The 56763-nt window shown below is 36.4% G+C and carries 65 protein-coding genes and 1 riboswitch (2 of these 66 cut by a window edge); of the genes, 46 read left to right on the top strand and 19 right to left on the bottom strand.

The window, feature by feature from the left end; translation table 11 throughout:
• The 4 genes from F0362_RS24870 to F0362_RS24855 all read right to left on the bottom strand — a co-directional run.
• Positions 1–1394, bottom strand: partial view of a sensor histidine kinase gene (locus F0362_RS24870; RefSeq protein ID WP_000201947.1) — the 5' portion only. Its footprint begins 46 nt before the window's first position; only the first 1394 of its 1440 coding nucleotides appear in the window; it begins with the start codon at positions 1392–1394; its stop codon lies off the left edge, out of view.
• On the bottom strand, positions 1372–2037 hold the full coding sequence (locus F0362_RS24865; RefSeq protein WP_000148831.1) for a response regulator transcription factor: 666 nt from the start codon (positions 2035–2037) through the stop codon (positions 1372–1374). Before F0362_RS24865 ends, F0362_RS24870 begins: the two co-directional genes overlap by 23 nt.
• Before the next feature lie 364 nt (positions 2038–2401).
• Positions 2402–2863 (bottom strand): L,D-transpeptidase, encoded by a 462-nt coding sequence (locus F0362_RS24860; protein WP_000735064.1) that lies wholly within the window; start codon positions 2861–2863, stop codon positions 2402–2404.
• Between the two features lie 30 nt (positions 2864–2893).
• Positions 2894–3337 carry a DUF3978 family protein gene (locus tag F0362_RS24855; protein WP_000388765.1) on the bottom strand — a complete coding sequence of 148 codons (444 nt, stop codon included), beginning with the start codon at positions 3335–3337 and terminating at the stop codon, positions 2894–2896.
• Positions 3338–3751: 414 nt separating this feature from the next.
• Between F0362_RS24855 and F0362_RS24850 the strand changes: the two genes are divergently transcribed.
• On the top strand, positions 3752–4366 hold the full coding sequence (locus F0362_RS24850) for a DedA family protein (RefSeq protein ID WP_000455364.1): 615 nt from the start codon (positions 3752–3754) through the stop codon (positions 4364–4366).
• A 154-nt stretch (positions 4367–4520) separates the two neighbouring features.
• Here the strand turns inward: F0362_RS24850 and F0362_RS24845 are convergent, their stop codons facing one another.
• On the bottom strand, positions 4521–5315 hold the full coding sequence (locus tag F0362_RS24845) for a hypothetical protein (protein WP_001044580.1): 795 nt from the start codon (positions 5313–5315) through the stop codon (positions 4521–4523).
• Between the two features lie 164 nt (positions 5316–5479).
• Here F0362_RS24845 and F0362_RS24840 point away from each other — a divergent pair, with 164 nt between their 5' ends.
• The 4 genes from F0362_RS24840 to F0362_RS24825 all read left to right on the top strand — a co-directional run bounded on the left by F0362_RS24840 (position 5480) and on the right by F0362_RS24825 (position 7730).
• Positions 5480–5701 (top strand): helix-turn-helix transcriptional regulator, encoded by a 222-nt coding sequence (locus F0362_RS24840; protein WP_000776159.1) that lies wholly within the window; start codon positions 5480–5482, stop codon positions 5699–5701.
• A complete protein-coding gene (locus F0362_RS24835) occupies positions 5691–6398 on the top strand; it encodes a DUF3169 family protein (protein ID WP_000837707.1) in 708 nt (235 codons plus the stop codon). Before F0362_RS24840 ends, F0362_RS24835 begins: the two co-directional genes overlap by 11 nt.
• Positions 6399–6440: 42 nt before the next feature.
• Positions 6441–7493: a site-2 protease family protein gene (locus tag F0362_RS24830; RefSeq protein WP_002093078.1), complete on the top strand. Its 1053-nt coding sequence runs from the start codon at positions 6441–6443 to the stop codon at positions 7491–7493.
• Positions 7494–7589: 96 nt separating this feature from the next.
• Complete coding sequence (locus tag F0362_RS24825) at positions 7590–7730, top strand: DUF3985 family protein (protein ID WP_000404759.1); 141 nt, start codon at positions 7590–7592, stop codon at positions 7728–7730.
• 257 nt (positions 7731–7987) lie between these two features.
• Here the strand turns inward: F0362_RS24825 and F0362_RS24815 are convergent, their stop codons facing one another.
• Both F0362_RS24815 and F0362_RS24810 read right to left on the bottom strand, forming a co-directional pair.
• Positions 7988–8374 (bottom strand): DUF3938 domain-containing protein, encoded by a 387-nt coding sequence (locus F0362_RS24815; protein ID WP_001077779.1) that lies wholly within the window; start codon positions 8372–8374, stop codon positions 7988–7990.
• A gap of 339 nt (positions 8375–8713) precedes the next feature.
• On the bottom strand, positions 8714–9607 hold the full coding sequence (locus F0362_RS24810) for a YitT family protein (RefSeq protein ID WP_000530041.1): 894 nt from the start codon (positions 9605–9607) through the stop codon (positions 8714–8716).
• Positions 9608–9884: 277 nt separating this feature from the next.
• Here F0362_RS24810 and F0362_RS24805 point away from each other — a divergent pair, with 277 nt between their 5' ends.
• The 3 genes from F0362_RS24805 to F0362_RS24795 all read left to right on the top strand — a co-directional run bounded on the left by F0362_RS24805 (position 9885) and on the right by F0362_RS24795 (position 11925).
• Positions 9885–10169, top strand: coding sequence for a hypothetical protein (locus F0362_RS24805; RefSeq protein ID WP_000394928.1), 285 nt, complete (start codon positions 9885–9887; stop codon positions 10167–10169).
• Positions 10170–10197: 28 nt separating this feature from the next.
• Positions 10198–10980, top strand: a complete 783-nt coding sequence (gene yidC, locus F0362_RS24800; RefSeq protein ID WP_000920530.1) for a membrane protein insertase YidC — start codon at positions 10198–10200, stop codon at positions 10978–10980.
• Positions 10981–11109: 129 nt separating this feature from the next.
• Positions 11110–11925, top strand: a complete 816-nt coding sequence (locus F0362_RS24795) for a hypothetical protein (protein ID WP_149890005.1) — start codon at positions 11110–11112, stop codon at positions 11923–11925.
• Positions 11926–12003: 78 nt separating this feature from the next.
• Here F0362_RS24795 and F0362_RS24790 read toward each other — a convergent pair whose 3' ends face one another.
• A complete protein-coding gene (locus tag F0362_RS24790; RefSeq protein ID WP_000562240.1) occupies positions 12004–12231 on the bottom strand; it encodes a hypothetical protein in 228 nt (75 codons plus the stop codon).
• A gap of 467 nt (positions 12232–12698) precedes the next feature.
• On the opposite strand from F0362_RS24790, the gene F0362_RS24785 reads away from it, so the two are divergent.
• From F0362_RS24785 to F0362_RS24775, 3 genes are all read left to right on the top strand, one after another.
• Positions 12699–14009: an APC family permease gene (locus tag F0362_RS24785; protein ID WP_000546326.1), complete on the top strand. Its 1311-nt coding sequence runs from the start codon at positions 12699–12701 to the stop codon at positions 14007–14009.
• 107 nt (positions 14010–14116) lie between these two features.
• Positions 14117–15301, top strand: coding sequence for an MFS transporter (locus tag F0362_RS24780; RefSeq protein ID WP_002049364.1), 1185 nt, complete (start codon positions 14117–14119; stop codon positions 15299–15301).
• Positions 15302–15380: 79 nt separating this feature from the next.
• Positions 15381–15563 carry a hypothetical protein gene (locus tag F0362_RS24775; protein ID WP_000287384.1) on the top strand — a complete coding sequence of 61 codons (183 nt, stop codon included), beginning with the start codon at positions 15381–15383 and terminating at the stop codon, positions 15561–15563.
• Positions 15564–15590: 27 nt separating this feature from the next.
• On the opposite strand, the gene F0362_RS24770 is transcribed toward F0362_RS24775, so the two are convergent.
• A complete protein-coding gene (locus tag F0362_RS24770) occupies positions 15591–16349 on the bottom strand; it encodes a TrmB family transcriptional regulator (RefSeq protein ID WP_000939466.1) in 759 nt (252 codons plus the stop codon).
• Positions 16350–16534: 185 nt separating this feature from the next.
• Between F0362_RS24770 and F0362_RS24765 the strand changes: the two genes are divergently transcribed.
• The 4 genes from F0362_RS24765 to F0362_RS24750 all read left to right on the top strand — a co-directional run bounded on the left by F0362_RS24765 (position 16535) and on the right by F0362_RS24750 (position 20516).
• On the top strand, positions 16535–18535 hold the full coding sequence (locus F0362_RS24765) for a methyl-accepting chemotaxis protein (protein ID WP_149890004.1): 2001 nt from the start codon (positions 16535–16537) through the stop codon (positions 18533–18535).
• A 77-nt stretch (positions 18536–18612) separates the two neighbouring features.
• Complete coding sequence (locus tag F0362_RS24760; protein ID WP_001018860.1) at positions 18613–18915, top strand: MTH1187 family thiamine-binding protein; 303 nt, start codon at positions 18613–18615, stop codon at positions 18913–18915.
• A gap of 48 nt (positions 18916–18963) precedes the next feature.
• On the top strand, positions 18964–19209 hold the full coding sequence (locus F0362_RS24755; RefSeq protein WP_001290590.1) for a YusU family protein: 246 nt from the start codon (positions 18964–18966) through the stop codon (positions 19207–19209).
• A 389-nt stretch (positions 19210–19598) separates the two neighbouring features.
• Positions 19599–20516, top strand: a complete 918-nt coding sequence (locus tag F0362_RS24750) for a proline dehydrogenase family protein (RefSeq protein WP_000436777.1) — start codon at positions 19599–19601, stop codon at positions 20514–20516.
• A gap of 22 nt (positions 20517–20538) precedes the next feature.
• Here the strand turns inward: F0362_RS24750 and F0362_RS24745 are convergent, their stop codons facing one another.
• Both F0362_RS24745 and F0362_RS24740 read right to left on the bottom strand, forming a co-directional pair.
• The gene (locus tag F0362_RS24745; RefSeq protein WP_000831453.1) at positions 20539–21378 is read right to left on the bottom strand and encodes a D-alanyl-D-alanine carboxypeptidase family protein; all 840 of its coding nucleotides are present in this window, start codon (positions 21376–21378) and stop codon (positions 20539–20541) included.
• A 97-nt stretch (positions 21379–21475) separates the two neighbouring features.
• Positions 21476–21622: a YuzL family protein gene (locus F0362_RS24740; protein ID WP_001096344.1), complete on the bottom strand. Its 147-nt coding sequence runs from the start codon at positions 21620–21622 to the stop codon at positions 21476–21478.
• 237 nt (positions 21623–21859) lie between these two features.
• Here F0362_RS24740 and F0362_RS24735 point away from each other — a divergent pair, with 237 nt between their 5' ends.
• From F0362_RS24735 to F0362_RS24695, 9 genes are all read left to right on the top strand, one after another.
• Positions 21860–24241 (top strand): 3-hydroxyacyl-CoA dehydrogenase/enoyl-CoA hydratase family protein, encoded by a 2382-nt coding sequence (locus tag F0362_RS24735; protein WP_149890003.1) that lies wholly within the window; start codon positions 21860–21862, stop codon positions 24239–24241.
• Between the two features lie 21 nt (positions 24242–24262).
• Positions 24263–25435, top strand: a complete 1173-nt coding sequence (locus F0362_RS24730; RefSeq protein WP_001206331.1) for an acetyl-CoA C-acetyltransferase — start codon at positions 24263–24265, stop codon at positions 25433–25435.
• A 256-nt stretch (positions 25436–25691) separates the two neighbouring features.
• Complete coding sequence (locus F0362_RS24725; RefSeq protein WP_002008874.1) at positions 25692–27494, top strand: acyl-CoA dehydrogenase family protein; 1803 nt, start codon at positions 25692–25694, stop codon at positions 27492–27494.
• A 116-nt stretch (positions 27495–27610) separates the two neighbouring features.
• Positions 27611–28330, top strand: coding sequence for an MBL fold metallo-hydrolase (locus F0362_RS24720; RefSeq protein WP_000767042.1), 720 nt, complete (start codon positions 27611–27613; stop codon positions 28328–28330).
• A 384-nt stretch (positions 28331–28714) separates the two neighbouring features.
• Positions 28715–29428, top strand: coding sequence for a CPBP family intramembrane glutamic endopeptidase (locus F0362_RS24715; protein WP_000048028.1), 714 nt, complete (start codon positions 28715–28717; stop codon positions 29426–29428).
• Positions 29429–29579: 151 nt separating this feature from the next.
• Positions 29580–29765, top strand: coding sequence for a hypothetical protein (locus F0362_RS24710; RefSeq protein WP_001180553.1), 186 nt, complete (start codon positions 29580–29582; stop codon positions 29763–29765).
• 13 nt (positions 29766–29778) lie between these two features.
• Complete coding sequence (locus F0362_RS24705; RefSeq protein WP_001002985.1) at positions 29779–30027, top strand: spore coat protein; 249 nt, start codon at positions 29779–29781, stop codon at positions 30025–30027.
• Between the two features lie 140 nt (positions 30028–30167).
• The gene (locus F0362_RS24700) at positions 30168–31271 is read left to right on the top strand and encodes an L-lactate dehydrogenase (RefSeq protein WP_225893379.1); all 1104 of its coding nucleotides are present in this window, start codon (positions 30168–30170) and stop codon (positions 31269–31271) included.
• A 22-nt stretch (positions 31272–31293) separates the two neighbouring features.
• Positions 31294–32307: a PTS sugar transporter subunit IIC gene (locus F0362_RS24695; protein ID WP_000666180.1), complete on the top strand. Its 1014-nt coding sequence runs from the start codon at positions 31294–31296 to the stop codon at positions 32305–32307.
• Between the two features lie 66 nt (positions 32308–32373).
• On the opposite strand, the gene F0362_RS24690 is transcribed toward F0362_RS24695, so the two are convergent.
• Positions 32374–33021 carry a phosphatase PAP2 family protein gene (locus tag F0362_RS24690; protein ID WP_000713778.1) on the bottom strand — a complete coding sequence of 216 codons (648 nt, stop codon included), beginning with the start codon at positions 33019–33021 and terminating at the stop codon, positions 32374–32376.
• Between the two features lie 143 nt (positions 33022–33164).
• Between F0362_RS24690 and F0362_RS24685 the strand changes: the two genes are divergently transcribed.
• The 18 genes from F0362_RS24685 to yunB all read left to right on the top strand — a co-directional run bounded on the left by F0362_RS24685 (position 33165) and on the right by yunB (position 49005).
• Complete coding sequence (locus F0362_RS24685; protein ID WP_000826884.1) at positions 33165–33692, top strand: hypothetical protein; 528 nt, start codon at positions 33165–33167, stop codon at positions 33690–33692.
• Positions 33693–34113: 421 nt separating this feature from the next.
• Complete coding sequence (locus F0362_RS24680; protein ID WP_000218973.1) at positions 34114–34479, top strand: arsenate reductase family protein; 366 nt, start codon at positions 34114–34116, stop codon at positions 34477–34479.
• A 41-nt stretch (positions 34480–34520) separates the two neighbouring features.
• Positions 34521–34904: a glycine cleavage system protein GcvH gene (gene gcvH / locus F0362_RS24675; protein ID WP_000026896.1), complete on the top strand. Its 384-nt coding sequence runs from the start codon at positions 34521–34523 to the stop codon at positions 34902–34904.
• 266 nt (positions 34905–35170) lie between these two features.
• A complete protein-coding gene (locus F0362_RS24670) occupies positions 35171–35515 on the top strand; it encodes a toprim domain-containing protein (protein ID WP_000640865.1) in 345 nt (114 codons plus the stop codon).
• A gap of 3 nt (positions 35516–35518) precedes the next feature.
• Positions 35519–35827 (top strand): thioredoxin family protein, encoded by a 309-nt coding sequence (locus F0362_RS24665; RefSeq protein WP_002039867.1) that lies wholly within the window; start codon positions 35519–35521, stop codon positions 35825–35827.
• 153 nt (positions 35828–35980) lie between these two features.
• On the top strand, positions 35981–36325 hold the full coding sequence (locus tag F0362_RS24660; protein WP_000781224.1) for a hypothetical protein: 345 nt from the start codon (positions 35981–35983) through the stop codon (positions 36323–36325).
• A gap of 125 nt (positions 36326–36450) precedes the next feature.
• A riboswitch (SAM riboswitch) is annotated at positions 36451–36558 on the top strand.
• Positions 36559–36867: 309 nt separating this feature from the next.
• A complete protein-coding gene (locus F0362_RS24655; protein ID WP_000601773.1) occupies positions 36868–37893 on the top strand; it encodes a methionine ABC transporter ATP-binding protein in 1026 nt (341 codons plus the stop codon).
• On the top strand, positions 37886–38551 hold the full coding sequence (locus tag F0362_RS24650; protein WP_000359403.1) for a methionine ABC transporter permease: 666 nt from the start codon (positions 37886–37888) through the stop codon (positions 38549–38551). The genes F0362_RS24655 and F0362_RS24650 overlap by 8 nt, the downstream gene beginning before the upstream one ends.
• Positions 38552–38573: 22 nt before the next feature.
• Entirely contained in the window at positions 38574–39386 is an 813-nt protein-coding gene (gene metQ, locus F0362_RS24645) for a methionine ABC transporter substrate-binding lipoprotein MetQ (protein WP_000735098.1), read from the top strand.
• Positions 39387–39461: 75 nt separating this feature from the next.
• Complete coding sequence (metQ, locus tag F0362_RS24640; RefSeq protein ID WP_000720647.1) at positions 39462–40268, top strand: methionine ABC transporter substrate-binding lipoprotein MetQ; 807 nt, start codon at positions 39462–39464, stop codon at positions 40266–40268.
• Between the two features lie 238 nt (positions 40269–40506).
• Positions 40507–41292 carry a Fe-S cluster assembly ATPase SufC gene (gene sufC / locus F0362_RS24635; RefSeq protein ID WP_000929162.1) on the top strand — a complete coding sequence of 262 codons (786 nt, stop codon included), beginning with the start codon at positions 40507–40509 and terminating at the stop codon, positions 41290–41292.
• A 15-nt stretch (positions 41293–41307) separates the two neighbouring features.
• Positions 41308–42600: a Fe-S cluster assembly protein SufD gene (sufD, locus tag F0362_RS24630; RefSeq protein WP_000152176.1), complete on the top strand. Its 1293-nt coding sequence runs from the start codon at positions 41308–41310 to the stop codon at positions 42598–42600.
• Positions 42600–43820 carry a cysteine desulfurase SufS gene (gene sufS, locus F0362_RS24625; protein ID WP_061530580.1) on the top strand — a complete coding sequence of 407 codons (1221 nt, stop codon included), beginning with the start codon at positions 42600–42602 and terminating at the stop codon, positions 43818–43820. The genes sufD and sufS overlap by 1 nt, the downstream gene beginning before the upstream one ends.
• Positions 43810–44241 carry a Fe-S cluster assembly sulfur transfer protein SufU gene (gene sufU, locus F0362_RS24620; RefSeq protein WP_000009525.1) on the top strand — a complete coding sequence of 144 codons (432 nt, stop codon included), beginning with the start codon at positions 43810–43812 and terminating at the stop codon, positions 44239–44241. Before sufS ends, sufU begins: the two co-directional genes overlap by 11 nt.
• Before the next feature lie 48 nt (positions 44242–44289).
• Complete coding sequence (gene sufB / locus F0362_RS24615) at positions 44290–45687, top strand: Fe-S cluster assembly protein SufB (RefSeq protein WP_001118824.1); 1398 nt, start codon at positions 44290–44292, stop codon at positions 45685–45687.
• Between the two features lie 749 nt (positions 45688–46436).
• Positions 46437–47852 carry a bifunctional metallophosphatase/5'-nucleotidase gene (locus F0362_RS24605; protein ID WP_199804721.1) on the top strand — a complete coding sequence of 472 codons (1416 nt, stop codon included), beginning with the start codon at positions 46437–46439 and terminating at the stop codon, positions 47850–47852.
• 64 nt (positions 47853–47916) lie between these two features.
• On the top strand, positions 47917–48219 hold the full coding sequence (locus F0362_RS24600) for a YunC family protein (RefSeq protein WP_000248471.1): 303 nt from the start codon (positions 47917–47919) through the stop codon (positions 48217–48219).
• 54 nt (positions 48220–48273) lie between these two features.
• Positions 48274–49005 (top strand): sporulation protein YunB, encoded by a 732-nt coding sequence (gene yunB / locus F0362_RS24595; protein ID WP_002093086.1) that lies wholly within the window; start codon positions 48274–48276, stop codon positions 49003–49005.
• Positions 49006–49158: 153 nt separating this feature from the next.
• Here the strand turns inward: yunB and F0362_RS24590 are convergent, their stop codons facing one another.
• Positions 49159–50142: a M23 family metallopeptidase gene (locus tag F0362_RS24590; RefSeq protein ID WP_000944667.1), complete on the bottom strand. Its 984-nt coding sequence runs from the start codon at positions 50140–50142 to the stop codon at positions 49159–49161.
• A gap of 189 nt (positions 50143–50331) precedes the next feature.
• On the opposite strand from F0362_RS24590, the gene lipA reads away from it, so the two are divergent.
• Positions 50332–51228: a lipoyl synthase gene (gene lipA, locus F0362_RS24585; protein ID WP_000166369.1), complete on the top strand. Its 897-nt coding sequence runs from the start codon at positions 50332–50334 to the stop codon at positions 51226–51228.
• Positions 51229–51248: 20 nt separating this feature from the next.
• Here the strand turns inward: lipA and F0362_RS24580 are convergent, their stop codons facing one another.
• Both F0362_RS24580 and F0362_RS24575 read right to left on the bottom strand, forming a co-directional pair.
• Positions 51249–51728, bottom strand: coding sequence for a YbaK/EbsC family protein (locus tag F0362_RS24580; RefSeq protein WP_000272757.1), 480 nt, complete (start codon positions 51726–51728; stop codon positions 51249–51251).
• A 74-nt stretch (positions 51729–51802) separates the two neighbouring features.
• A complete protein-coding gene (locus F0362_RS24575) occupies positions 51803–52357 on the bottom strand; it encodes a histidine phosphatase family protein (RefSeq protein WP_001033547.1) in 555 nt (184 codons plus the stop codon).
• 140 nt (positions 52358–52497) lie between these two features.
• Here F0362_RS24575 and F0362_RS24570 point away from each other — a divergent pair, with 140 nt between their 5' ends.
• A complete protein-coding gene (locus tag F0362_RS24570) occupies positions 52498–52938 on the top strand; it encodes a hypothetical protein (RefSeq protein ID WP_002104427.1) in 441 nt (146 codons plus the stop codon).
• Positions 52939–53090: 152 nt separating this feature from the next.
• Here F0362_RS24570 and F0362_RS24565 read toward each other — a convergent pair whose 3' ends face one another.
• On the bottom strand, positions 53091–53906 hold the full coding sequence (locus F0362_RS24565; protein ID WP_002039875.1) for a YhfC family intramembrane metalloprotease: 816 nt from the start codon (positions 53904–53906) through the stop codon (positions 53091–53093).
• Between the two features lie 182 nt (positions 53907–54088).
• On the opposite strand from F0362_RS24565, the gene F0362_RS24560 reads away from it, so the two are divergent.
• Positions 54089–54823 carry a MerR family transcriptional regulator gene (locus F0362_RS24560; protein ID WP_000178763.1) on the top strand — a complete coding sequence of 245 codons (735 nt, stop codon included), beginning with the start codon at positions 54089–54091 and terminating at the stop codon, positions 54821–54823.
• A 34-nt stretch (positions 54824–54857) separates the two neighbouring features.
• Here F0362_RS24560 and F0362_RS24555 read toward each other — a convergent pair whose 3' ends face one another.
• Positions 54858–55436, bottom strand: coding sequence for a YhcN/YlaJ family sporulation lipoprotein (locus F0362_RS24555; protein ID WP_000744137.1), 579 nt, complete (start codon positions 55434–55436; stop codon positions 54858–54860).
• Positions 55437–55554: 118 nt separating this feature from the next.
• Here F0362_RS24555 and F0362_RS24550 point away from each other — a divergent pair, with 118 nt between their 5' ends.
• The gene (locus tag F0362_RS24550) at positions 55555–55857 is read left to right on the top strand and encodes a YutD family protein (RefSeq protein WP_000435941.1); all 303 of its coding nucleotides are present in this window, start codon (positions 55555–55557) and stop codon (positions 55855–55857) included.
• A gap of 10 nt (positions 55858–55867) precedes the next feature.
• Here F0362_RS24550 and F0362_RS24545 read toward each other — a convergent pair whose 3' ends face one another.
• Complete coding sequence (locus F0362_RS24545) at positions 55868–56389, bottom strand: GNAT family N-acetyltransferase (RefSeq protein ID WP_000935789.1); 522 nt, start codon at positions 56387–56389, stop codon at positions 55868–55870.
• An 11-nt stretch (positions 56390–56400) separates the two neighbouring features.
• A protein-coding gene (locus F0362_RS24540; RefSeq protein WP_001174592.1) for a hypothetical protein crosses the window boundary here: on the bottom strand, positions 56401–56763 show its 3' portion. The gene runs 135 nt beyond the window's last position; the window shows 363 of its 498 coding nt (coding positions 136–498); its start codon lies off the right edge, out of view; it ends in the stop codon at positions 56401–56403.

The raw sequence follows: 56763 nt of genomic DNA, 5'->3' as shown, positions 1-56763 counted from the left end.
GTGTTTTGTATTCCATAAGGAAACTGATGTTTATCTAATATTTGTTTTACAATATATAACCCAAGACCACTACCTTGTACTAAGCCATGTTTGTCAGGATTTGCGCGATAGAATGGCTCAAATAAATGGGCAAGTTTATCTTCATCAATTTGAGAACCTGTATTTAATACTTCTAATGCGTAACCGTTTGGCTTTTCATAAAGCTTTATATATACATGCTGATGGTCAATTGTATAATGAATTGCGTTTGAAATAATGTTAAAAATAGCAGTTTGCATAAATTTAGGATCAGCTAAAATTTGTACATCTTGTTTAATGTTAGATTGAACATTTAATTGTTTTACAGATACAAAATAATCTACTTTCTTTATAACGTCCTCAATAATATTAGTCAATGAGATAACTTTTAAATTGGGTTTAAATTGAGGGTTTTGTATTTTGGATAATTCTGACACCTTTTCCGTTAATATGTTAATATCTTGCATCATCTCATATGAACGTTTTAAATATTTATCTCTATCTTTATAAGCGCCAATTCCGTGAATCATGCCATCGAGTTGTCCCATAACGGCTGCGATTGGTGTTTTTAATTCATGGGATATCATAGACATAAATTCTTTACGAGATTGTTCTAATTGTTGTTCCTTCTTGATTTCATTTCTTAAATCTTGATTGCTTTCATGTAAATTTTTCACAATAGTAGGTACTTGTGAGGCAGCTACTTGCAAATTAAAATCTGTTTGATCTGTATTTTTGTTAAGTAGCTTTTTATCTGAGAAATCAAGATTCATAATATCTTTTAAAGCATCGCTCATATATTGGAAAGGTTTGGCGATTATTTTTGCGTAGATTAAAGATCCAAGCAGAGATAATGCAAGCATTGTCGCCCCAATATGTGGAGCTAATTGCTGCAACACATCTGTTAACGATGGATTATCATGTGTATCATTTGTTTTACTTGCTGCATTTTGTGTATGTAAGGCATCATTGTTAGTAACTTGCTTTTCCGCTTCTGTAAGTGAAGACGTTGTGTTACTTTTCCCCGGAATATTTTGTGCATGTTCTTTTGCTTTTGCAGTTTGGCTAGGCTGCAAAAGATGATTGATGGCTGTAGAGAGTGTATTCATGTCTATTTGAGAAGATTGAAAATTAGAGATGCTACTCTCTGACACAGCTTTATTTTGCTTTGTTTTACTTTGGTCGTTTTGTTTGTCTGATTCCGCTTGTTCCGCAGTTTGTGTTCCAGACGCTCTCAAACGATCTTTATCGTAATTTGAGGCTAGAAAATAAATAATTTGATAAAGACAAAGTGATAACAAAATACAAAATAATAAGGTTTTGATGAATATATTTTTGGTGATGTTGTCTTTGCTACGATTCGATTTTGTAGCCAATGCCTTTCACCGTTTTAATATAAGGAATTTCTAATTTTTTTCGTAAGTTTTTAATATGTGTATCTATAACTCTCACATCACCAAAATGTTCATAGCCCCATACCTTATTCAACAAATCACTTCTTGATAGTACTTTTCCCCGATTTTGCAGTAAAGTATATATAATTTCAAATTCTTTTGTAGTCAATTCAATTTGATTACCATGAACATAAGCGGCATATGCTGTAGAATTTAACATCAATTCATGGAATTGTAGTATAGTTGCAGCTTCTGCTTCCTTCGTTGCTGCCCTTCTCAATACAGCTTCTACACGTTTTATAAATACGGTGTAATGGAACGGTTTTGTAATATAGTCATCAATACCTAACTCAAATCCTTTAATTTCACTTTCTTCATTATGTAAGCCTGTTAGCATAATGATTGGTACATCAGATTGTCCTCGCATAATTTTACAAATACTATAGCCATCTATATCTGGTAACATTACATCGAGGAGGACAAGGTCGTATGAATTTTTTTGGAAAAGAAGAATGCCTTCTGTACCAGCACCAACTACATCAACAGTAAAGTTTTGTGCCATTAGAAATTCACGAATAAGTTCTTGTATATCTGGGTTGTCTTCAATCACCAGTATATGCGTCATAGTAACACCTCCTAAATAACGCTTTTTACTGCAATATTCGAATTCATCATTTTTCGGATGACTCAGATTGTTTATACATATAATAAGCCCCCGCTATAAAATAGTAATGAAAGTAGCAAGGGGGATTGTTTAGTGTCACTGAATATTTCAGAATTACAGTAGTTCTATTATAGTATGTATTGTAAAATTTATAAAATATTATAACTGTATAATTTTAATATCCATGTTTATCAATGTTACGATGATGTTGAACGCAATCTATTTTTATTATATATGTAAATACAGTTGTTTTGCTACTGTAAATGAATAAATAAAATAAGCCAAGACATAAAATTCTTGGCTACACGTAAATCTTGTTCTTAGGTTAATTTACAGTGACAGTAGCTTGCTGCTGAATGCGCTCAAATAACCAGTGAATATCATTGTTAAACATACGAATACAACCAAGTGTTGTTGCTTTCCCGATTGCTTGATTATTGTTAGTTCCATGAATCGCATACGTTGTTCCGTAAGTTCCTGCCATATTTAATCCGAGCCAGCGGTCCCCAAGTGGATTACGTGGATCGCCGCCTTTAATTTTTCCTGTATAGTAAGGACGGTTTTTAATTTTATTTACAATTTGAAAAGTACCCTTAGGTGTAGGTGTTGCTGCTTTTCCAGTAGCGACAGTGAAACTTTTTATGAATTTTCCATTTTGATAATAATCCATTTTATTTAGTTGTGTGTTTACGATAAGCTGATCTTTCGTTGTAGCTGCTTCTGCAGTAGTGAATGGAAGAGTTAAAAATCCTAATGATAATAGCGCACTTAATAATAATTTTTTCATTATATTCTCCTTTTACTTCTTGTAGTAGTCTTACATACAATGAATTTGTAATCCTCGTAATGCTTGATTAACATTTTCATCTAATGTTTCAAAGAAGGTAGTAATCTTTGGATTGCATTTGTTGTTTTTATCAATAAGTAATCTTTCGTTTAATAAAAGCTCACCATGTAGTCCAAAACTTTGAACTTGAATATTTAGTTCATCTTCAGTTTCAGAAATAATTGGTAAGAAATAGTGAAAAGCTTTCGTTGGAATGATGTAGCTTTTGCCAATCATGCTTTCTGGATTTGAATTCACCCATTTTCTAGTGACAATCTTAATGTTCTTTTTTGAAACGATAAAAGACAGCGTAGTAGATTTTGTTAAACTTACGTCAAATTCATTTGTTTCACATATTTGTAAATTAAAAACGGTTTCATTTTGATGAGATTCAACATTCGTATTAATAAAATCGTGCATTTTATAAGCTTCCATTTCTTATTCACCCTTTTTTCAATTTCGAAAAGCGACTTATATTTATTCAATTTAATGTTTAGTCATATATTAGCTAAATTTTTCAACAAATTCCGATATAATCTTACAATACGTATATGAAGCTAATATGAAGTTCGTATGAGTTTGTGGTGGTTTTTTATAGATAACAAAATAAGATAGTTTTTTAGTGTTAAAAATTGGATAAAAAATGTATATTAATGGATTTCATTCGCGTGATATATAGTTGTTAGCTTGTTTTTAAATGCTAATAGATATAAGTAAATAGAGAACAAAAAAAATTAGTGTGAGCCTTACAAAAATGTAATAAAAATGTAAGCTATTGTGATAGTTATTTCGACATTTTTTTTATACAATAATAGTAAGAAGTTGTACGTGACTGAAAGGAGAGATGACATGGAATGGGTTCATGAATTATTTCAGCAATACGGGTATTATGTTGTACTTGTCGGGTTGCTGTTAGAATATATTGCGCTTCCGTTTCCGGGAGAGCCAACATTAGCATATGCGGGATTTTTAGCACAGAAGGGTGATTTAAGTTTACCAATTTTAATTATCTTATCCTTTATTGGGACAAGTGTAGGAATGACGATTCAATACTTTTTAGGAAATAAATTAGGTATGCCTTTCGTTCAAAAATATGGGAAATACGTATTTTTAACACAAAGAAAAATCGACTTAACAAGAATGTGGTTTGATAAGTATGGGTACTTCCTGATCTTTATCGGTTTCTTTATTCCTGGTGTACGCCATTTTACAGGATACTTTGCAGGAATTATTAATCTACCATTCCGTCGTTTTGCGATTACAATTTATTCAGGTGCTCTGTTTTGGGTGTCATTCTTCTTAATCGGTGGTTATTGGTTAGGTGGAAACTTACATGATATTTTTGGGGTGTTAGAAGGTCATATTGGTAAAATCATTTTTGGAGTTATCGTAATCGTAGCAATTACGCTAGGCATTCGTTTCCGTAAACAGTTAAAACGAGTATTGTTACAAAACGCAAGTTAATATGGAATCCATTCTATGTCAAAATTTAGGAAGGCGGTGCAAAAGCACTGCCTTTTTTATTTTATCCCGCTATTTGTCGGGCTGCCCGTAAAAGTCCGATTGGTGAGGGTTGATAATCAGTGGGGGATGAACAAAACCCCCACTGATTAAAGTTTCATTTTATGTTCCAATCTATTTTTAACTTTCCTTTTAGCTGATTTCCGCTAACTATAATGTAATAAGTTCCTGTCTTAATTGCCGCGAACTGGTATGTATTAGGTCCAGCTGGAGCTAAATAATTTTCTTCCTCTTGAAATTCACTAGCCATTTTTATGTCCCCCATGTAGCCATTCGAATTTTCAGCTCGTGATTCAATGGTGAATTCTAATATGTCCCCTCGTTTTAGTTCAATTGGGACTTTATGTTTACCACTAAAATGTTGAAAAGATGCTTCGAAAGAGTTATCTGTTTTTGTTTCGACCCATTGTTCTTTTGATGTTCCAAACCTTTCTAAATCTACTAAGTTAATTGTGATAAATATAATAAACACAATGCTTGGTACGAAATATTGTAGCCACTTAAATTTTGTTGCTATAACTGTACATAAATAGAAAGAAAGAGAACATAATGCACCAATTGATCCGAGGAACAAGAACTGTATTAGACTAGCTTCTTTAAATGTTAGGAAGGGAAGAAAAAATAAATAGCCGCAAAAAATATAAAGTAATAATGTCTTCAGTCTTGTATGTGTTTTTAATTTCAATTTATCGATGCAAATAGAACAAAAAAATGCATATGCAGCAAGAATAGGAACGAAGGGAACATATAGCAGTTCTCGTAATCCAGCTAAGAAACTATATAATGTTTGTTGACTAGTTGTTAAGAGAAGCGTGCTAATAAATAATAATAATAATAGGAAAGTCGCTGTAAGCTTAGTAAGAATATAGGAAAAAGTAGATGTTTTATTCATATGTCACTTCCTTTGTTTAATATTTCACATTCATTATATAGGTTATTTTCATCATAATATATCCTTATTTTTGTCAATTATTATAGTCGTAATGACAATTATAATTGACAAAAATAAGGATATTATTTACAATTTTAATTAAATAAATGAAAAAGAGGGAAGATATGAAGCTTCAAAATCGAGTGAGGGAATTGCGAGCAAAGCATCGTTTATCACAAGGGGATTTAGGGAAAGCGATTGGCTCATCACGGCAAACGATTAGTTTAATTGAGCGTGGGGATTATGCACCATCTATTGTATTGTCGTTAAAAATCGCAAAAATTTTCAATGTACCGGTGGAGGAAATATTCACGTTAGTGGAGGGGGAAGAGGAAGATGAAGAGTAAACGAAAAAAACAATTTGATTTTGTGGGGAAAATAGCATTAAGTATGATGGGTGGTTTTTTAACATCTTATATAGCTTTAGATTTACTCTCGGATGAACCGAGAAAATTATCATCTAATCTATTTATAGGTGTATGTACTATTTTTGGAATTTTAATGATGTACTACACTTGGAAGAATACACGTATGTTAGCGGAAGCACGCGATGAAGAAGAGAGCGTACAAGGCAGAAAATTAGGCATTATAAGTATATATTTACGTGTAGGTGATATAGTTACGCAGGCATGGTTTGTATATGCAGTTATTACATGCAGACGTGCACTGGTGCAGGATACAAATGTTTCATTTGCGGTGTGGAATTTAGTAGCTTCTATTGTCTGTTTAACTACTGTAGTGATTATCGGGCTCATAACAAAAAATCGTTATAATAAGCTATATCCTGAACAAGGTGTAACATATATGGAATCTATGAAAATGTGGACGAAAAACGCAGATGAAGGATTAAAACACATTGTGCATGAGGCTGGATATAAAGCGTATGAATTTACGAATACAATATTAGCATATGTATGGTGGGCTGCCGTTATATATACAGCGGCTAGTAATATCGATTTTGTATTAATTGGCTTAATCTCATTTATTTGGATATTGCATCTCGGAAAATTCATGTACGAAATGCAGAGGAAAATGATTTATTAAGGAGAGAAAAGAGTGGATATTTTAAGAAGGCCAGCTAGTTCAATGACGGCGGCGCTAGTTTTGTCCATTTTATACGGAGTAATCCGAACTGGAAAATTAGAAGTAATGTTGAATATATGGGCAGTATTTGGAATTGTATTATTAGTGTTAGCCATTCATGAGCTAGGGCACGTACTATTTGGCTTGATAGGTGGTTTGAATTTTAAATTTATGACAGTAGGACCTATCACTGTTCAAAAGGAAAAAGGCAAATTACGCATTCGAGAAAATAAATTATGGGCGTACTTTGGTGGCGTGGTGATGTTAGCGCCGTCTTCTATAGAGACACCGAACCTTTCAAAGAAATGGGCATGGATGACTTTAGGTGGGCCAATTATGAGTTTACTATTCGGTATTACTTCAGGTTACATATATATGGTGAGTTATTATCAATATCTTTTATATTTTTCCGTTTTCCACTTTGTGATTTTTGCAGTTACAATCGTGCCGATAAAAGGAACGCTTCTGAGTGATGGTATGCAATTTCTCATTTTAATTAAAGATGATGAAAAAGCTAAGCAGCATTTATATACGATTCAAATATCGAGTGAGTTATTTAGTTATAAAAGACCGAAAGATTGGGATGAGAGATTAGTAGAACTTAGTGAGGAAAAATTAAAAGAGGATAAAAGTATAAGAGAGATAATGAGCGGACTTATGCTCGTCTTTTATGCCCGAGCTGATCAAAGGGGAATGGAAAGAGCAATACCGTATATAGAACAAATTGTTCAACTATCTGTAACGAAGGAAAATAAATTTTTCGTTAGTAGTTTTCATAGTTGGTATCTTTTATATAAAGCTCTTTATCAGATAAATAGCCTTTCTCTGCAAGAAGCAAAGGAACATGCAAAGGCCATTACCAAAATGGATTTAAACGGATATTACCGTACACAAGGAATTATTAAATATTTAGAGGACGATATGGAAGCTTCCCGCACTTATATGAAGAAAGCTGATAAAGAATTGGAGAGTGCTGAGAAGAGTGGAATGGGATATTTACAAGTAGAGAGAGAATGGTTTGAGCAGCTACAGGCGAGGGTATCTTACGATGGGTGAGGTATCCTCTTTTTTATATGTCATCTTATAACGTTCCATAAACAGCCTAGGACGAGTAAAATAAGATAAGAAGAGCAAAGCTTGGAGGAAGTAAATATGGAAATTTTATCAATTGTTTTGATAGTCTTGCTCATTTATGTTGTTTTTAAAGTAGCATATGTAGCATTAAAGATACTCGCGATCCTATTAATTATCTTTTTAATCGTAGAGTTCGGCAGTAAGTTGCTTGGGGGATAGGGTATGTTGTGTGTTTCGAGTGTCGAAGATTGTCGTTAAATCGATATCTTGTGTCGAATCGTCGATATAATGAAAAAATCGTTGATATAAGTGGAGAAACGATCGATATATTTGAAAAATCGTTGATATATTTAAGTGAATACTAAGTGGGGTATATGGAAAAGAAGTTGCCGTGGAGGTAACTTCTTTTTATTTTGGTGATGGAGTATGAACAGGAAAGAATAGCAAACAAAAAAGCCGGAAGATATTCTTCCAGCTTACGAGTTACTTTCAATTTGACGACCATTTTCTTCTTCAGTGTCTTGTAAAAGATTGAATACATCTGCTAGGCAGAATGCGATAAACCAAGTCCATAGACCGTGGAAGAAAGCAGAGCTTAATTGAAGTGGTAATGTATAGTTTGTCATTGAGTAGGAAATACATCCACCAACGATTCCGATCATTGTTAATAACATTGTTTTTTGAGCATTTTCTTCTGGATTGAAGAGGAAATAAATGTATCCGCCTAAAATTGAAGCGCTTACAAGTGTTTCGATTCCATTAAAAATGATATTCTCTCCAAGCTGAGTGTTTGTCCAGAAGCAAATCACACCGCCGATAATGGCAAACAGGACAGCTATTGTATATCGTATATATTGATTCATATGTTCATCTCCTTATGTAATAAGATGATTTGGAAGTCAAAAAGGTAGGTATAGTATATTGAAGTGAATTTTAGTTGTACGTATCTTTTTATAAAAAGATTAGTGAAGAATAACTAAGATGATCGGTTTTTAAACCGTTACGTGTATGGTGACTGAAATATACCCGACTTCTCGTTTCTTTTTGTTTGTAAAATATGAGAAACTTCCAAGTCTATATACTCTTTTTTTGTGAGTCTGTTTTCATTATAACACATTTAGGGACACAATAATAGAATTATCTGATTTTGTAATAAGTGTAAAAAATAAAAAGCGCAAGGAATGTTAGTTCCTTGCGCTTTTTTATATGCGTTTGAAACGGCCGACAATTTCAACTGTTTCAGTAATGTTCATGAATGCTTTGTTATCCACTTGACGGATAATACGTTTCATTTCGCCTAACTCATATCGAGTCACGACAGTGTAAATCATTTTTTTCTTATGGTTTGTATAGCCGCCGACAGCATCTACCATTGTCACCCCGCGTATGCCGTGATGTAATAGTGCGCTTTTTATTTCCTCACCTTTTTCTGTAACTGTCATTATCGTTAATTTAATATGTTTTGTATGCACGGCATCAATTACTTTGCTGACTACAAACCGGCTAATTAACGTATAAAGCGTAATATCCCATCCGAAAATAAATCCTGCTGCAACAAGTAAGATCAAGTTGAATCCAAAGATGATTGCTCCAATCGAAATATCTCGATGTTTTGCTACAATCAATCCAACGACATCAAAACCACCTGTTGAAGAAGCAAATCGGAATATGATTCCTGAAGCTGCTCCGCAAATTACACCACCGAATACAGAAGAAAGTAAAATATCGTCTGAAACTTGATGTACTGGGATAATGTTCATCGCTAAAGATGATACAGCTACAAAATACGCTGTTAAAAAGGTTGTCTTCTTGCCTAAGTAAAAGTGACTTAAAATAAGAAGAGGAATGTTTAGTAAAAAGATAAGTGCACCGATATTGTAATGCATTAAATAACCGATAATCATCCCTACACCAGCAAATCCACCGCTAATCATATTATGCGGGATAAAAAACATGTTCATAGAAATTGCATACAAAATAGAAGCTATGAAAATAACAACCAACTGTATCATAAATTCTAAGTGAAATGTTTTAGCTGCTGGGAAAGATAAAAAGGCGGTGTCGGGAACGTAATCGGCGTCTCCTAGTTGACCCATAGTATGTTTCATCTCCATATTCATTTTTGATTACAAGAAGAGAATAAAGGTTTTTTCAAAAACTGGCAATAGTTTTATTATAATGCAAAAATTTTATAAATTTCTAATAAATCAAGCCTATTCATTGATGTGCGTGAATATACTAAAGAAAGCGAATACAATGTTTCTTAATTATTGTTTTCTTGAGAAAATATGCAAAATACTTTTTTTGAAAATAAAAGGAAATAGAGAATATTTGCCCGATGTGCTAAAATGAGCTTATTAAGGATGTGAAGCGATGGAATTTTTATTGCAGGATGCAATTCTATATATATCGTTTGTAACAACGGCGCTTTGTTTATTAGAAGTTTTCTTCCTTGCCAATGTTTCTCGCTTTGTGCGTCAGCAAGCATCGAGCGGTAAACAAAGAGCTTTTGCGTTAGTTGATACATGTGAAGATAGTGCAGGAAATGTAACGCTATTTTCTATTTTTTATAAATATGGAATGATTCGTTCTGTTCGCAGACAAGAATCAAGTGAAGAGAATGACGAGGTCGGTCCGTATACACCAATGTTTCGCTAAATAATTACGAAACATTGGAGGAATGAACATGTTAAAATCATATCGAGCTGTGCTCGTTAGTTTATCATTATTACTTGTTTTTGTTTTATCTGGTTGCAGTAATGCGGCCCCAATTGATGCACATAGTACTGGGATTTGGGATCATTACTTTGTATATCCAATCTCGTTTATGATTCAATTTGTTGCTCATCATATACCTGGAGCTAGCTTCGGGATTGCGATCATTATCATGACGCTCGTTATTCGTTCAGCAATGATTCCATTAGCTGTTTCACAATACCGTAGCCAAGCGAAAATGAAAAAAATGCAACCTGAATTGCAGAAGCTAAAGAAAAAATACGGTGATGTAAGCAAAGATCTTGAAAAACAAAAGCAGTATCAAAAAGAAATGTCAGAACTAATGAAATCAGGCGGTTGGAATCCACTTGCTGGTTGTTGGCCAATCTTTATACAAATGCCGATTTTCTCTGCTTTGTATTATGCGATTAGCCGAACAGAAGAGATTCGCACATCTTCATTTTTATGGGTGAACTTAGGACATGCAGATCCATATCATATATTACCGATTATTGCAGCGTTAACGACATTTATTCAGATGAAAGTTTTCCAATCTAATATCACACCTGGAGAACAAGTACAAATGCTAAAAATGCAGCAAATTATGATGCCAGCAATGATTCTATTTATGGGATTTGCGGCGCCATCAGGTCTTGTACTGTATTGGATTACAGGTAACCTATTTACAATGACACAAACAATTGTATTAAGAAAAATAATGGAACGTGAAGAATTACAATTACAAAAAGCTTAGAACAACGCCGCTCGTGATGAGCGGTGTTTTTTTGTTAAGTCGTTAAGGGAATTTTAAGAAACCAATATTACTATAGGCATTGTATACGAAAGTGTACATGCTTTAGAAATATGAAGGAGGAAATTTCCTATGAAGAAGAAAACAGTTGGGTATTTAGCAATTGCAGGTGCTTTATCATTTGGAATTATAGGAGGAGTGGGTGTACCAGCATTTGCGGCAACGAATACTCCAGCAGTGGATCAGCCTACAAAAACGGTGAAGAAAGATTTAGATGACGCTACAAAACAAAAAGTGAAAACAATTATGGACGATACAAAGAAACAATTAGAGGAGCTAGGTGTAAAGCTTCCAGAGAAAGAAAAACGTAAAGATATGCTTGCGGGATTAGATGATCAAACGAAAGAAAAAGCAAAATCAATTTTAGAGCAAGAGAAATCTGGAAAGTTAACACATGAACAAGCGCAAAAAGAATTAACAAAGCTAGGTGTGAAATTGCCGGAGAAGGGTAAACACAAGGATATGTTTGCAGGATTAGATGATCAGGCGAAAGTAAAAGCAAAGTCAATTTTAGAGCAAGAGAAATCCGGAAAATTAACACGTGAACAAGCAAAAGAAGAATTAACAAAGCTAGGCGTGAAATTGCCAGAGAAGGGTAAACATAAGGATATGTTTGCAGGATTAGATGATCAGGCGAAAGAAAAAGCGAAATCGATTTTAGAGCAAGAGAAATCCGGAAAATTAACACGTGAACAAGCAAAAGAAGAATTAACAAAGTTAGGCGTGAAACTTCCAGGGAAAGAGAAGCATGAAGACATCTTCGCGGGATTAGATGAAGCAACAAAGGCAAAAGCAAAAGCAGTTCTAGAAAATGAAAAGAAACAATTAGAGGAATTAAATGTGAATCTTCCACATCATAAATTTTTTATGAAAAAAGAAGATAAATAATTGAGTTATGTATCTTTCGTGTGGGCAACCGGAAGGTACATGCGAGGACCGATTTCTACTTATAGAAATCGGTCTCTTTTAATGATTCAATAAAATTCTTTTCATTGTTAGTATGTATCCAAAGATGCAGTAGAAGATTGCAAAACCGATAAACACTTCCGTATATTGATATTTACCCAATACGTAGAAGGAAACAGCTGGCATAATAGCTACCGCTAAAATGCTATAACCAGGATACTTTTGCCGATGCATGATAGCGAATAGAACGGAGAGAAACGTAGCGATGATACAAAAGACAGCAATCATTATTGGTGCACCTCCTAAATAGATTGTACCATTTTTAGGGAAATGGAGAAGTGTCGTACCTTCTGTTATAATATAAGAAGAGAAATATTTCTTATGTTATATAAAAAATATATTGATTTTTTCTAACAATTCAATATAATGAACAATAACTACAAAATTCGACATCAAGAAGTGATGATGAGGACATGATCAATTTTTTACGATTCTCAGAGAGGGAAGCCTTTGGCTGTGAGCTTCCTAGTACGGGAAAATAGATTACCACCTCTGAACTGCAGCAGTGAACGGATACCTAGTAATTGCTTGCCGGCAAAAACCGTTATTTAGACTTGAGAAATTGGTGAAGTATGTAACTTTGCGAATTGAAACAAGGGTGGAACCACGAATATAACACTCGTCCCTTTTTTAGGGAGGAGTGTTTTTTTATTTCATTTTTGCATCACACTAGGATTGGAAGGAGGATACGCAGCATGCATCATGATGAGAAAAACAAAATTGGTTTAACAGTAGCGCTTTCTATCGTAGTAGGGACTATCATTGGATCTGGTGTGTTTATGAAACCAGGGAGCGTATTAGATTACTCAGGGAGTTCTAATATGGCTATTCTTGCTTGGGTAATTGGTGGTCTGTTGACACTAGCAAGTGGTTTAACAGTAGCTGAAATTGGAGCGCAAATCCCGAAAAATGGTGGGTTGTATACGTATTTAGAGGAGATTTACGGAAGTTTTTGGGGGTATTTATCAGGCTGGATGCAAACGATTGTGTATGGCCCAGCTATTATTGGAACGTTAGGGTTGTATTTTAGTTCTTTAATGATCAATTTTTTCTATTTAGATAAAGTATGGAATTTACCAATCGCAATTGGTACCGTTGTGTTCCTAGGCGTTGTAAATAGTATGGGGACAAAATATGGAGGTATCGTCCAAACGGTTACGACAATAGGGAAGATGATTCCGATCATTTTAATTGTTGTATTAGGCTTTTGGAAAGGAAATAGTGATATTTTTAACGTAGTAGTGCCGATATCAGAAAATCAAAGTATAGGTATGGCAATTTTAGCAACTTTATTTGCTTATGACGGTTGGATTTTACTCGCTTCCATCGGCGGAGAAATGAAGAATCCAACAAAGTTATTACCGAAGGCAATGACAGTTGGTATTTTAATTGTAACTGCTGCTTACGTATTAATTAACTTGGCGTTACTGAATGTATTACCAGCAACACAAATTGTAGACCTTGGAGAAAATGCAACAGCGACAGCTGCAGGCATGCTACTTGGAGAATATGGCGGAAAAATTATTAGTATCGGTATTATCGTTTCTATTTTCGGTTGTTTAAATGGAAAGATTTTAACGTTCCCACGTATCCCGATGTCGATGGCAGAACGTGGACAACTTCCATTTGCTAAGTTTATTGCAAAGGAAAGTCCGAGATTTAAAACACCAGCAAATGCAATTACTGTTGAAATCATTTTAGGAATTATTTTAATGATTATTAGTGATCCAAATAAGCTATCTGAGATTTCCGTATTCATTATTTATATTTTCTATGTAATGACGTTTATTGGTGTCTTCATTTTAAGAAAACGTAATAAGAATAAAGAGCGTGCATATAGTGTACCTTTATTCCCAATCGTACCAATCGTAGCGATTTTAGGTTCGTTCTTTGTAATTGGTAGTGCAATTATCAATGATCCGGTAAGTTGTTTCTTATCAATTGGAATTGTCTTTACTGGACTTCCGGTGTATTGGTATTTAAATAAGAAGAAAGAAACTGAATGATGGAGGGGTAGGTGTATAATGCGCCTACCTTTTTTATTGTAAAAAAATTGTACTTGCTTACAGTTTCTATTTTGGTTACTATAATAGTAGTAACCAAAATAGAAAGCGTGGGGAAAGACTTGAATTTTCGTGTATATATTTTAGCTATTGCGGCTTTCGTAGTCGGAACGGTTGAGCTAATTATAGGAGGAACGCTTGATTTAGTTGCCAATGATTTAGGAGTATCTATTAGCGCAGCTGGTCAGCTTATAACAATATTTTCAGTAGTATTTGCTTTATCAGGTCCAGTTTTATTAGCGGTAACAGGAAAGTTTGAAAGAAAAACATTATACATTGGGGCATTATCAATTTTCTTAATCGGAAATATTATTTCAGCATTTAGTGTAAATTACGAAATGTTAATGTTCTCAAGGGTAATTTGTGCGGCAAGTGGTTCATTAATTATTGCGCTATCTGTAACACTTGCTTCTAGCGTTGTAGAACCGCATTTTCGTGCGCGTGCAATTGGAATTATTTTCATGGGGATTAGTGGCTCTCTCGTACTTGGGGTACCACTTGGTCTTGTGCTCGGCAATGAATATGGATGGCGTGCACCATTTGTATTCATTTCGATATTAACAGTTATGGCAATCGCTTGTATTTCATTATTCTTAACGAAAGTACCGCCGACATCGGTGTTATCAATAAGAGAACAAATTGCTACGTTGAAAGATAAAAAAATTGTGAGTGCACAGTTAACATCATTTTTATTTTTAACAGGTCATTTAACACTGTATGCATACTTAACACCATTTTTAAAAGATGTGATGCATGTGGAAGCGAACTGGATTAGTGTGTTTTACTTCATTTTCGGAATCGCAGCGGTACTTGGAGGCGGCCTTGGGGGCTTGCTTGCTGATAAATGGGGATCGAAGAAAAGTATTATTTCCATCATTATCGTATTTGCATGTGCAATCTTTATGTTGCCAATGATGACATTTTCATTCCCGCTCTTCATTATTATGATGGGACTTTGGAGTATGCTGAGCTGGGCTATTTCACCAGCACAACAAAATTACTTAATTGAAATTGCACCAGAATCAGCTGGTATTCAGCAAAGTTTAAATAACTCTGCCCTTCACTTAGGAATTGCGCTCGGTTCAACAGTAGGCGGAGTTGTTATTGAAAAATCATCTGTTATATATAACGCTTGGGTAGGCGGTGGCTTTATTATATTAGCACTGCTTTGTGCGATTTTCTCCATTACGAGAGGACGTTCTACTCAGTTTGTGAAAGAAGAATCTATCGTTTGATAGGTTCTTTTTTTATTTGTAAAAAATGGAAGGGGTTAGTAGGAAAATGAAGAAGTTATATATAGCGAGGTGATAGTATATGTATTCAAGTTTTTCAATCATTGGTTTTTTATTTACGATCATACCATTCTTTCTTGTAATTTTTCTCTTTAGATGGGTTCGTTTCATTTATCAAAATTCAGAGAAACAAGTGGAGCAAAATGAGAAAATCATTGAGCTGTTGATGGATATAAAGGAACAAAATGAAAAGGAGTCTAAGTGAACAACTAGACTCCTTTTTATTATTTAATTAGTATCTTAATTTCATCAACAAACTTTTAATTTCCTCATCTTCCATAAAGAGATCATGGTGTTTCTGGGTAATTTTCGCAAGTGCAACGTCATGATAGAAGAATTCTGTAAAGAACTTCACGAAAGGTTGTGACATTGTTTTCATTGCTTGCCATGACTCTTGTTCTACACCAGCAAATAAAATTTCACGGTCGTCAACGATGAGTAGTAAGTAGCGCTCTAATGCATTAGGTTCTTCAGCTGGGATTAGAAAATGCATGTTTTCTAAATCTGTTTCTACTTTTCCAACTATAAGGGACTCAATTTGGACGCCTTGTTTTGCTTTTTGTTCTAGTAAAGGAAGGTATTCTGAAAGAGTGTCATTCCAAGCTGAAATACGAATCGATTCTTTTGCACTTTCAATGAGCTCTTTACTTTGAACTCGAATAGAAGATTGCATCTTTAAGCTCCACACACGGTCATCCGTAAATGATTTTTTTGATATATTCGTTTCTAAGTCTTGAATATTTGCTTGGAATTCTGTCGTTAATTTTTCAATTGCTAGTTTTAGTGGTAATGCTGTATACAACTTTTTCTTTTCTGAAACAGAATCCATTACCATTCCTTTATCTATCAGGCGTGCTAGCACTTCATATATTTTTGCTTTTGGAACACCAGAGTGCTTCACAATTGTTGTAGCATCTAACGGTTCATTGCTTGATACGACAACTTCATAAGCTTGGCTTTCATATTGTGAGAAACCGAATTTTTGTAACATAGTTCCCTCCGAACGAATGAGATTATATTTTAAGGATAATGAACTATTTGTTTTTGCACAAGTGTTAGGAGTATTCCTATGTGAATGGGGTGAGAATTAATTTCAATTTTTTAATTTTATCCATTATACTTAATATAGTGATTAATATTATTACAATACAACGATAAGGGGATGCTTGGGGGAAGATGTTAAGAAGTTTACGTTTAAAAATTGCGGTAGTGTTTTCAGTTCTTATTTCTATGATGTTCGTAATATTGGGTACAGCTATGTATCAATTACAGAAAGAGAAAGAAGTAAGTTCCTTAGACCAGTATTCTCAAAATACGATGGATCTTGTGACAGAGCAACTTACGACATTTGTTCAAAGAACTGATGAAGATATGGGGTATTATGCGAACAGTGAGATGATTCGTAATATGATTCAAGATGGAGTTACTCCAGAAGAGGAAGCGTTTTTGACGAAAGAGTTTTTGGAGTATAAAAAGAACCATCCTGGTATTTTAGATTTATATATTGGTACGAGAGATAAAAAAACATTAAGTGCCAATCTTGCTGAAGGTGGAAAAGTGCCGGAAGGATATGATCCAACGACAAGACCATGGTATAAAGATTCAGAGGCTGATGTGAAAAAGGTTCATTGGGGACAACCTTCATATGAAATCGCGACAGGAAAGTTAAGTGTAGGGGTTTCTAAAGCTATTACGTCTGAAGATGGATCTGTATTAGGCGTTGTTGCGATGGATGTATCGCTCGGAACAATTCAGAAGTTACTTCATAATATTCAATACAATAATGACGGAGAAATGTTTATTATAAATGATAAAAATATAGCTCTTGTTTACCCAGAAAAGATAGGGAAAGATATTTCTAAAGAGCCATTGCTGAAGAGTTTAAATAAAGATGTCACAAAATATGCTGAAACTACATTAAAAGGTGAAGATGTAGTTGTCTATAGTCAGTTATTTGATGCGATGAAATGGAAGATAGGAATTTTTTATCCGAAACAAACGATTGATGGATTGTTAAGTAGTATGAGAAATACAGTCATTATAATGGGATGTATTAGTTTATTAGTTGGAATAGTAGCTTCTTATTTATTCTCAAGAAGATTAGCAAGACCACTGCAATTATTAACGAATCACGTTCACAAAGTAGCAGAAGGAGATTTAACACTGCAAATGAAAGTGACAAGTAAAGATGAGGTTGGAGAGCTGACGAACCATTTTAATCATATGGTTGGGCAAATGAATGAAATGGTAAGTAAAATTAAAAATAGTGTATCAACAGTGCAGCAATCAACGAATAATCTCCATTATTTAACGAATGAAACGGTGGCCGCTAGTAGAGAAGTGTCAGGTGCAATGGATGATGTGAGCGGGGGAGCATCTACTCTTGCCAATAGTGTAGATGAAGTTTCAGCTCAGCTTGAGAACATGGCGCAGTCAGTGGAAGAAATGAATAGCTCCGTTGGTGAAATAAAAGGAGTGGCTGGTAAAGCGGAAAAGGCATCTAAGCAAGGGTTAAATACGATGCAAAATTTAGTTCGTACAAGAGGAGAGTCATCTTCGATTGTTGTTCATACAGAGGAAGCATCTGGTAAGTTAGAGCAAAAAGTCGGATCGATTCAAAATGTTGTAGAGCTTATAAAAGGTATTTCCGATCAAACGAACTTACTTGCTTTAAACGCTTCGATTGAAGCAGCACGTGCAGGTGAGCAAGGTAAGGGATTTGCAGTTGTGGCTGAAGAAGTTCGAAAGTTAGCGGAACAATCAAAAGAGGCAACAGGAGAAATCGCAACGATGATTGGCGATGTCCAATTAGAAGTAAAACGAGTTGTAGAGGTCGTAAGTAAATTGAAAGATATTGCTGATATACAAAATAAAGTGACGACAGAGGCAGAGGCGGAATTCCGTACAATTATGTCGGTTGTAAATACGATTAGTATCTCAGTTGAAAAAATTGTAGAAGAAGTAAACAATATAGGTCACGAGCAAGGTGAAATTACAGAGGTAATGCATACAATTGCTAGTACGAGTCAAGAAAGTGCAGCTGTATCTGAAGAGGTAAATGCTGCAACTGAATCGCAAGTGAATCATTTAGAAAAGGTAGCTCATACGATGGAAAGCTTGACAGAGCATATGAGAGATTTAGAAAGATTAGTCGAGCAGTTTAAAGTGGAAGAGTAACATATTAGTAAAATGATGAGGATTTCGGTAAAATAGACAATGGATATATAAGAAGCAATTATAGGAGGAAAACTACTATGGCAATTGTTGACGTTTCGATTATTCCAGTAGGAACAGGTAATCCAAGTGTTAGTGAATATGTAGCAGAAGTACAAAAGGTGCTAGAGAAAAATGCAGATCGCGTGAAGTATCAATTAACACCAATGAATACAATTATTGAAGGAGATCTTCCTGTCATTCTAGAAGTCATTCAACAAATGCATGAAGTTCCATATACGAAAGGTGCACAGCGCGTTGCGACAACAATTCGTATCGATGATCGTCGTGATAAAGTAAGCACAATGGAGAAGAAATTAAACTCTGTTCGATCAAAATTATAAGAAAAAGCAGCGATCTTCGCTGCTTTTTTCATATAGGAGGTAGATAAGATGAGTGAAAAGTTTAACGAACAATTTGATGGGTTGTTAGAGAAATACACGGAACTATTACTTGGAGAGAGCAATGAAGAAAGAAAAGAACAGGTGCAGAAGTGGGCACTGTATTCTTACATAGCTAAGACGATGCCGGCTTTAGTTAAGCATTGGAATGAGACGTATCCCGATGCGAAAGAAGAAATGGTACAGTTAATCTCGGATATAAAAAAGATAAATGAAGAGAAGCGAAATGAAAAATAAGAGAGCTTGAGGTGAATGTCACCTTAAGCTTTTTTTATCTCGTAAAAGCCCGATTGGTGAGGGTTAATAATCAGAGGGGGAGGGCCCGCCTTATTCTAATTGAATTTTCACTTTATTAATATCTTTATATAATTTATATGGAATATAAAGGGTTTTATAGACATGTCGAATATTTTCGACATGTCTATTTGAGGCCCAGTAAACCCGTTTTTTCTAAATGTCGAAAAATATTCCCTTTATATTTGTAAGCAAGAATATAAGGTTTTAAATGTTTTTATAGTATTTTATAAATTGTCTAAATAATTATTTGTATCAAATAATTTTAAAGAATGATATAATTTCGAAGAGGGGTAAAAAACAGATAAATTACAGTCATAGGGGTGAATTACATGGAACAATTAATGCGAAATTCGTTTCTTTTCTTGTCAAAAAATAAAGCGCTAACAAAGTTAGCTAAAAAGTACGGTTTACGCTTTGGAGCAGGTCGTTTTGTCGCAGGGGAGACAATCGAATTAGCGACAGCAGCTATTAAACAATTGAACAAGCAAGGCCTTTGTGTAACGATCGATTATTTAGGTGAATTTGTTGATAACGAAGCGGAAGCAAATGAAATGGCTAGCGAATCGATTGAAGCGATTCGTGCAATTGGAAGAGAAGGTCTTAATTCGCAGCTTTCTTTAAAGATGACTTCTATGGGATTAGATATCTCTGATGAAATCGTAATGAACAATATGCGCCGTATTTTAGAAGCTGGAAAAGAAAATGGTGTGTTTATTACAATTGATATGGAAGACTATACGCGCTGCGGGAAAACAATTGAGATCTTTAAACAATTAAAATCTGAATACGATAATATTGGTACAGTTATTCAAGCTTACTTATATCGTACAGAAAAAGATATGGAAGAATTAAATGCTTATAGTCCTAATTTACGTCTTGTAAAAGGAGCTTATAAAGAACCTGAAGATGTAGCGTTCCCGGATAAGAAAGATGTAGATGATAACTATAAAAAAATTATTAAAATGCACTTATTAAATGGAAATTATACTGCAATTGCTTCACATGACGAAGCAATTATTGAATATACGAAAAAACTTGCCGAAGAACACAATATTCCAAGAGACCAATTTGAATTCCAAATGTTATATGGTATTCGTAATGAGCGTCAACTTGAGCTTGTAAAAGAAGGCTACAAGATGCGTGTTTATGTACCTTATGGAAACGACTGGTATGGCTATTTCATGCGCCGTCTAGCAGAGCGTCCAGCGAACGTTGCGTTCGTATTAAAAGGTATGGTTAAAAAATAACCAAGGAGAACATACTCCTTGGTTATTTTAATTGCTTAAATGCGTAATGTGCCATTTTCTTCGTATCAGGATATAGTTGCGCGCGAGTAGAAGATAATACGACGTTAATAACGCGTTTACCGTCTTTCTCATCAACAGTTACGACCGTATATTTTCCGAGTGCAGATAAACCGCTTTTACTTCCAATCGCATATGGATCGTCATATAGTTCCTCTCGTCCATAGTTTGCGATTTTTGGAGAGCGTTCAGAAGTATGTAGAGTTGTATGTACTGAATTCATATATTGTAAAACGATTGGGTATTTTAATGCTTCTTTCGTAATAATGGCAATGTCATATGGTGATACTTTATTTCCAAGTGCATCAGCACCACTTGCGTTTTTGAAAGTTGCATGCTTTGTACCAAGTTCCTTCGCTCTAGCATTCATCATTTTCACAAACTCATTTTTTGATCCTGCGATATGTTCTGCAATTGACTCAGAGATTGGGTCTGCACTAATGATAAGCATAAGTTTTAATGCCTCATCCCGTTTTAATTTTTCCCCAGCACGCAGCTTAATTTTTTTACTTTGACTTTCTGTTTTTATTGCGTTTTCTGTAACTGTAATTTCTTCATTTTCTTTTACATTCTCTAGTAAGAGAAGGGTTGTCATCATTTTGGCTATACTAGCCGGATAAGAGCGTTCATCTTCGCGTTTTCCATACAAAATTTCACCTGTGTCTGCATCGATTGTAATTCCGTATTGCCCCGTGATACTAGGCTGATCACCTCTTACAGTTTGGTGTCTTTGTGCATAAGAGAAGAAAATCATCCCTGTAAATAGTGTAGCAATCATTACAATCATAACTATTGTTCGTTTCATCATCGTTCCCTCTTTTGTTTTCCATATGTACAAATAAATTGGGCAGAAAAAGCAGCCATTAATCATTATGCCACGTTTTCTGCCCAAAAATATACCGTTATTTTTCGCCCATATTATGCTTCTTATATTGTTGGTTATTACCTTGACGGCCCTTTTCCACACCGTGATTATGTGGACCTGCATTTCCAGTTACGCTTGCTGCGCTAATTCCAGCTTTTGAAGGGTTCTTCTTAAGTTTTGCCATATATATTCCTCCAGTTTCGTCAGATTATAAAAAGGAAAAGTGTATTTGAGTGAAGAAAATACATATATATAGCATGGGCAAATAAAAGAAAAATATTTATTTCAGAAAATTTTATCAATAAATATATTGCGAAAATTCAAACTGTATCATATATTTATTAGTAGAGGCTCACTCATTGATTGCGACTTATGTCGAAAAATTGAATGAGCATTCATTCAAGAATAGGGGGAGAATTGGATGTTCCAAATTAAAAAGGCTGCTGTTCTAGGTTCAGGCGTAATGGGTTCAGGAATTGCGGCACACTTAGCTAATATTGGTATTCCGACATTATTGCTTGATATTGTACCACCTGCGCTAACAAAAGAAGAGGAAGCGAAGGGACTTACATTAGAACATAAAAGTGTGAGAAATCGTTTTAGTAATACGGCACTGCAAAAACTATTGAAGCAAAAACCAGCTCCTCTGACAGTGAAAGGAAATTTAGCACTGATTGAAGCAGGTAACTTAGAAGATGATCTTGAGCGTCTAGCTGATGTAGATTGGATTATTGAAGTAGTAGTTGAAAACTTAGATATTAAAAAGAAATTATTTGAAAGAGTAGATGCTGTTCGTAAACCAGGTTCTATTGTTAGCTCAAATACGTCAGGCATTTCCGTTGAAAAAATGGCAGAAGGTCGTTCAGACGACTTCCAGAAACACTTCTTAGGAACACACTTTTTTAACCCACCACGATATTTAAAACTTCTAGAGGTAATACCGACGAAAGAAACTGATCCACAAGTATTAAGCTTCATGAAATTATTTGGCGAAGACGTTCTTGGAAAAGGCGTTGTTATCGCAAAAGATACACCAAACTTTATTGGAAACCGCATTGGTACGTACGGCTTGCTTGTAACGCTTCAAGAAATGATTAAGCGCGGCTATAGCATTGGAGAAGTTGATTCTGTAACGGGTCCATTAATTGGTCGTCCGAAGAGCGCAACGTTCCGCACATTAGATGTTGTTGGTTTAGATACATTCGTACACGTTGCAAATAACGTATATGAAAACGTACAAGAAGAAGAGCGTGATGTATTTAAAGTACCAACTTTCATGCATGACATGCTTGATAAAAAATGGCTTGGAAGTAAAACTGGTCAAGGCTTCTTCTTAAAACAAGGAAAAGAAATTTTAGAATTAAATCCTGAAACGATGGAATACGAAGCGCGCAAAAAATTAAAAGCTGCATCCGTAGAGCTAAGTAAGCAAGAAAAAGGATTAGCGAATAAATTGAAAGCGCTTGTATACGCGAAAGACCGCGCAGGTGAGTTGTTATGGAATATCATCACACCAACTCTTTTATACTCTGCAAAGCTTCATAAAGAAATTGCTGACGATATCGTGGCAATTGATCAAGCGATGAAATGGGGCTTCGGTTGGGAGCAAGGACCATTTGAAATTTGGGATGCAATCGGCGTTGAAAAATCGATTCAAAAGATGGAAGAAAACGGCGTAAATGTACCAGCTTGGGTAAAAGAAATGGTAGAGAAAGGTTTTACTACTTTCTATAAACATGATAACGGCGATAGCTACTATTACGATAATGGTGAATATAAGCTAATCGAGCGTAATAAAAAAGCAATTTCTCTTAAACAATTAAAAGAGAAAAATGGCGTATTAAAGAAAAATAGCGGCGCGAGCTTAATTGATTTAGGTGACGGCATCCTTTGCTTAGAATTCCATTCGAAGAGCAATGCAATCGGTATGGATATTACACAAATGATTAACTACGCTGTTGATGAAGTAGAAAAGAATTATAAAGGTCTTGTTATCGGTAACCAATCGAAGAACTTCTGCGTTGGTGCGAACCTAGCAATGATCTTAATGGAAGCACAAGATGACAACTACTTTGAAATTGAGTGGGTTGTGAAAAACTTCCAAGATGCAATGACGAAAATTAAGTACTCTTCTAAGCCAGTTGTAGCAGCACCATATGGTATGACGCTTGGTGGAGGTACAGAAGTTTGCTTACCAGCAGCTAGCATTCAAGCTTCTAGTGAAACGTATATGGGCTTAGTAGAAGTTGGTGTTGGCTTAATCCCTGGCGGAGGCGGTAATAAAGAGCTATACATTAAACACTTAAATAAAATGCCAAACGGTGTAGAGTTTGATCTGCAAAAAGTTGCGAATAAAGTATTCGAATCTGTAGCGATGGCGAAAGTTTCTACATCAGCACAAGAAGCTGTATCGAACAACTTCTTAGGCGATAAAGACGGTATTAGTGTGAATGGTGATCACTTATTATACGATGCGAAACAAAAAGCACTTGCTTTATATGAAGCTGGCTATAAAGCACCGATCCGTAAAAAGATACCAGTTGTTGGCGAAACAGGGTATGCAACTCTTGTACTTGGTGCAGAAGCAATGCATTTATCAGGTTACATTTCTGAACATGATCTTCACATTGCGAAGAAACTTGCATATGTCATTGCGGGCGGAAAAGTACCGTATGGAACAGAAGTTGATGAGCAGTATTTATTAGATGTAGAACGTGAAGCATTTATTAGCTTAGTAAGTGAGATGAAATCACAAGCAAGAATGCAGCACATGCTTGTAAAAGGAAAGCCATTACGTAACTAATAACGAGGGGAGATATCGTTCATGAGAGAAGCTGTCATTGTTGCGGGAGCAAGAACACCAATTGGAAAAGCAAAGAGGGGTTCATTAAAAACAGTTCGTCCTGACGATCTAGGGGCGTTAGTAGTAAAGGAAACGTTAAAGCGTGCGAATTATGAAGGACCAATCGATGATTTAATTTTCGGTTGTGCGATGCCAGAAGCAGAGCAAGGTTTAAATATGGCTCGTAATATCGGCGGATTAGCAGGGCTTTCTTACGATGTTCCAGCTATTACAATTAACCGTTACTGTTCTTCAGGTTTACAAAGTATCGCTTACGGAGCAGAGCGCATTATGCTTGGACACTCTGAAGCTGTATTATCAGGCGGAGCGGAATCAATGAGCTTGGTTCCGATGATGGGACACGTCGTTCGTCCGAATAGTCGCCTTGTAGAAGCGGCTCCAGAATATTATATGGGCATGGGACATACAGCAGAGCAAGTTGCTGTGAAATATGGAATTTCTCGTGAAGAGCAAGATGCATTTGCAGTAAGAAGTCATCAACGTGCTGCAAAAGCATTAGCGGCAGGGAACTTTGCTGATGAAACAGTATCTGTAGATGTGACGTTACGCTCGGTTGGATCAAACAATAAATTGCAAGAAGAAACAATCATTTTCGCACAAGACGAAGGTGTAAGAGCAGAGACGACGCTAGACATTTTAGGTAAATTACGTCCAGCATTTAACGTTCGCGGTTCTGTAACGGCTGGTAACTCTTCACAAATGAGTGACGGTGCAGCATCTGTACTATTAATGGATCGTGAAAAAGCAGTGAGCGATGGCATGAAGCCACTTGCGAAATTCCGTTCATTTGCAGTAGCTGGCGTACCACCAGAAGTAATGGGAATCGGCCCAATCGCTGCAATTCCAAAAGCGTTAAAACTAGCTGGCTTAGAGCTATCTGATATTGGCTTATTCGAACTAAACGAAGCATTCGCTTCTCAATCGATCCAAGTTATTCGTGAACTTGGTTTAGATGAAGAAAAAGTAAACGTAAACGGTGGTGCAATTGCACTTGGACATCCACTTGGCTGTACAGGAGCAAAACTAACACTATCTCTTATTCACGAAATGAAACGCCGCAACGAACAATTCGGTATCGTAACAATGTGTATCGGCGGCGGAATGGGAGCAGCGGGAGTGTTTGAATTACTATAAAAAAAGTGCAAGCCACCGAACATTCTAGCCGCTGGAACTGGATTATAAAAAAAGTGGAAGTGGCTCGCTCAGAACAGGAGGGCGTTGGAAGCCCTGACGAAGAGGCGCTTTTTGCCTCACAGGAAGGGGTGAAACGACCGACTGTTTTAGCCACTGGAACTGGATTATGAAAAAAAGAATGGAAGCAACAAAGGTTTATAAAAAATAAACGGGAGAGCCAGTTTCTTTCAAAAAGAGAGAAGCGGCTCATGAAAATATGAAGGAGGAAATTTTCATGGAAAAAACAGTAGGAAATGCGGTTAAAGGCGGTAGCTTTTTAGTTGATGAGATTACGATTGATCAAGTGTTTACGCCAGAAGATTTTTCATCTGAGCATAAAATGATTGCAAAAACGACAGAGGACTTTATCGTAAATGAAGTTCTTCCGGAGCTTGAATATTTAGAGCAACATGAGTTTGATCGTTCTGTTCGTCTTTTAAAAGAAGCTGGGGAACTTGGTTTATTAGGTGCTGACGTACCAGAAGAGTACGGTGGAATTGGTCTTGATAAAGTAAGCTCAGCGTTAATCGCAGAGAAATTCTCTCGCGCTGGTGGTTTTGCAATTACTCACGGTGCTCACGTAGGTATTGGATCGTTACCGATCGTATTATTCGGTAACGAAGAGCAAAAGAAAAAGTATTTACCATTACTTGCAACTGGTGAAAAATTAGCTGCATACGCATTAACAGAGCCAGGTTCAGGATCTGACGCATTAGGTGCAAAAACAACTGCACGTTTAAATGCAGAAGGTACACATTACGTATTAAATGGTGAAAAACAGTGGATTACAAACTCTGCATTCGCTGACGTATTTATCGTATATGCAAAAATCGATGGAGAGCACTTCTCAGCATTTATCGTAGAGAAAGAATATGCTGGCGTATCTACAAGCCCAGAAGAAAAGAAAATGGGTATTAAATGTTCTTCAACTCGTACGTTAATTTTAGAAGATGCATTAGTACCAAAAGAGAACTTACTTGGTGAAATCGGTAAAGGTCATATTATCGCGTTCAACATTTTAAATATCGGTCGTTATAAATTAGGTGTTGGTACAGTTGGATCTGCGAAACGTGCAGTAGAAATTTCAGCACAATATGCAAACCAACGTCAACAGTTCAAACAACCAATCGCTCGCTTCCCATTAATTCAAGAGAAACTTGCGAATATGGCAGCGAAAACATATGCAGCTGAAAGCTCTGTATATCGTACAGTAGGTTTATTCGAAAGCCGCATGAGCACATTATCTGAAGAAGAAGTGAAAGACGGTAAAGCAGTAGCAGCTTCTATCGCTGAATATGCAATCGAGTGCTCTTTAAATAAAGTATTCGGTTCTGAAGTATTAGACTATACAGTAGATGAAGGTGTTCAAATTCACGGTGGTTACGGATTTATGGCAGAATACGAGATTGAAAGAATGTACCGCGATTCTCGTATTAACCGTATTTTCGAAGGAACGAACGAAATTAACCGCCTAATCGTACCAGGTACGTTCTTACGTAAAGCGATGAAAGGTGAATTACCACTTCTTCAAAAAGCACAAAAATTACAAGAAGAGTTAATGATGATGATGCCAGAAGAAGTAGGCGATGAGCCATTAGCACTTCAAAAATATTTAGTAACTAACGCGAAGAAAATCGGCTTAATGGTAGCTGGATTAGCGGCTCAAAAATACGGTAAAGCATTAGATAAAGAGCAAGAAATTCTTGTGAATATCGCTGACATCGTAAGCAACCTTTATGCAATGGAATCAGCTGTTCTTCGTACAGAAAAAGCAATTAAAACAACTGGTCTTGAAAAGAATAAACAAAAAGTGTTATACACTGAAGTATTCTGCCAAGAAGCATTCAACGAAATCGAAGCAGATGCGAAAGAAACACTTATCGCAGTTGAAAACGGCGACATGCTGCGCATGATGTTATCATCATTACGTAAATTAACTCGTCACACGCCACTTAACGTAATTCCGAAGAAACGTGAAATCGCTGCGAAAATTTTAGAAGATGAGCGTTATACAGTTTAATAGATGAAAAGGAACCAGTGGCCGTTTGGCTGCTGGTTTTTTTATTGATGGATTCTTGAAAAGGGTTGTTTTACATATGTATTTGTAAACAGCTCTTTTTCATGGAGGGATAGGAGATGAAGTTAATAAAAGTAGGAACAGTTCATCAAATCGCATTTTTACCGCGTCTATTTCCGATTAACTGTTACTTTGTCGAAGAAGAAACAGGATTAACGTTAATTGATGCAGCTTTGCCATTTTGTGCAAAGAAGATTTTAGAAGCGGCTGGAAAACTAGGAAAACCGATTACGAATATCGTTATAACACATGCACATGATGACCATGTAGGAGCGCTTGATGCTATAAAACAAGAACTGCCGAATGTTTCGGTCTATATTTCTGAAAGAGATGCTCGTTTACTTGAAGGGGATTTGTCACTGCAACTCGGAGAACCAGGCACGCAAGTAAAAGTGAGTGTGTCAAAAAGGATAAAGACGATTCCAGATATCCTTCTTCAAGAGGGAGATCAAATTGGTTCACTTGTAGCAATTGCAGCCCCAGGCCATACACCGGGATCAATGGCGTTTTTAGACACGAGAAATGATGCGCTCATTGTTGGAGATGCATTTCAAACGAGAGGAGGAGTGGCGGTAGCAGGGCAGTTGATGTGGCTTTTTCCGTTTCCTATGTTTGGTACGTGGGATGCAGAAGTTTCATTAAAAAGCGCTCAGAAATTGCTAGAGTATAAGCCGTCTATATTAGCGACAGGGCATGGGAAGATGATTAAAAATCCGTTAGTGCAAATGCAACGGGCGATTGAAGAAGCGGAAAGGAATTTAACTAGAAAGAGCCTTTAATTGTTTAGAGGCTCTTTTTTGCTAAATGATATTATTTTGTGGGTTTTAAGTATGTGTATATCGCTAATAGGAAACCGAAAAACATAAATATAAAAGGGTCTTGGCTTGGGTTAGGGTCATAGCTATCTTGCACCTTAGTAAGAAAATCATGTGTTTTCATGTTTACCTCTCCTTTTATTCATAAGGTTTAGTATGAAGTGGGGATCATGATGTGGAAGTAAGAAATTTTTATTTTATAATAATATAATTCCTAAAACTATAGAATACAAAGCGTTCATAATATGTAAAATTGCATATTATTCTTTTTGAAATTTTTGTTATATTATCCTTATATTTATATTAAAGGATTTTTGTTAAGGTAATGAAAACAAATGGAGGAATAGTATGAGTAAAACGGTGTTAGAAGCGTATAGTGTGGAAAGGAAAATAGATAATATAACATATAAAAATCTATTTGTAATGATAGCAATCATTTTAGGATTCTTACTTCTAGGAGGGTTATTCCTTGGTTTAGCTTTTGGGATTTATGGTGAGGAAGCGTTGCGTGATAATTTAGAAGGGTACTATTTCCTTTTATTAGATGCAGCTGTTGTTGCTATCGTTTTATTAGCTTATAAACCAGTTCTTCATTTTATTAAATATATTTGGGATTTATCCGTTTTGAAGAATGGGAAGACATATTTATATCTATTAATTGGTTTTATGGTTATTGCATTATCACAATATTTAATGTTACATGTGTTTAGTTTTGAAAGTGCAGCAGAACAACAGAAACAATTAGGGAGCTTAGGACTTCAAAATAGTCTACAAAGTATTATATATGTGTTAAGTGTTGCTATAATTACACCGGTTAAAGAAGAAATTCTATTTCGAGGTATTTTATATCGATTTTTAGAAAAGAAATATAATTTTTTAGTTGGTATCATTATTTCTTCCTTCATTTTTGGAATTCTTCATGGAGGTCTTCTAATTACGGCGACGATTATGGGGATTGTGTTTGCGATGTTATACAAAAAGACGCAATCTATTATACCTAGTATTATTTTACACATTGTATGGAATTTACTTGTGAGTATAAGTATGATTGTATCTCTATAAAATTGAACGAATATTTAGCATAAAAGATGGATGGCCTAGCTATGCATCTTTTATTTTGTTTATAGGTAGGAGAAGTTAATTCATGCATGTATATAATCCAAAAAGAACCAAATACTAATGACGAATGAACAAAGAAAGGCAGGAGTATTCCATGCAAAATTTAACAGAGCTTGAAGTAGAAAACTTACGTCATTTAATCGGTGGACACGCAACAATTATTAACAAGTTGGAGCAGTATGCACAGACGTGTACAGATCCAGAGTTGAAACAAATGCTACAAAAGGATGCGCAAGATGCACGAAATACGAAGCAACAATTAATGACTTTTTTAGGATAGGAGGAAGAGAGAAATGAATGAAAAAGATATGGTAAATGATTATTTAGCAGGATTAAATGCAAGTTTAACAAGTTATGCAAATTATATTGCTCAGTCTGATAATGAACAGTTACACCAAACATTAATTCAAATTCGTAATCAAGATGAAATGCGCCAACGTAATATGTATGAGTACGCAAAGCAAAAGAGTTATTACAAACCGGCAGCACCTGCGAATCCAATGATTGTGCAGCAATTAAAAGGCCAATTAAGTGCGGAATAATGGGATGAAAAAAACGAGCGAATGAAGTCGCTCGTTTTTTTGTTTTGTCCCGTAAAAGCCCAATGGATAAAGGTTGATTGAAGTTTCAATTTATATATGTCAATAAATACATAATAAATATTTTTTCAGTTGTAACAAATATGACGAAAATTAAATATAACAATTCACAAAAAGGACAAAAACTTTGCTCAATATTTCACAAAGTATCCATGGTTTCTATCGTGGGAATCTCTATAATTAAGAGTGTAAAGAACAAAAGAAATAGATTATATGATCAATTAGGAGAGATTGCTATGAAAAGAAATACAAGAAAAATTGCAATTATCGGTACTGGATTAGTTGGATCAAGTTGTGCATATTCCATTGTAAATCAAGGCATTTGCGAAGAGCTATTATTAATTGATATAAATCATGAACGTGCAGTTGGGGAAGCGATGGATTTATCACATTGCATTAACTTTACAAATACAAGAACAAAAGTATATGCAGGAAGCTATGAAGACTGCAAAGATATGGACATCGTTATTATTACAGCGGGACCAGCACCAAAACCTGGACAAAGTCGCTTAGATACTTTAGGAGCGAGTGCGAAAATTATGGAAAGTGTTGTTGGCGGCGTAATGGAAAGTGGATTTGACGGTATTTTCTTACTTGCATCGAACCCAGTTGATATTATTACATATGAAGTGTGGAAATTATCTGGATTACCTAGAAATCGTGTGATCGGTACTGGTACATCACTAGATTCTTCTCGCTTAAGAACAATTTTATCTGAAATGTTACATGTAGATCCTCGTAGTATTCATGGGTATTCATTAGGAGAACATGGTGATTCTCAAATGGTTGCTTGGTCTCACGTAACTGTTGGTGGAAAGCCAATTCTACAAATTTTAGAGGAGCAAAAAGAACGATTTGGTGAAATAGATTTAGATGAAATTGTTGAGAAGACTGCAAAAGCAGGATGGGAAATTTATAAACGAAAAGGTACTACTTATTACGGAATCGGAAATTCTCTAGCGTATATTGCGAGCTCAATCTTTAACGATGATCACCGTGTTATTGCTGTATCAGCCATTTTAGATGGAGAGTACGGTGAGTATGATATTTGTACAGGAGTGCCAGCTATTATTACTAGAGATGGTATGAAAGAAGTTGTAGAACTAAACTTAACAGAGGACGAAGAATCTCGATTCGCAAAATCAAACGATATTTTACGTGATTATATGAAAACAATTGGTTACTAACTTATAGGAGAAGGTGAAACAAATGAAGGAATATATAATGTCTCGTGTATTTAAAGCATCTGCTGGAATCGCACAAGGTATTTTCGTATCCCTCGGAATTGGTTTACTGATCGAAAATATAGGAAGAATTGTTGATATTCCATTACTTATTACAATCGGAGTTGTTGCAAAATCACTTATGGCACCAGCAATTGGTGCCGGCATTGCTTTTATGCTCGGTGCAAACGGTCTTGTTATCTTTTCAGCGATGGTAGCTGGAGCGATTGGTGCCGGATCCATTTCAATTACTGAAGCGGGTCTAATCATTAAAACAGGTGAGCCAATCGGTGCATTATTAACAGCAACTTTAGCTGTATATATCGGTAAACGTTTAAGTGGAAAAACTGCGTTAGATATGATGCTCGTTCCATTTGCGGCCATATTAGGTTCTGGTTTAGTTGGTATTTGGTTATCTCATAATATTACTCCTGTTTTAAATACAGTTGGAGCATTTATTAAAGATAGTTCAGCTGGTAGCCCGTTTATCGCTTCTATCGTCATTGCAGTAGTTTGGGGGCTATTACTTATCTCTCCAGCTTCATCAGCTGCATTAGCGATCGCACTTAGCTTAGATGGCGTTGCAGGTGGTGCAGCTCTAGCAGGATGCGTTGCTCAGTTTATCGGATTCTCTGTAATCTCAGCGAAAGAAAATAATTTAGGTGGCATATTAGCTCAGGCGCTTTGTACTCCGAAAGTACAGTTGCCAAACATTACTAAAAATCCAATGATTCTCGTCCCGACTGTCGTCGCTAGTGCGATAGTCGGCCCAGTATCGGCATTAATTTTCCAATTAGAAGCAGGGAAAGAAATCGCTGGTCTTGGATTAAGTTCTCTTATCGCACCAATTAATTTAATTTCCAGTCAAGGATGGGGAGTTCTTCCAGCTATGGCAATCACTTATATCATCATTCCAGTAGCTGTTTCTTATATACTTTACATTGCTCTTAAAAAAGCAGGTCGTATTCATTCTGGTGATATGACTGTACCGCAATCTTAATTTGAAAATCTCCTTAATAATAGATAAAAGCAGACTGAAGAAGCCACAGTCTGCTTTTTTGTTATGTTACATCTTATGATTTTGTTTTACTGGAATGCGTACTGTTTCTTTTGCTAATAAGAGCTGAACGCCGAAGTATAATATACTCGCGAGCGTCATTCCAGAAACAGCATCTACAAATGCATGTTGCTTCGTAAATAGTGTTGATAAAATGATAAGTGTACCGAAGAAAGTAAGGATATAATATTCAAAAGCATGTTGCTCTCTACGCTTAAAGGCAGCTAACATAATTACAAATGTCGTAAGAACGTGAATGCTAGGGAAACAGTTTACCGGTTGATCAATACTATAAATATAGCGAACTAGTTCAGAAAATACGTCTGTTCCAACGACAGTTGGACGTGGTACAGTTGTCTGCCAAAAATAATAAATAGAAAAACAAGCAAGTTTGCCAAGAATTACACTACTTAAAGTAACGTAATATTGCTTTCGATCAGCAAAGCAGTAATAAATAAGTGCGCCGTATAAGTAAGGAAACCAAAGTAAATAAGGAATAATAAATGCTTTTACAAATGGAATCCAATCATCTACTACAGTTGTGACATCTACTGCGTGAACAGTTGATTTATTTAATACGTCGTAAAGGGGACTTACGAGTACGAGTAGAAGTATATAACTTAACGGAAGAAAAGATGAAAGTTTAAATTTCTTCATGATAATCTCCTATGTTTAGTAATGTAGGTAAATTCAATTGATTATAATATAGAAACGTAAATTGGGCTATCGATTTTACTTACATTTTCTTGAATTAACCTTACGTTTTTGTCACTTGACTTAAAAGAAGGGGAGAGTGCTATATGAAGCGTTTATCGTATTTCTTATTTTTTATATTGATATGCCTAGTGAGTGCTGGGTGTGCAAAGGATAAAGAAGGAGAGAAATTAGAATATAACGGGAGAGCACTCGTAATTGGAGTTGTTGGAGAAAAACCGAAAGATACGTTTAGAAATATAAAGTTTGAAAGTGTAAAGCTAGAAGAGATGCAGGAGAAATCAGCAAAAGTTGATGGTTTTTTCGTTATGAAAGAATATTTTAAAGAGGCATCAAAGGAGCGGTATACGGACTTATTTTTATCGTTAAAGAAGCCAGTGTTTTTTATTGGCTTACAAGATAAACCATACTTAATTTTTACTGAAAAAGATTTAGATTATGACAATGCCCCAAAGGATAGAGCTATGATGTATACGCAAGGATTTGTAAATATGGGAAACCCTGAAGGACAGTATTGGGGTATGGGATTATATAAAGATACGGTTTCCAATCAAAATATTCATAATATGTATATAGTAGTGTTTCAAACAATTTCAGATTATTTAAGTCGATGATGGAGGAGGCCGTAAAAGGGGCTTCTTCTTTTTTGAATAAACGTTTGTTTAAGATGCATGTCCGGTAGGAAGAAATCGATGCAGTTTAAAGGCTCACATAAAAAAATAGGAAATTAATCAAACGTTTGTTTAAGATGTATGTTCGGTAGGAAAGAATTGATGCAGCACAAAGGCTCACATAGAAAAATAGAAAATTAATCAAACGTTTGTTTAAGATATATGTTCGATGCAGAATGAGAGAAGAATCGAAAAAAATTATATATTTATTTTTTTCTTAACAAATGGCGGAAAAATAAGAAAAATTCGCAGGATTATTAAAATTTATCACGAAATAAGTAAAAGTTTAGCGAATAATCGTTTGAAATAATAAAACGTTTTCTATATGATAAAGGTAAAGGTTAGTAAAAAAGTAGGTGAATTTATGACAGTAACATTTTATTCATATCCAAAGTGTGGCACATGTCAAAAGGCAAAGAAATGGTTTGAGGCAAACGATGTAGCATATGAGATGATTCATATTGTTGAAAATCCACCGTCAAAAGAAGATGTACGTAATTTACATGTAAAAAGTGAATTACCATTAAAAAAATTCTTTAATACAAGTGGAATGCGTTACCGCGAACTTGGTCTAAAAGATAAGTTGAAAGATGCAAGCGAAGACGAAATGTATGAGCTTTTAGCATCTGATGGCATGTTGATTAAACGTCCAATTGTAACAGATGGAACGAATGTAACACTTGGTTTTAACGAAGAGCAGTTTGAAAGTGTGTGGAAAAAGTACCAATAAGGTATTTTTACATAATTAATACATTCACTGGAGGTACAGTCATGAGCATTCCAAATAATTTACGTTACTCTGAAGAACACGAATGGGTAAAAACTGAAGGTAATGAAGTTGTAATCGGTATTACTCACTTTGCACAAGGTGAGCTAGGCGATATCGTATTCGTTGAACTTCCTGAAGTAGGTGCAACAATCGAAGCTGACGAGCCATTCGGAAGCGTAGAATCTGTTAAAACAGTTTCTGAATTATACGCACCTGTAAGCGGTAAAGTTGTAGCAGTAAACGAAGAATTAAGTGACCAACCAGAACTTGTAAACGAATCTCCATACGAGGGTGCATGGATGGTTAAAGTTGAACTTTCTGATGCAAGCCAAGTTGAGAAGTTATTAACTGCAGAAAAATATGCAGAAATGACAAACCAAGACTAATTTTAGTCAACTGAAGGACAGCCTTTGTGCTGTCCTTTTTATTTTGTGCTACATAATGAGTTGAAAAGCACATATATATGAATCAATTATCATGTGAGAGTACATTAATGGGAAATCTATTTAGTGAAGTTTCATGCTTTTTACAATCTAAACAAGCCGCTTCCGCTTTTCTTTTGCAAAAATAAACAGGAAACAACATGAAAATAACGAATATACTATATACTAAGTTAAAGGTTGTATAGTATATGGTGATCGGGTGATGACATATGATTTATGTAGAAAAAGTCATTATTGTAGAAGGTAAATCAGACAGAAGAAAGATTGAATCTATTATTCGTGAACCGGTGGAAATTGTTTGTACAAATGGTACAATTGGTTTGTCGAAAATGGATGAGCTCATTGATCAGTTTTTTGATAAGGACGTATATGTGCTAGTGGATGCTGATGATGCAGGGGAAAAGTTAAGGAAACAGTTTCGAAAAGAATTTCCGCAAGCAGAGCATATTTATATTGATCGCTCGTACCGAGAAGTGGCGACTGCACCTTCTTCACATTTAGCAAATGTATTATGGGGAGCTGACATTGACGTTTATACAGAATATTTACGGTAAGGAATGATAGAAGTGATTGACTGGACAGGAGCCGAAGCTACAGCCCTAATAGAGAATGAAGAAAAAACAGTGCTATATGTATATACACCGATGTGTGGAACATGCCAATTAGCAAAGAAGATGTTAACGGTTGTCGAGATGACGATTGAAGAGTTGAAAATTGGAATGTTAGATTTAAATTATGCTCCGCATTTAGCGAAAGAGTATGGAATCGAAAGTGTGCCTTGTTTACTTGTTTTTGAAAATGGGACACTCATGAAGAAGATATATGCATTTCATTCGGTTGAATATTTATATACGGAATTAAAGTAGGCGGCAAAGTTTTTGCCGCCTCGACATATTTCTTGGGAAATATGTCGACATGCGGGATGGATACAGTATTTGTCGAGCGAAAGTAACAGGATTGCTCTTTAGTGAGAGGGAAATGGTATGTAATAGAAAGTGATATGAAGGATGTGATTTAGGGTGAAATTATATTCTTTGCTTCAATCATTTGTAAATTACGCTAACGGTCAATATCATTTAGAACCGCTTTTAAGACAAGGAGAAAAAACTGTTAATTTCCGCTTTGGAGATGAAAGTTGTTCATTACAAATTTCAAGAGATTATATAGAATTGTCACAAGAGGCAAGAGGAACGGAACAAATTGTGTGCTTAGATGAAGAGGATGTAAAACAATTAGTGAACGGAAATGTAAGATTGCAAACGTTAATGAACGATGAACGTGTGCAATATTCGGGAACATATCGAACGATGCTATTAGTTGAATCGATGTTTCATATATGTAAACCGATGTCAGTAGGTGCTTAAAATTCTGAAGTTTCTTGTTTTGTGAAAATTCTTGTTGACATGACGTGTGGATATTGATACAATTCAATTCATAAAATATAGACAATTTCATAAATTACAAATCAGACGAAAATTAAATCTGATTTCTCTTATCAAGAGAGGTGGAGGGACTGTGCCCTGTGAAGCCCGGCAACCGTCAACTTATGTTGAAATGGTGCCAATTCCTGCAAAGCGAATGCTTTGAGAGATGAGAGAGAGGGATAATGTTGTTATATACGCATATAAACCTTTCTGCTTCTCTAAAGCGGAAAGGTTTTTTTGTTGTTTGAATGTGGAGGACATTCAAATAATAAGAGGAGCTATGGCGATAGATTACACGCATGAAAAATAAAAAAATTGCGGAGTCTATCCAAAGTTTTATGAAATCCAGCTCCAGCGGCTAGAACAGTCGGTCGTTTCATCCCTTCCTATGAGGCAAAAAGCGCCTCTACGTCAGGGATTCGGGCGTCCTCTTGTTCTAAACGAGCCGCTTGCGCTTTTTACTTAAAAAAGGGGTGAACATCATGATCTTATTAGAAAATGTAAAGAAAATATATAAGGCAAAAAGCGGTGATGTCACTGCTGTAGATAACGCCAATTTAAAAATAGAAAAAGGCGAAATATTTGGTGTTATCGGATATAGTGGTGCTGGGAAAAGTTCTTTAATAAGGCTGTTTAATCAGTTAGAGAAACCAACTTCTGGCCAAATTACAATTGCAAATCGTGTCATTTCAGCAATTACAGGAAGTGAACTTCGTAAGGCAAGGCAAGAAATTGGAATGATTTTTCAGCACTTCAACTTACTTTGGTCACGAACTGTACGCGAAAATATCGCATTTCCACTTGAGATTGCAGGTGTTGATAAGGAGAAGAGAAGAAAACGTGTTGATGAGTTAATTCATCTCGTTGGATTAGAAGGAAGAGGAGACGCGTATCCATCCCAGTTAAGTGGTGGACAAAAGCAGCGTGTTGGGATTGCTAGAGCGTTAGCTAACAACCCACAAGTGCTTTTATGTGATGAAGCAACGTCAGCACTGGATCCGGAAACGACAGATCAAATTTTAGATTTACTACTTGATATTAATAAGCGTCTCGGTTTAACAATTGTATTGATTACACATGAGATGCACGTAATTCGAAAGATTTGTAATCGTGTTGCGGTAATGGAGAAAGGGAAAATCGTAGAAACAGGTCCAGTACTTGACGTATTCCGTAATCCACAGCAAGACATTACGAAACGCTTTGTACAGCAGTTAACAGATTCTGAAGATACAAACGAAACAATTGAAAGTTTAATTGAAAAATATCCAGATGGCAAAGTAATTCGCTTGCAGTTTGTCGGCGAGGCTGTAGAAAGACCAGTACTTCAAAGATTAATGCAACGCAGTGATATAGAAGTTAGCATTTTGCAAGGAAATATCGCACAAACGAATAACGGTTCTTACGGAAGTTTAGTTGTTCATTTAAATGGTGAGGAAACAGCAATCCAGCAAGCGATAGAGGGAATACATCAAGATCAAGTAGAGCTGGAGGTGATTGCACATGGATAAGTTACTCGCAAATGTTGATTGGAATCAAATGTTAGAAGCGACTGGTGAAACGTTATATATGACGGCAATCGCAGCGCTTGCCACATTTGTTTTAGGACTCATTTTAGGATTGTTACTCTTTATGACATCGAAAGATAATTTATGGGAAAACAAAGCGGTTAATACAGGGATTGGAGCCTTTGTAAACATATTCCGTTCTATACCGTTCATCATTTTAATCATTTTATTAATTCCATTCACAAAGATTATCCTTGGAACAATTCTCGGGGCTAGTGCAGCATTGCCAGCTTTAATTATTGGAGCGGCACCATTTTACGCAAGAATGGTTGAAATCGCACTTCGTGAAATTGATAAAGGTGTAATCGAAGCTTCAAAAGCAATGGGGGCAAAAACAAGCACAATCATTTTAAAAGTGTTAATTCCAGAATCATTACCAGCGTTAGTATCTGGTATTACGGTAACGACAATTGCTTTAGTAGGCTATACAGCAATGGCGGGAGTTGTTGGTGCTGGTGGTCTTGGAACACTTGCTTACTTAGAAGGATTCCAGCGTGGAAATAACGATGTAACAATCGTTGCGACAATTTGTGTGTTACTAGTTGTATTTTTCATTCAGTGGATTGGTGATAGTGTAACGACTCGAATAGATAAAAGATAATGAAAACAGGAGGGTATTTCAAATGAAAAAATTATTACTTACAGCACTTATTTCAACTTCAATTTTTGGGTTAGCTGCTTGTGGCGGGAAAGATAAAGATGAAAAGAAACTAGTTGTTGGGGCTTCTAACGTACCGCACGCTGAAATTTTAGAAAAGGCAAAACCGTTGCTTGAGAAAAAAGGAATTGAATTAGAAGTGAAAAAATTCCAAGATTACGTGTTGCCAAATAAATCGTTAGCGGATAAGGAATTAGATGCAAACTACTTCCAGCACATTCCGTATTTAGAAAAAGAAATTAAAGATAAAAAATATGATTTTGAAATAGCGGGGAAAATTCATTTAGAACCAATTGGTGTATACTCTCAAAAGTATAAGAGCTTAAAAGAACTGCCAGACGGGGCAACAATCATTATGAGTAATTCCGTTACTGACCATGGACGTGGTTTAGCAATTTTACAAAAAGAAGGTATTTTAAAAATTAAAGACGGAGTAGATCCAGTTAGTGCAACTCCGAAAGATATTGCAGATAATCCGAAAAACTTAAAGTTCAAAACGGATATCGAGCCTGGTTTATTACCACAAGTGTATAACAATAAAGAAGGCGACGCTGTTCTAATTAACTCTAACTATGCAATTGATGCGAAATTAAACCCAGAAAAAGATGCGATTGCAATTGAAGGTAGTGATTCTCCGTATGCTAACATCGTAGCAGTTCGTAAAGGGGATAAAGATAAGAAAGAAATTAAAGCTCTTGTAGAAGTGTTGCATTCTAAAGAAATTGAAGACTTTATTACTAAAGAGTATAAAGGGGCAGTTGTTCCTGTAAAAGAATAATTGTTTGAAGAAGGGCTGGTGTATGCCGGCTCTTTTTTTCTAACTACATACCTATAGGGGAGAAGGGGATATCAGATGAAAAAGATTATACTGTCAGTTGTTACAGCGCTATCTGTATTTACATTAGCTGCTTGCGGGGGAAAAGAGGAAAATAAGCTTGTCGTTGGAGCTTCTAACGTGCCGCACGCTGTCATTTTGGAGAAAGCACAGCCAATATTAGAGAAAAAGGGTATTAAATTAGAGATTAAAAAGTTCCAGGACTATGTGTTACCGAATAAAGCGTTAGCGGATAAAGAAATTGATGCGAATTACTTCCAACACATTCCATATTTAGATAAAGAAATTCAAGAAAAAGGATATAAAATTGTAAACGCAGGAAAAATTCATTTAGAACCAATGGGCATTTATTCTAAGAAATATAAAAGCTTAAAAGACCTGCCAGAGGGCGGAACAGTTATTATGAGTAATAACGTGGCTGAGCGCGGCCGTATGTTAGCACTATTACAAAAAGGTGGCGTTATTAAGCTTAAAGATGGAGTAGATGTTGTTAAGGCGACAGTAAAAGATGTTGTAGAAAATCCGAAAAACTTAAAGTTTAAAACAGATGTTGAACCTGGACTGTCACCGAAGCTGTATGAAAATAATGAGGGAGATGCTTTATTTATTAATTCAAACTATGCAATTGATGCGAAATTAAATCCAACAAAGGATGCAATTGCGATTGAAGGATCAGACTCTCCGTATGCAAATATTATTGCAGTTCGTAAAGGTGACGAGAAGAAAAAAGAAATTAAAGAACTGGTAGAAGTATTGCATTCAAAAGAAATTCAGGATTTTATTATTAAAGAATATAAAGGTGCTGTACTTCCGGTAAGTGAATAAACGTAAGGAAAGGACTGGGAATTTATCAGTCCTTTTTTCTTTATATATATAAGAAGAAAGGTGTATCATATAAGGATGCAAAGGAAATACTTATATACATTTGTGAAAAAATTGTTACTTTTTTTCGTCGTTTGCGATATCATTTTATTTGATATAAAATTAGAATGAGAATAAAATGAGAATATGAACGTTTTAGGAATTTTTAAAATGTATATATAGGATTAATGGAGGTATTGAGATGGCTGGTTCTACATTAACGGTTAAAGACTTACACGTATCAATTGACGGCAAAGAAATTTTAAAAGGTGTAAACCTTGAAGTAAAAGGTGGAGAAATCCACGCAATTATGGGACCTAACGGAACAGGTAAATCAACTTTATCTTCTGCAATTATGGGTCACCCAAAGTATGAAGTAACAGAAGGTAGCATCATCATTGACGGTGAAGATGTATTAGAAATGGAAGTAGACGAGCGCGCACAAGCAGGTCTATTCTTAGCAATGCAATATCCAAGTGAAATTAGCGGAGTTACAAACGCTGACTTCTTACGTTCTGCGATTAACGCACGTCGTGAAGAAGGCGATGAAATTTCTCTTATGAAATTTATCCGTACGTTAGATAAAAACATGGAATTCCTAGAAATGGATCCAGAAATGGCACAACGTTACTTAAATGAAGGTTTCTCTGGCGGTGAGAAAAAACGTAATGAGATTCTTCAATTAATGATGATTGAGCCAAAAATTGCAATCTTAGACGAAATCGATTCTGGTCTTGATATCGATGCGTTAAAAGTTGTATCTAAAGGTATTAACCAAATGCGCGGCGAAGAGTTCGGTTGCCTAATGATTACGCATTACCAACGTTTATTAAACTACATCACTCCAGACTTCGTTCACGTTATGATGAACGGTCGTATCGTTAAATCTGGTGGACCTGAGCTTGCACAACGTCTAGAAGCTGAAGGTTACGACTGGATTAAAAAAGAATTAGGTATTGAAGACGAAACAGCAGAGCAAGAAGCGTAAGAGAGGAGCATAAACATGACAATCGGTACATTACCTTTCGATCAAGAAACAATCCGTCAGCGCGCTAGCGAAGTAAACGAAGCTGCTTGGTTGACTGAGTTCCGCTTACAAGCTCTTGCACAAGCAACAGAACTTCCAATGCCAACGCCTGATAAAACGAAAATTGAAAAATGGGACTTTATCGGAAAAGGCGACGCTGCTAAGCAAGAGCCTGTAAGTTCTTTAACAGAGCTTCCAGAAGCAGTGAAAAACTTAATCGATGAAAATAACAGCGTATTAGTACAACGTACTGGTACAACTGCGTTCGTTTCTTTAGCAGACGAAGCAAAAGAAAAAGGTGTTATTTTTACAGACATCGTAACAGCTGCAACAGAGCATGCTGAACTATTACAAAAGTATTTAATGAAAGACGGCGTGAAAGTAGACGAGCATCGTCTAACTGCACTTCATGCTGCATTAATCAACGGCGGTGCATTCGTATATGTTCCGAAAAACGTTGTTCTTGAAACTCCACTTCAAGCTGTATTCTTAGTAGACGGCGAAGAAGCTAACGTATATAACCACGTATTATTCGTAGCTGATGCGAACAGTACTGCAACTTATGTAGAAAACTATGTTGCAAATGAAAATGCTAAAGGTATTGCAAATATCGTAGCAGAAGTAATCGTGGAACAAGGCGCACAAGTGAAATTCGGTGCGGTTGATTTATTAGCAAAAGACGTAACAACTTACGTTAACCGCCGCGGCATTGTAGGACGCGACGGCCGCATTGATTGGGCTCTAGGCCTTATGAATGACGGAAACACAATCTCAGAGAACGTTACGAACTTAATGGGCGACGGTTCATATGCTGATACGAAAACAGTAACAATTGGCCGTGGTAACCAAACACAAAACTTTACAACTAAAGTTGTTCACTTCGGTAAACACTCTGAAGGTTGGATTTTAAAACACGGTGTACAAAAAGATAGTGCAACATCTATCTTTAACGGAATTGGTAAGATTGAACACGGTGCATCTAAATCAAATGCACAACAATCTTCTCGCGTTCTTATGTTAGATGAGAAAGCTCGCGGAGATGCAAACCCAATTCTTTTAATTGACGAAGATGATGTAATGGCAGGTCACGCAGCTTCAGTAGGCCGCGTAGATCCGTACCAATTATACTACTTGATGAGCCGTGGTATTCCAAAACGCGAAGCAGAACGTTTAGTCATCCATGGATTCTTAGCACCTGTAGTAAATGAGCTTCCAATTGAAGGAGTAAAAGCACAGCTTGTTGAGGTAATTGAAAGGAAAGTTCGCTAATGAATATTCATGAAATACGCAAACAGTTTCCAATTCTTGATCAAAAAGTGAACGGCAAACAACTTGTTTATTTCGATAGTGCAGCAACTTCTCAAAAACCAATTCAAGTCATTGAAACGTTAGAACGTTACTATAAAGAATATAATTCTAACGTGCATCGCGGTGTTCATACGCTCGGTACGAAAGCTACTGACGCGTATGAAGGTGCACGTGAGAAAGTTCGCAAGTTTATTAACGCGAAATCAATGGAAGAGATTATTTTCACGCGCGGAACGACAACAGCATTAAATACAGTAGCGGCTAGCTATGGTCTTGAAAATGTAAAAGAAGGCGATGAAATCGTTATTTCTTACATGGAACACCATAGTAACATCATTCCGTGGCAACAAGTTGCGAAGAAAACTGGCGCAACTTTGAAATACCTTCCGCTTCAACTAGACGGTACAATTTCTTTAGAAGATGTTCGTCAAACTGTTACACCGAATACAAAAATCGTTTCTATTATGCACGTGTCAAACGTACTTGGAACGATTAACCCTGTAAAAGAAATCGGAGCAATCGCACATGAAAACGGTGCAATCATGATCGTTGATGGAGCACAAAGTGCACCTCATATGAAAGTGGATGTACAAGATTTAAACTGTGATTTCTACGCATTATCTGCTCATAAGATGTGCGGACCAACAGGTGTCGGCGTATTATATGGTAAGAAAGAATTGCTAAACAATATGGAACCAATTGAATTTGGTGGTGAAATGATTGATTTCGTAGACTTACAAGAATCTACGTGGAAAGAGATTCCGTGGAAGTTCGAAGCAGGTACACCGATTATCGGTAATGCAATCGGACTTGGTGCGGCAATTGATTTCCTAGAAGAAATCGGTCTTCATAATATTGAAAAGCATGAACATGAATTAGCGCAATACGCTTTAGAAAGACTATCAGAAGTAGATGGCGTTACAATTTATGGTCCAAAGCATCGCGCTGGTCTTGTTACATTTAATATTGAAGACGTACATCCTCACGATGTAGCGACAGTATTAGATGTAGAAGGTATTGCGGTTCGCGCAGGACACCACTGTGCACAACCGCTTATGAAGTGGCTGAAAGCTTCTTCAACAGCACGTGCGAGCTTCTATTTATATAATACAAAAGAAGAAATTGATACATTTGTTGAATCGCTAATCAAGACAAAGGAGTATTTCACAAATGTCATTTAATAATTTAGATACGTTATATCGTCAAGTTATTATGGATCATTATAAGAATCCTCGTAACAATGGCGTGCTAGAAGATAGTGTTACAGTAAACTTGAACAATCCAACTTGCGGCGATCGTATTCAACTTACGATGAAAGTAGAAGAAGGTATTGTGCAAGAAGCGAAGTTTGAAGGAGAAGGATGTTCCATCTCAATGTCTTCAGCTTCAATGATGACACAAGCAGTAAAAGGTAAGAAAATTGAAGAGGCACTTCAGCTTTCTAAAATTTTCTCTGATATGATGCTAGGAAAAGAGTACGATGACAGCATCGATTTAGGAGATATTGAAGCATTACAAGGCGTATGCAAGTTCCCTGCACGTATTAAATGTGCAACATTAGCGTGGAAAGCGTTAGAAAAGGGCTTAAACGAAGATAAGTAATGTTAAAGGTTCCTAAAAACGAGGTTATCTAAGGAGGGACACACCAACATGGCGAAGCAACTGCCAGATATCGGCGATTACAAATATGGTTTCAAAGACAAAGACGTTTCGATTTTCCGTGCTGGACGCGGTTTAACAAAAGAAATCGTTGAAGAGATTTCACGTATGAAAGAAGAACCACAGTGGATGTTAGACTTCCGTTTAAAATCACTGGATAAGTTCTATGAAATGCCAATGCCACAATGGGGCGGCGACTTAAATGACTTAGATTTCGATGAAATTACGTACTACGTAAAACCATCTGAGAAATCTGAGAAGTCTTGGGATGAAGTACCTGATGAAATTAAAGCGACATTTGATAAATTAGGTATTCCTGAAGCTGAGCAAAAATATTTAGCTGGTGTATCTGCACAGTACGAATCTGAAGTTGTATACCACAACATGAAAGAAGACCTAGAAGCTCTAGGAATCGTCTTCAAAGATACAGATAGCGCATTAAAAGAGAACGAAGATATTTTCCGTGAGCATTTCGGAAAAGTAATCCCACCAACAGACAACAAATTCTCTGCATTAAACTCTGCAGTTTGGTCTGGTGGATCATTCATCTACGTTCCAAAAGGTATTAAAGTTGATACACCACTTCAAGCGTATTTCCGTATTAACTCTGAAAATATGGGACAATTCGAGCGTACGCTTATCATCGTAGACGAAGGCGCACACGTACACTACGTAGAAGGTTGTACAGCGCCTGTTTACACGACTAACTCACTTCACAGTGCGGTAGTAGAAATCATCATTAAGAAAGATGCATATTGCCGTTATACAACAATCCAAAACTGGGCGAACAACGTATACAACCTAGTTACAAAACGTGCGGTTTGTGAAGAAAACGCAACGATGGAATGGATTGACGGTAACATTGGATCTAAATTAACGATGAAATACCCAGCAGTTATCTTAAAAGGCGAAGGCGCTCGTGGTTTAACGTTATCTATCGCGATTGCTGGTAAAGGCCAACACCAAGATGCTGGTGCGAAAATGATTCACTTAGCACCAAACACTTCTTCAACAATCGTTTCTAAATCGATTGCGAAGCATGGTGGTAAAGTAACTTACCGTGGTATCGTACACTTCGGACCAAAAGCGAAAAACTCTCGCTCTAACATCGAGTGTGACACGTTAATCATGGATAACCAATCTACATCTGATACAATTCCTTACAACGAAATAAAAAACGATTACGTTTCACTTGAGCACGAAGCGAAAGTATCGAAAGTATCAGAAGAACAATTATTCTACCTAATGAGCCGCGGTATTTCTGAGCAAGAAGCTACAGAAATGATCGTAATGGGCTTCATCGAGCCATTCACTCGCGAACTTCCAATGGAATACGCAGTTGAAATGAACCGCCTAATCAAGTTTGAGATGGAAGGTTCTATTGGTTAAATAGAAACGCGGAGCCGACTGTTCAGCCCCGTTGGCTAAGGTTCTTAGACATGAGGGGCTAGGAGGCGAAGCTGGATAATATTTAAAAGTGGAAGCAGCTTATTCTAGCCGCTAGAACTGGATAATATATGTATGAAGAAAGCGTCCTGCTGTGCAGGGCGCTTTTTTATTTGTTATTTATCCCGCATTAACGGGCAGTAAGGCCCCCACCTCAAAATTCAGTGGAAGCAAAGAAGTTAGGTGGGGGGCGGGCTGCCCGTAAAAGCCTTCACCAATCGGAGATGGGGAAAGAGATACCCGGGTGGGTGTTCGGCTAAATATATCAACGATTTTTCAAATATATCGATCATAAATGGGAATATATCAACGATTATTTCAATATATCAACGTTTCGACAAGGAATATCGATTTGTCGACAAAGTAAGACAAAAGAAAAACCTCACATACCCCAAACATTTTATAAGAACAGAGAACGACTAGATTTAAGACAAAGATACTGACAAATCCACTTGAACAACCACCCACTGAATTCTCTATTAAACTTTTTGACCAATCCCCCACTTCACCATCTAAAATCCTTTCACACCAACTAGAAAAAACAAAAGTTTCCATATAAAAAAGACAATCTTTTGCTTTTTCTCATAATGCGAGTACAATGTAAAATAGCAAGAAAAGACGAAAAGTATTTACAGGATTATTGCGTACGTATAGCGTAAATGGCAGTAAGGAATTGAGAGGAGGTTTTTTCCCTGAATATAAATAAAGAAACAATCATCCACCTTTATCATACAAACGATATACATAGTCATTTTGAAAATTGGCCGCAAATTTATCGGTTTGTACAAGGGGAGAAAAAGCGAAGACAGGAAGCGGGAGAGACCGCTTTGACGGTTGATATCGGCGATCATGTGGATCGTTTTCACAGTATTTCGGAAGCGACGAATGGGCTTGGCAATACGAAGCTTTTAAATGAGGCGTTATATGATTATGTAACGATTGGAAATAATGAAGGAATTACGTTAGCGAAGGAGCATTTGAATCGTCTATATGATGATGCTGGATTTGAGGTGCTCGTCGCGAATTTATTTGAAAAAGAAGGTATACGTCCAGCATGGGCAAAGCCTTATAAATTACATACAACGACAGATGGAATTACGATTGCTTTTATTGGATTAACGGTAGCATATCCCGAGTTTTATCAAATGTTAGACTGGCACATTGAAGATCCAATCGAGCATTTAGAGTCTATTTTAGAAGAAGTGAAAGATGAGGCGCATATTAAAGTTGTCCTATCTCACCTTGGAAAAAGCATGGATGAGTATATGGCGGAGCATTATGATATAGATGTTATTTTAGGTGCACATACGCATCATTTATTTGAGCGCGGTGTTCTTATGAATAATACTTTACTTTGTTGTTGTGAAAAGTGGGGCCGTTACGTTGGGCACGTGCAGCTTACTGTGGATAAAGAGACGAAGAGACTGTTGAAGAAGGACGGTAGAGCGATTAAGACAGAGCGGTTAGGTGCTTATAGTAAACCGTTATCCACAATTGAAATGCTGCAGGAAGAAAGTAAGCATATCATGGCAGAGCCTGTCGTTCATTTAAAGGAATCATTACCAGTTGATTGGTTTCATGAGACACCATTTTCGCACATGTTAGCAAATGCGCTGAAAACGTGGTGCGGTGCAGAGATTGGAATGGTGAACGCTGGTGTACTTCTTGAGGGATTAGAAGAAGGTGTTGTGACGCGCGGAGATATTCACAGAATTTGTCCACATCCAATTAATCCATGTGCGTTGAAAGTGTCAGGAAAAACATTAAGAGAAGTGATCTTGAAAGCACGCCGCCCGAATATGGAGAATCTTGAGGTGAAAGGATTCGGATTTCGAGGAAAAGTGATGGGGAAAATGATTTACGCTGGTGTAGAAGTCATTCCAGATACGACTCCTGGGAATAAAATTTTACTCGAAGATGTATTGATTAACGGGGAATCGCTGGAATTAGATCGTATATATACGGTTGGAACGATTGATATGTTTACATTCGGATACTTATACCCAGAGCTATCCACACTTTCTGACAAACAATATTATATGCCGGAACTACTTAGAGATGTGTTAACAGACGTGTTGATAACTCATACATCTTCCGTCAAACTATAGGCTAGTTACTTGTAACACTCATTTTTCTCTTGTCATACAGATAAGAAAGAGAGGAGTGTGAACTATGGTTAATGTGGAGCCAATTATAATCGATAATTATACGTTTATTGCGGTTAGTGTAAAACTTCCAAAGACAAATTTGCTAGCCGTAATGAGCGATACAGGATATATTATGTGTGGTGCATTAGATGTAGGTCTTTTAAATGAGAAGTTAGGTGATCGGGGAATTATTGCTGGCCGTGCGGTTGGTGTAAGAACCATTGAACAACTTCTTGAAGCACCGTTAGAATCCGTAACGACTGGAGCGGAAGCGTTAGGTATTCCAGTAGGAACGATTGGAAAAGAAGCGTTATTAAAAATGAGATAAGCATATATCGTCCCTCCTTCTTGCATAGAAATGATATAAGAAGGAGGTTTTTTTATGAGCATATTTCGTTCGAAAAATTCGCGGTTTCGAAGGGGACCTATTTCCTTTCGGTACATACTGCTTATGTCGTTTATTCTTTTTGTGATATTACTAATGCAAGGATTATGGATTGTGAATAACAGCATTCAGCCAACGTTAATGAAATATGGGGAAGTAGAGACGCATAAAATGGCGACAGCAGTCATGACGAAGGCGGTAAAGGATAGAATTAATGAAGGATTCGACGTCGATTCATTAATGAAAGTACAAACGGATCGGAACGGAAGAGTATCTACAATTAATTTAAATACAAAGCAAGTAAATGAAATCGTAACATCAACGACCACATACATAGAAAAATATTTACAGCAAGTAGAACAAGGGAATTTGAAGGAGCTAGGTATTTCTGAAAAAAACGGGGCGACTATGGCAGTTCCTTTTGGTCGTGTAACGGATAATGTGCTTCTCGGACATCTGGGGCCAGATATTCCGATTGATTTCACGACAATCGGTCATGTAAACACGGATATTAAACAAAAAATTGAGCCGCATGGGATTAATAATACAGCGATTCAAATTGTTATGGAGATGGAAGTAACGTTGCAAGTGATTATTCCATTTCATACGAAAGAAATAAAAGTGAAACAAGATGTTCCGATTGCAACGCGCATTGTTCAAGGAGAAGTGCCTACTTATTATGGAAGCGGTGGCGTTGTTGTACCGGATAAAAAGAAAACGGATAGTTAGCGAATATAAAGTGAAACTTTAATCAGTGGGGGGCTTTTACGGGCAGTTGATCCCCAACCGACCGAACGCCTTTGCTTTCGCTGAATTTTGAGGTAGGGATCTTACTGCCGGGCAAATAGCGGGATAAAAAATAACCGTAGCAATCTGCTACGGTTATCGTTTTGTATTTGCTCGTTCTTTGCGTTCCCACAAGCTTAAATGCATGTATGGATCGAAGGCCCATTCTGTATAGCCATTGTCTTTATACATGCCAAAATGTAAGTGGGGCGGAAATTTTCCGGCTGTACCAGGAGGTCCATAACCGGTGCTACCAACAAATCCGATTACTTTTCCTGGCTCAACAATTTGTCCAAGCTGTATTTCTTTTGAGAACCCGCCTAAATGTGCGTAATAATGGTAATTATTATGCAGATCGCGAATGCCGATACGCCATCCACCAAGACGGTTCCATCCTTTTGTCTCAATAATGCCATAGCAAGTCGATCTTACTGGTACACCATATCCTGCAAAAATATCGGTTCCTTCATGAACTCTTCTTCCTCCAAAACTTCTTCCAGCGCCGAAAGTACTACGGTAGCTATGGTCACTGCGAATTGGGAGAGGAAAAGCATTTCCTTCTAAATTAATACGTCCATAATGTTTATAAATTCGGGCGTATTCACTAATTAAATCAACTGTTTTTGCACGTCTATAATATTCCCAGAGCATAATTTTAATACGGTCTTCTGACGTTCCTTGTTTCCTTAAAATAGTCGCTGCGGTATGCAGAAGATCACGGTCGCTACTTGCATTTGCAAATCCATCTTTGTCACCATCTAAACCTATTCCGCCAAATAGAGAAATTGTATGGGGGAGAGTATCGTTACTATTAATAGGTCCAGCCCATATTTCTGGTTTGAAATAAAGGGAAATGATGGCATCTGGTTTTTTCGGAATATCTTTTCTTACGCTCCGTATATTTCTTTCATATTGATCCATTGCAGCTAAGTAATACCACGGAATGCCTGAAGACTGCTCGGTTTCTTTATATAGTGCCATGCGCTTTTCGTATATGCTTTGCTGATTATCTTCACCGTAAGCGATGTTTTGGTGGAGAAGAAAGCAAATTGAAAGCAAAAGAGAAATTTTTCGAAGCATGAAATAGACTCCTTTCACAACATCACTCTTTTTAGTGTGGGATATACGGAGTATTTCATTATAGGGAACGATTGGAAAAAATCTTAGAATCTTCATTTGAGCAAATCGCTTTCATACGTTAGAATAGATATGTTACATTGAAAGAAGCGAACACGGTAAACTATTTCATATTGTGCGGAGTTGATAACCATGACAAAACAAACAGAATATAAGCGCAAGCCCGAATGGTTGAAAATTAAGTTAAACACGAATGAAAACTATACAGGCTTAAAGAAAATGATGCGTTCTAAAAATCTTCATACCGTTTGTGAAGAGGCAAAATGTCCGAATATTCATGAATGCTGGGCTGTAAGAAAAACAGCAACATTTATGATTTTAGGTGCGGTTTGTACACGTGCTTGTCGTTTTTGTGCGGTTAAAACAGGCTTACCAACTGAGCTTGATTTACAAGAACCAGAACGCGTAGCAGATTCAGTAGTACAAATGGGCTTAAAGCACGTCGTTATAACAGCGGTTGCACGTGATGATTTAAAGGACGGGGGAGCAGCTGTTTTTGCTGAAACAGTACGAGCAGTACGTCGTAAAAACCCATTCACGTCTATCGAAGTATTACCATCTGATATGGGTGGAGTAGAAGAAAACTTAAAAATGTTAATGGATGCAAAACCAGATATTTTAAACCATAACATTGAAACAGTACGTCGATTATCTGACCGAGTTCGCGCTAGAGCAAAATATGATCGTTCATTAGAGTTTTTACGTCGAGCGAAAGAAATGCAGCCTGATATTCCAACTAAATCGAGCATTATGGTGGGCTTAGGTGAAACGAGAGAAGATTTAATTGAAGCAATGGATGACTTACGTGCAAACAATGTGGATATTTTAACTCTTGGGCAATACCTACAACCATCTAAGAAGCATTTACCAGTTCTTAAATATTACCCACCAGCAGAATTTGCAGAGCTTAAAGAAATTGCACTTAGCAAAGGATTTAGCCACTGTGAAGCTGGCCCACTTGTACGTTCTTCTTATCATGCGGACGAGCAAGTACGTTCTGCAAAAGAAAAAACAGCAGAAGCCAAATAATGAAAAAAGAGAGCTAACCATTAGCTCTCTTTTTGTTTGTACTCTAAAACAGTATTTGGGCATGTGAATACAATTTTTTTTAATTCCTCTGTGGATAATTCAATTGTAAATTCGGGTACACCAGGTGTAATCAAAATTTTATCGTACGTATAAATGGAACTATCCACAATAATCGTTACATCTTGTGAATAACCGAAAGGAGCTACACAGCCAGGGGTGCAACCAGTTTTTTCTCGTAACTCATGTGGAGAGCAAAGTGATAAGCTTTCTCCTGTTATTTCTTTCATTTCTCCTCGGTCGAGCCGAGTACCCTCTAACGTAAAAAATACGAAATAATCTCCGGATTTTGATTTTAAAAATAAGCTTTTACTTGGAGTACCTTGCAAACCGAGTCTTTCACGCACGATACGATCTGTCTCATAATCAAGCACTGGCTCGTGTTCAAACTTTTCATAAGAAATATTTGTTTTATGTAGTAAAGAAAGTACATCTTCATACATATGGAATGATACCCCTCTCTATTGTTAATACAGTCTCTTCTCGTGGCGTCAACTGAGTGTTTTGGAAAGGGATACTACTTGGACGATGCTTCCCATAATCGCTTTATGATACTTTGTTCACCAATTGTAATTTCGTAAACATCAGGATTCGTTAAAGTTCTCCATTCATTAAAGCCGATCGTATGATCAAAGTGCTTTAAAATGAGTGTAAGTAAGTTTCCATGTGTAACGAGTAGTGTTGTAGTATGGTTTAATTTTAAAACGTCTTGGATAAGCGATATAGCACGGTCCGTCGCTTGTTTTGTTGACTCTCCGCCTGAAAAGGCAATATCTATGTTTGTAAAAGTAGATTCTAGTTTTGGCATCCAATCATCCATCGGAACGTTGCTTAATATACGTTCAGCTAATCGTTCATCCTCTTCGATAGATAGGTTAGCTTGGAGCGCATAGGGCCGAATAGAATCGATAGCTCGGACAAATGGGCTCGAAATAATATGATCTATTTGTATCTGATTTTCTAAAAGGAATGTAGCAAGGATATTAGCTTGATTTTTTCCGGCAGTCGTTAATTCGGCATCACGTTTTTGTCCAGTTGCGGAACAATGTCGTATTACAATAATTTTATTCATAATTCATCCCCATCTTTCAAGTTGACGCTATATACTTCGACAAATGTGGAAAAAATTCCTTTTTCTTGGAAACGGACTAGCGATTTAAGTATGTGGAAAAGTAATGTGGATAAAAAAAATTGAGGTGTCACTATGAAAAAATGATGTGCATTGTATTCATTATTTGTTTTCTTATGCAATTATCCACAACATATGCAGAATCCAATCAAAAGTTAGATTATCCAAGTAATCGAAATAAGCCATTTGTGAGTGAGGATGTGTTTTATAAACAGTTAGATAAGAAAATTTATAAAGAATACAAAAATGTAGCATATAGTGTTCGTAAAAAAATCTCATTTAAAGAAGTGCCTGATGAAGAATTTTCTTTCCTACAAAAAACAGCTGTCGGTTGTCGAAGTAGAGTGGTGCTTCAAGATTTTTTTGTTCACCCTGATCGCCAAGTGTACTTCTTTGCTTCTTTTACTCAAAATGAAGTAGAAGAGTTTCATAAGTATATCGTTATAGATGCAGAAACAAAGAGGGAGCTGCAAGAGGGCAAAAGTTATCATCATTGTGATAATCCTTATAAAGTGAAACTTTAATCAGTGGGGGATTTGTCCACTGATTATTAGTTGAACCAATCGGGTAGTTGATCTCCCGCCTAACTTCTCTGCATTTGCCGAACTTTGAGGTGAGAGTCCTACTGCCCGTTAGTGCGGAGTAAAAAATAACCCACCAACTGGTGGGTTATTTTTTACTCCGGCACACTCATTAATTTCACTTTCATTTTGCGAATCACAACGAGAGCACAAATTGTTAGTAGAAGAGTAATCCCTTCTGCAACAAAGATGTTGATCGTTTTTGTTTGGTAAAGTGCTGCGAAAAAGTCTACAAATGCGTGGAATAATATAGCATATACAAGGAAGATGTACTTCTTTTGTTTTACTGCGTATAAAACAAGCATTGTAAAGGCAATTTGCAATACGAGTGCCATAATTCTTTCTACGCTACCAAGGAAGTAAAAATAGGCAGGCTGCTCGATTAACATGTCCTTTACAAGATTTAATTGAGGTAGTTTTTCTGCCATTTGAGCGAAGCTACCATCGTTAATAGCATTTGCGAATATAAGAGTTTGCAATGCAGAGAATCCGCCAACTAAAATAGATTCTATCCCGCCGTGACCAATTCCGTAAGCAAAGCCATCTTTATATTCTAGATATTTTTTTAGTAGGAAGAAGAAGGCAACGAAGCGTCCTAATTCTTCAAAAATACCAGCAGTTAGCCCGCCATAAAGTGCGAAGACAAATGGATTTTCTAAAAATGGAGCGATTGCTGGATTACCGCGCATAAATAGATGAAATGGTGTTTCGAGAATTTGGGTAAATCCGATAAAGATAAGAACACCAACTCCGACCACTTTCCAATTAATATTATATTTTTTACGGAAATAAACGAGTACAATAATTGGGACCAGAACCGAAACAACGAGTTGCATAATGATGCTGGCAATTACAGTATTTGAAACCATACTTTCACCGCTTTCTAATATATGTACATATCTATTATGCATGAAATATGGGAGAGATGAAACTTTTAGAGATAAATTGAAACTTTAATCAATGGGAGTGTTGTCTATTCCCCGAATTTTGAGGTGAGGGTATTACTGCTCGCAAATAGAGGGATAAAATGAATTTACTTATTGACTCTAACGTTGCGTCATACTTTATCGTATGTATTAAGGGGGAGATACAAATGACAATGAGAGTAAAAGAAGTAGCTGATTTAGTTGGAATTAGTGTGCGCACACTGCATCATTACGATGAAATTGGGTTGTTAACCCCAGACGAGACGACAGAATCTGGATATCGTCTGTATTCTGACGAAAATTTAGAGACACTGCAGCAAATTTTATTTTTTAAAGAGCTAGGCTTCCCTTTGAAGAAAATTAAAGAAATTATCATGAGTCCGTCATTTGATCGCGAAGAAGCATTACAGCTTCATAAGAAAATGCTTCTTGAAAAACGTGCGAGGTTAGATAAGGTGATTGCGACGATTGATAAAACAATTCAGCATACAAAAGGAGAGATTGAAATGACGAACAAAGAGAAATTTGAAGGATTTGATTTTAGCCATAACCCATATGAAGAAGAAGCGCGTGAAAGATGGGGAGATACAGCTGTAGATAAAGCGAACGAATATGCAAAAGGTATGTCAAAAGAGAATCAGGAAGAGTTTAATACTATTTACAGAAATTTAGCGGCGCTTAGACATGGTGCACCTGATTCTAAAGAGGCACAAGAAGCTATTAAAGTATGGTATGATTACTTGCAAAACTTTGGTGAATATTCATTAGAAGCCTTCAAGGGACTCGGTCAAATGTACGTCGCTGATGAGCGCTTCACGAAAAATATTGATAAGTTTGGCGAAGGGTTAGCACAGTTTATGTGTGATGCGATGGAGGTTTATGCGGATCGTAATAAAAAATAAAAAGTAAAACAGGTGGAGGTTTTCTCCACCTGTTTTACTTTTTAATCATATCATTTAAAGTCTGATCCTCTGTATTGTTCAAATGAGGATTTTTACTCATTTCCCGTTTTAACATATCGAGGCTTTGCGTATATTCTGTATCATTTAATGCACCAGATTGCAGTCCTTGAATTTGAGAAATCAACTTTTGGTCTGTCGATACATATGCTTTATAATAGCGAGGAACGATGGACAAAGCAGCTTTATATACTTGATCCGCTACGAGTTTCGGATCCGTTGTGTTTGCACGGTATACAACAAATACTTCATCATCGGTAACGAGCGTAGCAGCGTTTGTAACGTCAGGAAGTTTGACTGTCATGCTTGTAATCATTTCAGCAACTTTCTCACGGTTAATGGCCCCTACTTGTTTGTTAGATACTTCATGCTTTTGTTTAGATGAATAACCGACTCTCGTTAATCGTGTATTTGTATTTTCCGTATGATACATGTCGTTTTTGTTGGAAACAAGAACACGGCTTCCTTCCTCACGTTCCATTTCGGCTTTATTCGTTGATTGGCAGCCTGCAAATAGGGAAAGAGTGAGAAGGGAAAGTAAAATTTGTTTTTTCACGATGTATCACCTCCTTCTCCATAGCATGTACTAATTTGCAATTTTTTGTATTTGAAATTGTTGGTTGTTATGCTTTGTGATACGATAAAAAGAAGAATGCTTAGAGAGGAAGTTAATGATGGAGCAAAAGCAAGAAATTCATGCTACGGTGAGCATTAATAATGTTCAGTACGAAGTAATTAAAAACTTTCGTGACGGTTTTAGTGAAGAAGCATTTAAAGAGCGCTATGCAGAAATTTTAAATAAATATGATTATATCGTTGGAGACTGGGGATATGAGCAACTTAGATTGCGCGGATTCTTTGATGATAGTAACCAACGTGCGACATATGATACGAAAATTAGTACTTTATCAGAGTATTTATACGAGTACTGTAACTTCGGTTGTGCACACTTCGTATTACGAAAAGTGAAGAAATAAAAAAATCCTCTTACGATTGTAAGAGGATTTTTTCATAGCAATTATACCAGTTGTGAGGAGGCTGTTTACTTTCAAAATAAACAGCACCTCGGCAAATATAATCGTTTTTTTCATATAGACTTAATGAAACCGGATTGCGAGTAAAGCAATCTAGGCGTATGCCATTGTAACCTTTCCGTCTTGCTTCACTTTCCCAAAAAGATAAAAGTACTTTACTATATCCTTTTCCTTGCGAGAGAGGATGGATAACGAAAGAGTGGACGATAAGAAAGCGTCCGTCTGTTTCTGACCAATCAATTCGTTTATATTCGGGAGACTGCCACTCGTTTAACACGACAGCACCAACGAGTGAATCATCCTCAAACAAGCAATAGAGTTCATCTTGTTCTAAGTGATAGGAAATATGTTCTCGAGCTGGATAAGAATCATCCCATTGGTAAATTTGATTTTGTAAGAGCGCTTTTTTACATTCTGTATACATTCTATCTAATCCTTCTAATAAATCCATCGTACCTTTTCTCACGTTTAGCATGAGGCACCTCCTTATAAACAAATTGAAATATAATCGCCTTCAGAGAGTTGTTTATTTGGTTTCATTTGTTGTCCGTTCAATTGAATATCCCCACTTTTAATTTTATCCACAATGGTAGTACGGCTCCAATCTGAAATATATGTGGATAACACTTTATCAATTCGGTGGGAGCCAAAAACGATGTCTAATACAATCGTGATTTCAACTATGCCACTTTCTTTATGTTGTGTCATAGAAATGGTAGTAGTCGTTTCTGTTTGGTCTTGCTGAATCATATCGATTGTTTCCACATGATCAGTAAATGATTTATAAATGCGCAGTTTTTGATTCCACGTATGATCGTTCGGGCATTTATAAATGGCAAAGCGGTATAT

Origin of the sequence: Bacillus sp. BS98, assembly GCF_008432245.1 — a bacterium.
Taxonomy (GTDB): domain Bacteria; phylum Bacillota; class Bacilli; order Bacillales; family Bacillaceae_G; genus Bacillus_A; species Bacillus_A toyonensis.
The sequence above is the reverse complement of the archived record's forward strand: the minus strand, read 5'-3'. Positions and strand labels throughout refer to the sequence as shown.

Bases quoted from the DNA above. Each gene is read 5' to 3' on its own strand.
- F0362_RS24690 (WP_000713778.1), bottom strand. From the start codon at position 33,021: ATGAAGAAATTTAAACTTTCATCTTTTCTTCCGTTAAGTTATATACTT.
- gcvH (WP_000026896.1), top strand. From the start codon at position 34,521: ATGAGCATTCCAAATAATTTACGTTACTCTGAAGAACACGAATGGGTA.
- F0362_RS24850 (WP_000455364.1), top strand. From the start codon at position 3,752: ATGGAATGGGTTCATGAATTATTTCAGCAATACGGGTATTATGTTGTA.
- metQ (WP_000735098.1), top strand. From the start codon at position 38,574: ATGAAAAAATTATTACTTACAGCACTTATTTCAACTTCAATTTTTGGG.
- F0362_RS24755 (WP_001290590.1), top strand. From the start codon at position 18,964: ATGAGTGAAAAGTTTAACGAACAATTTGATGGGTTGTTAGAGAAATAC.
- F0362_RS24575 (WP_001033547.1), bottom strand. From the start codon at position 52,357: ATGAATAAAATTATTGTAATACGACATTGTTCCGCAACTGGACAAAAA.
- F0362_RS24865 (WP_000148831.1), bottom strand. From the start codon at position 2,037: ATGACGCATATACTGGTGATTGAAGACAACCCAGATATACAAGAACTT.
- sufC (WP_000929162.1), top strand. From the start codon at position 40,507: ATGGCTGGTTCTACATTAACGGTTAAAGACTTACACGTATCAATTGAC.
- F0362_RS24565 (WP_002039875.1), bottom strand. From the start codon at position 53,906: ATGCATAATAGATATGTACATATATTAGAAAGCGGTGAAAGTATGGTT.
- sufD (WP_000152176.1), top strand. From the start codon at position 41,308: ATGACAATCGGTACATTACCTTTCGATCAAGAAACAATCCGTCAGCGC.
- F0362_RS24670 (WP_000640865.1), top strand. From the start codon at position 35,171: ATGATTTATGTAGAAAAAGTCATTATTGTAGAAGGTAAATCAGACAGA.
- lipA (WP_000166369.1), top strand. From the start codon at position 50,332: ATGACAAAACAAACAGAATATAAGCGCAAGCCCGAATGGTTGAAAATT.
- F0362_RS24650 (WP_000359403.1), top strand. From the start codon at position 37,886: ATGGATAAGTTACTCGCAAATGTTGATTGGAATCAAATGTTAGAAGCG.
- F0362_RS24715 (WP_000048028.1), top strand. From the start codon at position 28,715: ATGAGTAAAACGGTGTTAGAAGCGTATAGTGTGGAAAGGAAAATAGAT.
- F0362_RS24680 (WP_000218973.1), top strand. From the start codon at position 34,114: ATGACAGTAACATTTTATTCATATCCAAAGTGTGGCACATGTCAAAAG.
- F0362_RS24775 (WP_000287384.1), top strand. From the start codon at position 15,381: ATGTATTCAAGTTTTTCAATCATTGGTTTTTTATTTACGATCATACCA.
- F0362_RS24785 (WP_000546326.1), top strand. From the start codon at position 12,699: ATGCATCATGATGAGAAAAACAAAATTGGTTTAACAGTAGCGCTTTCT.
- F0362_RS24725 (WP_002008874.1), top strand. From the start codon at position 25,692: ATGAAGGAGGAAATTTTCATGGAAAAAACAGTAGGAAATGCGGTTAAA.
- F0362_RS24700 (WP_225893379.1), top strand. From the start codon at position 30,168: ATGACGAAAATTAAATATAACAATTCACAAAAAGGACAAAAACTTTGC.
- F0362_RS24655 (WP_000601773.1), top strand. From the start codon at position 36,868: ATGATCTTATTAGAAAATGTAAAGAAAATATATAAGGCAAAAAGCGGT.
- F0362_RS24570 (WP_002104427.1), top strand. From the start codon at position 52,498: ATGATGTGCATTGTATTCATTATTTGTTTTCTTATGCAATTATCCACA.
- F0362_RS24845 (WP_001044580.1), bottom strand. From the start codon at position 5,315: ATGAATAAAACATCTACTTTTTCCTATATTCTTACTAAGCTTACAGCG.
- F0362_RS24695 (WP_000666180.1), top strand. From the start codon at position 31,294: ATGAAGGAATATATAATGTCTCGTGTATTTAAAGCATCTGCTGGAATC.
- sufU (WP_000009525.1), top strand. From the start codon at position 43,810: ATGTCATTTAATAATTTAGATACGTTATATCGTCAAGTTATTATGGAT.
- F0362_RS24805 (WP_000394928.1), top strand. From the start codon at position 9,885: ATGGAATTTTTATTGCAGGATGCAATTCTATATATATCGTTTGTAACA.
- F0362_RS24795 (WP_149890005.1), top strand. From the start codon at position 11,110: ATGAAGAAGAAAACAGTTGGGTATTTAGCAATTGCAGGTGCTTTATCA.
- sufB (WP_001118824.1), top strand. From the start codon at position 44,290: ATGGCGAAGCAACTGCCAGATATCGGCGATTACAAATATGGTTTCAAA.
- F0362_RS24590 (WP_000944667.1), bottom strand. From the start codon at position 50,142: ATGCTTCGAAAAATTTCTCTTTTGCTTTCAATTTGCTTTCTTCTCCAC.
- F0362_RS24765 (WP_149890004.1), top strand. From the start codon at position 16,535: ATGTTAAGAAGTTTACGTTTAAAAATTGCGGTAGTGTTTTCAGTTCTT.
- sufS (WP_061530580.1), top strand. From the start codon at position 42,600: ATGAATATTCATGAAATACGCAAACAGTTTCCAATTCTTGATCAAAAA.
- yunB (WP_002093086.1), top strand. From the start codon at position 48,274: ATGAGCATATTTCGTTCGAAAAATTCGCGGTTTCGAAGGGGACCTATT.
- F0362_RS24735 (WP_149890003.1), top strand. From the start codon at position 21,860: ATGTTCCAAATTAAAAAGGCTGCTGTTCTAGGTTCAGGCGTAATGGGT.
- F0362_RS24580 (WP_000272757.1), bottom strand. From the start codon at position 51,728: ATGTATGAAGATGTACTTTCTTTACTACATAAAACAAATATTTCTTAT.
- F0362_RS24545 (WP_000935789.1), bottom strand. From the start codon at position 56,389: ATGCTAAACGTGAGAAAAGGTACGATGGATTTATTAGAAGGATTAGAT.
- F0362_RS24830 (WP_002093078.1), top strand. From the start codon at position 6,441: ATGACGGCGGCGCTAGTTTTGTCCATTTTATACGGAGTAATCCGAACT.
- F0362_RS24810 (WP_000530041.1), bottom strand. From the start codon at position 9,607: ATGGGTCAACTAGGAGACGCCGATTACGTTCCCGACACCGCCTTTTTA.
- F0362_RS24860 (WP_000735064.1), bottom strand. From the start codon at position 2,863: ATGAAAAAATTATTATTAAGTGCGCTATTATCATTAGGATTTTTAACT.
- F0362_RS24840 (WP_000776159.1), top strand. From the start codon at position 5,480: ATGAAGCTTCAAAATCGAGTGAGGGAATTGCGAGCAAAGCATCGTTTA.
- F0362_RS24685 (WP_000826884.1), top strand. From the start codon at position 33,165: ATGAAGCGTTTATCGTATTTCTTATTTTTTATATTGATATGCCTAGTG.
- F0362_RS24770 (WP_000939466.1), bottom strand. From the start codon at position 16,349: ATGTTACAAAAATTCGGTTTCTCACAATATGAAAGCCAAGCTTATGAA.
- F0362_RS24705 (WP_001002985.1), top strand. From the start codon at position 29,779: ATGAATGAAAAAGATATGGTAAATGATTATTTAGCAGGATTAAATGCA.
- F0362_RS24665 (WP_002039867.1), top strand. From the start codon at position 35,519: ATGATAGAAGTGATTGACTGGACAGGAGCCGAAGCTACAGCCCTAATA.
- metQ (WP_000720647.1), top strand. From the start codon at position 39,462: ATGAAAAAGATTATACTGTCAGTTGTTACAGCGCTATCTGTATTTACA.
- F0362_RS24710 (WP_001180553.1), top strand. From the start codon at position 29,580: ATGCAAAATTTAACAGAGCTTGAAGTAGAAAACTTACGTCATTTAATC.
- F0362_RS24750 (WP_000436777.1), top strand. From the start codon at position 19,599: ATGGAACAATTAATGCGAAATTCGTTTCTTTTCTTGTCAAAAAATAAA.
- F0362_RS24560 (WP_000178763.1), top strand. From the start codon at position 54,089: ATGACAATGAGAGTAAAAGAAGTAGCTGATTTAGTTGGAATTAGTGTG.
- F0362_RS24835 (WP_000837707.1), top strand. From the start codon at position 5,691: ATGAAGAGTAAACGAAAAAAACAATTTGATTTTGTGGGGAAAATAGCA.
- F0362_RS24760 (WP_001018860.1), top strand. From the start codon at position 18,613: ATGGCAATTGTTGACGTTTCGATTATTCCAGTAGGAACAGGTAATCCA.
- F0362_RS24825 (WP_000404759.1), top strand. From the start codon at position 7,590: ATGGAAATTTTATCAATTGTTTTGATAGTCTTGCTCATTTATGTTGTT.
- F0362_RS24815 (WP_001077779.1), bottom strand. From the start codon at position 8,374: ATGAATCAATATATACGATATACAATAGCTGTCCTGTTTGCCATTATC.
- F0362_RS24550 (WP_000435941.1), top strand. From the start codon at position 55,555: ATGGAGCAAAAGCAAGAAATTCATGCTACGGTGAGCATTAATAATGTT.
- F0362_RS24720 (WP_000767042.1), top strand. From the start codon at position 27,611: ATGAAGTTAATAAAAGTAGGAACAGTTCATCAAATCGCATTTTTACCG.
- F0362_RS24600 (WP_000248471.1), top strand. From the start codon at position 47,917: ATGGTTAATGTGGAGCCAATTATAATCGATAATTATACGTTTATTGCG.
- F0362_RS24855 (WP_000388765.1), bottom strand. From the start codon at position 3,337: ATGGAAGCTTATAAAATGCACGATTTTATTAATACGAATGTTGAATCT.
- F0362_RS24740 (WP_001096344.1), bottom strand. From the start codon at position 21,622: ATGGCAAAACTTAAGAAGAACCCTTCAAAAGCTGGAATTAGCGCAGCA.
- F0362_RS24790 (WP_000562240.1), bottom strand. From the start codon at position 12,231: ATGATTGCTGTCTTTTGTATCATCGCTACGTTTCTCTCCGTTCTATTC.
- F0362_RS24730 (WP_001206331.1), top strand. From the start codon at position 24,263: ATGAGAGAAGCTGTCATTGTTGCGGGAGCAAGAACACCAATTGGAAAA.
- yidC (WP_000920530.1), top strand. From the start codon at position 10,198: ATGTTAAAATCATATCGAGCTGTGCTCGTTAGTTTATCATTATTACTT.
- F0362_RS24745 (WP_000831453.1), bottom strand. From the start codon at position 21,378: ATGAAACGAACAATAGTTATGATTGTAATGATTGCTACACTATTTACA.